Annotated in this window: 66 protein-coding genes and 1 pseudogene (1 of these 67 running past the window's edge); 29 read left to right on the forward strand and 38 right to left on the reverse strand. The window is 55.9% G+C overall.

Annotation, left to right across the window (positions count from 1 at the left end):
• Positions 1–91: 91 nt before the first annotated feature.
• A pseudogene (locus ACR0CW_RS19705) lies at positions 92–196 on the forward strand (helix-turn-helix transcriptional regulator); the annotation flags it as partial.
• Between the two features lie 298 nt (positions 197–494).
• Positions 495–3,488: a glycoside hydrolase family 99-like domain-containing protein gene (locus tag ACR0CW_RS19710; RefSeq protein ID WP_480789092.1), complete on the forward strand. Its 2,994-nt coding sequence runs from the start codon at positions 495–497 to the stop codon at positions 3,486–3,488.
• Between the two features lie 222 nt (positions 3,489–3,710).
• On the opposite strand, the gene ACR0CW_RS19715 is transcribed toward ACR0CW_RS19710, so the two are convergent.
• Positions 3,711–4,307, reverse strand: a complete 597-nt coding sequence (locus ACR0CW_RS19715; RefSeq protein WP_480789093.1) for a LysE family translocator — start codon at positions 4,305–4,307, stop codon at positions 3,711–3,713.
• Between the two features lie 73 nt (positions 4,308–4,380).
• Here ACR0CW_RS19715 and ACR0CW_RS19720 point away from each other — a divergent pair, with 73 nt between their 5' ends.
• Positions 4,381–4,833, forward strand: a complete 453-nt coding sequence (locus tag ACR0CW_RS19720) for an Lrp/AsnC family transcriptional regulator (RefSeq protein WP_480789094.1) — start codon at positions 4,381–4,383, stop codon at positions 4,831–4,833.
• A 120-nt stretch (positions 4,834–4,953) separates the two neighbouring features.
• Entirely contained in the window at positions 4,954–5,532 is a 579-nt protein-coding gene (locus ACR0CW_RS19725; protein ID WP_480742142.1) for a PA14 domain-containing protein, read from the forward strand.
• 71 nt (positions 5,533–5,603) lie between these two features.
• On the opposite strand, the gene ACR0CW_RS19730 is transcribed toward ACR0CW_RS19725, so the two are convergent.
• A complete protein-coding gene (locus ACR0CW_RS19730) occupies positions 5,604–6,566 on the reverse strand; it encodes an L-malyl-CoA/beta-methylmalyl-CoA lyase (RefSeq protein ID WP_480789095.1) in 963 nt (320 codons plus the stop codon).
• Positions 6,567–6,861: 295 nt separating this feature from the next.
• On the opposite strand from ACR0CW_RS19730, the gene dgcN reads away from it, so the two are divergent.
• From dgcN to ACR0CW_RS19745, 3 genes are all read left to right on the forward strand, one after another.
• A complete protein-coding gene (gene dgcN, locus ACR0CW_RS19735) occupies positions 6,862–7,863 on the forward strand; it encodes an N-acetyltransferase DgcN (protein WP_155149109.1) in 1,002 nt (333 codons plus the stop codon).
• A gap of 61 nt (positions 7,864–7,924) precedes the next feature.
• Positions 7,925–8,890, forward strand: a complete 966-nt coding sequence (dgcA, locus tag ACR0CW_RS19740; RefSeq protein ID WP_480742136.1) for an N-acetyl-D-Glu racemase DgcA — start codon at positions 7,925–7,927, stop codon at positions 8,888–8,890.
• An 11-nt stretch (positions 8,891–8,901) separates the two neighbouring features.
• Positions 8,902–9,762, forward strand: a complete 861-nt coding sequence (locus tag ACR0CW_RS19745) for a D-amino-acid transaminase (RefSeq protein WP_480742135.1) — start codon at positions 8,902–8,904, stop codon at positions 9,760–9,762.
• A 72-nt stretch (positions 9,763–9,834) separates the two neighbouring features.
• Here ACR0CW_RS19745 and ACR0CW_RS19750 read toward each other — a convergent pair whose 3' ends face one another.
• From ACR0CW_RS19750 to ACR0CW_RS19760, 3 genes are all read right to left on the reverse strand, one after another.
• Entirely contained in the window at positions 9,835–10,149 is a 315-nt protein-coding gene (locus ACR0CW_RS19750) for a DUF1244 domain-containing protein (protein ID WP_480789096.1), read from the reverse strand.
• A gap of 109 nt (positions 10,150–10,258) precedes the next feature.
• Entirely contained in the window at positions 10,259–10,498 is a 240-nt protein-coding gene (locus ACR0CW_RS19755) for a DUF6868 family protein (RefSeq protein WP_480789097.1), read from the reverse strand.
• Between the two features lie 87 nt (positions 10,499–10,585).
• On the reverse strand, positions 10,586–11,323 hold the full coding sequence (locus ACR0CW_RS19760) for an N-formylglutamate amidohydrolase (RefSeq protein ID WP_480789098.1): 738 nt from the start codon (positions 11,321–11,323) through the stop codon (positions 10,586–10,588).
• A gap of 118 nt (positions 11,324–11,441) precedes the next feature.
• Between ACR0CW_RS19760 and pyk the strand changes: the two genes are divergently transcribed.
• From pyk to rplT, 5 genes are all read left to right on the forward strand, one after another.
• Positions 11,442–12,887, forward strand: coding sequence for a pyruvate kinase (pyk, locus tag ACR0CW_RS19765; protein ID WP_155149118.1), 1,446 nt, complete (start codon positions 11,442–11,444; stop codon positions 12,885–12,887).
• A gap of 269 nt (positions 12,888–13,156) precedes the next feature.
• Entirely contained in the window at positions 13,157–13,594 is a 438-nt protein-coding gene (locus tag ACR0CW_RS19770) for a universal stress protein (RefSeq protein ID WP_170333989.1), read from the forward strand.
• A gap of 14 nt (positions 13,595–13,608) precedes the next feature.
• The gene (locus ACR0CW_RS19775) at positions 13,609–15,162 is read left to right on the forward strand and encodes an alanine/glycine:cation symporter family protein (protein WP_480742127.1); all 1,554 of its coding nucleotides are present in this window, start codon (positions 13,609–13,611) and stop codon (positions 15,160–15,162) included.
• Between the two features lie 182 nt (positions 15,163–15,344).
• Entirely contained in the window at positions 15,345–15,545 is a 201-nt protein-coding gene (gene rpmI, locus ACR0CW_RS19780; protein ID WP_005981143.1) for a 50S ribosomal protein L35, read from the forward strand.
• Between the two features lie 14 nt (positions 15,546–15,559).
• Complete coding sequence (rplT, locus tag ACR0CW_RS19785; RefSeq protein WP_008756009.1) at positions 15,560–15,925, forward strand: 50S ribosomal protein L20; 366 nt, start codon at positions 15,560–15,562, stop codon at positions 15,923–15,925.
• A 108-nt stretch (positions 15,926–16,033) separates the two neighbouring features.
• Here the strand turns inward: rplT and ACR0CW_RS19790 are convergent, their stop codons facing one another.
• The 3 genes from ACR0CW_RS19790 to ACR0CW_RS19800 all read right to left on the reverse strand — a co-directional run bounded on the left by ACR0CW_RS19790 (position 16,034) and on the right by ACR0CW_RS19800 (position 18,443).
• Positions 16,034–16,297 carry a hypothetical protein gene (locus ACR0CW_RS19790; protein WP_155149122.1) on the reverse strand — a complete coding sequence of 88 codons (264 nt, stop codon included), beginning with the start codon at positions 16,295–16,297 and terminating at the stop codon, positions 16,034–16,036.
• A gap of 124 nt (positions 16,298–16,421) precedes the next feature.
• Positions 16,422–16,883: a hypothetical protein gene (locus tag ACR0CW_RS19795; protein WP_480789099.1), complete on the reverse strand. Its 462-nt coding sequence runs from the start codon at positions 16,881–16,883 to the stop codon at positions 16,422–16,424.
• 162 nt (positions 16,884–17,045) lie between these two features.
• The gene (locus ACR0CW_RS19800) at positions 17,046–18,443 is read right to left on the reverse strand and encodes an aminotransferase family protein (protein ID WP_155149125.1); all 1,398 of its coding nucleotides are present in this window, start codon (positions 18,441–18,443) and stop codon (positions 17,046–17,048) included.
• 223 nt (positions 18,444–18,666) lie between these two features.
• On the opposite strand from ACR0CW_RS19800, the gene ACR0CW_RS19805 reads away from it, so the two are divergent.
• Positions 18,667–20,298, forward strand: coding sequence for an acyl-CoA synthetase (locus ACR0CW_RS19805; protein ID WP_480789100.1), 1,632 nt, complete (start codon positions 18,667–18,669; stop codon positions 20,296–20,298).
• On the opposite strand, the gene ACR0CW_RS19810 is transcribed toward ACR0CW_RS19805, so the two are convergent.
• From ACR0CW_RS19810 to hmgA, 8 genes are all read right to left on the reverse strand, one after another.
• Entirely contained in the window at positions 20,295–20,636 is a 342-nt protein-coding gene (locus tag ACR0CW_RS19810; RefSeq protein ID WP_170333983.1) for a DOPA 4,5-dioxygenase family protein, read from the reverse strand. The genes ACR0CW_RS19805 and ACR0CW_RS19810 overlap by 4 nt on opposite strands.
• Positions 20,637–20,723: 87 nt before the next feature.
• A complete protein-coding gene (maiA, locus tag ACR0CW_RS19815; RefSeq protein ID WP_480789101.1) occupies positions 20,724–21,362 on the reverse strand; it encodes a maleylacetoacetate isomerase in 639 nt (212 codons plus the stop codon).
• A 10-nt stretch (positions 21,363–21,372) separates the two neighbouring features.
• Positions 21,373–21,570 carry a DUF2783 domain-containing protein gene (locus ACR0CW_RS19820; protein ID WP_170333979.1) on the reverse strand — a complete coding sequence of 66 codons (198 nt, stop codon included), beginning with the start codon at positions 21,568–21,570 and terminating at the stop codon, positions 21,373–21,375.
• 5 nt (positions 21,571–21,575) lie between these two features.
• Complete coding sequence (locus tag ACR0CW_RS19825; RefSeq protein ID WP_480789102.1) at positions 21,576–23,186, reverse strand: FAD-dependent oxidoreductase; 1,611 nt, start codon at positions 23,184–23,186, stop codon at positions 21,576–21,578.
• A 137-nt stretch (positions 23,187–23,323) separates the two neighbouring features.
• The gene (locus tag ACR0CW_RS19830; RefSeq protein ID WP_480789103.1) at positions 23,324–24,274 is read right to left on the reverse strand and encodes an MBL fold metallo-hydrolase; all 951 of its coding nucleotides are present in this window, start codon (positions 24,272–24,274) and stop codon (positions 23,324–23,326) included.
• A gap of 10 nt (positions 24,275–24,284) precedes the next feature.
• Positions 24,285–25,541 (reverse strand): fumarylacetoacetase, encoded by a 1,257-nt coding sequence (gene fahA, locus ACR0CW_RS19835; RefSeq protein ID WP_480789104.1) that lies wholly within the window; start codon positions 25,539–25,541, stop codon positions 24,285–24,287.
• 45 nt (positions 25,542–25,586) lie between these two features.
• Positions 25,587–26,210, reverse strand: a complete 624-nt coding sequence (locus tag ACR0CW_RS19840; protein ID WP_480789105.1) for a LysE family translocator — start codon at positions 26,208–26,210, stop codon at positions 25,587–25,589.
• A gap of 9 nt (positions 26,211–26,219) precedes the next feature.
• A complete protein-coding gene (gene hmgA / locus ACR0CW_RS19845) occupies positions 26,220–27,575 on the reverse strand; it encodes a homogentisate 1,2-dioxygenase (RefSeq protein WP_480789106.1) in 1,356 nt (451 codons plus the stop codon).
• 57 nt (positions 27,576–27,632) lie between these two features.
• Between hmgA and ACR0CW_RS19850 the strand changes: the two genes are divergently transcribed.
• Positions 27,633–28,085 carry a MarR family winged helix-turn-helix transcriptional regulator gene (locus ACR0CW_RS19850; protein WP_480742108.1) on the forward strand — a complete coding sequence of 151 codons (453 nt, stop codon included), beginning with the start codon at positions 27,633–27,635 and terminating at the stop codon, positions 28,083–28,085.
• 61 nt (positions 28,086–28,146) lie between these two features.
• On the forward strand, positions 28,147–29,382 hold the full coding sequence (locus ACR0CW_RS19855) for an adenylate/guanylate cyclase domain-containing protein (RefSeq protein WP_155149146.1): 1,236 nt from the start codon (positions 28,147–28,149) through the stop codon (positions 29,380–29,382).
• Here the strand turns inward: ACR0CW_RS19855 and ACR0CW_RS19860 are convergent.
• Positions 29,379–30,188 carry a division plane positioning ATPase MipZ gene (locus ACR0CW_RS19860; protein ID WP_155149148.1) on the reverse strand — a complete coding sequence of 270 codons (810 nt, stop codon included), beginning with the start codon at positions 30,186–30,188 and terminating at the stop codon, positions 29,379–29,381. The genes ACR0CW_RS19855 and ACR0CW_RS19860 overlap by 4 nt on opposite strands.
• A gap of 218 nt (positions 30,189–30,406) precedes the next feature.
• Between ACR0CW_RS19860 and ACR0CW_RS19865 the strand changes: the two genes are divergently transcribed.
• The 3 genes from ACR0CW_RS19865 to ACR0CW_RS19875 all read left to right on the forward strand — a co-directional run bounded on the left by ACR0CW_RS19865 (position 30,407) and on the right by ACR0CW_RS19875 (position 33,175).
• On the forward strand, positions 30,407–31,294 hold the full coding sequence (locus ACR0CW_RS19865; protein ID WP_480789107.1) for an AEC family transporter: 888 nt from the start codon (positions 30,407–30,409) through the stop codon (positions 31,292–31,294).
• A gap of 178 nt (positions 31,295–31,472) precedes the next feature.
• Positions 31,473–32,477, forward strand: a complete 1,005-nt coding sequence (locus ACR0CW_RS19870) for a fatty acid desaturase (RefSeq protein ID WP_480742105.1) — start codon at positions 31,473–31,475, stop codon at positions 32,475–32,477.
• Positions 32,474–33,175, forward strand: coding sequence for a hypothetical protein (locus ACR0CW_RS19875; RefSeq protein WP_480789108.1), 702 nt, complete (start codon positions 32,474–32,476; stop codon positions 33,173–33,175). Before ACR0CW_RS19870 ends, ACR0CW_RS19875 begins: the two co-directional genes overlap by 4 nt.
• A 101-nt stretch (positions 33,176–33,276) precedes the next feature.
• Here ACR0CW_RS19875 and rpmE read toward each other — a convergent pair whose 3' ends face one another.
• Positions 33,277–33,498 (reverse strand): 50S ribosomal protein L31, encoded by a 222-nt coding sequence (gene rpmE, locus ACR0CW_RS19880; protein WP_155149154.1) that lies wholly within the window; start codon positions 33,496–33,498, stop codon positions 33,277–33,279.
• An 11-nt stretch (positions 33,499–33,509) separates the two neighbouring features.
• On the reverse strand, positions 33,510–33,893 hold the full coding sequence (rplS, locus tag ACR0CW_RS19885) for a 50S ribosomal protein L19 (protein ID WP_155149156.1): 384 nt from the start codon (positions 33,891–33,893) through the stop codon (positions 33,510–33,512).
• Between the two features lie 391 nt (positions 33,894–34,284).
• Between rplS and ACR0CW_RS19890 the strand changes: the two genes are divergently transcribed.
• Positions 34,285–35,091 (forward strand): glycoside hydrolase family 25 protein, encoded by an 807-nt coding sequence (locus ACR0CW_RS19890; protein ID WP_480789109.1) that lies wholly within the window; start codon positions 34,285–34,287, stop codon positions 35,089–35,091.
• 5 nt (positions 35,092–35,096) lie between these two features.
• Here the strand turns inward: ACR0CW_RS19890 and ACR0CW_RS19895 are convergent, their stop codons facing one another.
• The 14 genes from ACR0CW_RS19895 to ACR0CW_RS19960 all read right to left on the reverse strand — a co-directional run bounded on the left by ACR0CW_RS19895 (position 35,097) and on the right by ACR0CW_RS19960 (position 43,689).
• The gene (locus ACR0CW_RS19895) at positions 35,097–35,513 is read right to left on the reverse strand and encodes a hypothetical protein (protein ID WP_480742102.1); all 417 of its coding nucleotides are present in this window, start codon (positions 35,511–35,513) and stop codon (positions 35,097–35,099) included.
• Positions 35,514–35,648: 135 nt separating this feature from the next.
• Positions 35,649–36,458, reverse strand: coding sequence for a tRNA (guanosine(37)-N1)-methyltransferase TrmD (gene trmD / locus ACR0CW_RS19900; protein WP_155149162.1), 810 nt, complete (start codon positions 36,456–36,458; stop codon positions 35,649–35,651).
• Complete coding sequence (locus tag ACR0CW_RS19905) at positions 36,455–37,270, reverse strand: hypothetical protein (protein WP_480789110.1); 816 nt, start codon at positions 37,268–37,270, stop codon at positions 36,455–36,457. Before ACR0CW_RS19905 ends, trmD begins: the two co-directional genes overlap by 4 nt.
• On the reverse strand, positions 37,270–37,773 hold the full coding sequence (gene rimM / locus ACR0CW_RS19910) for a ribosome maturation factor RimM (protein WP_480789111.1): 504 nt from the start codon (positions 37,771–37,773) through the stop codon (positions 37,270–37,272). The genes ACR0CW_RS19905 and rimM overlap by 1 nt, the downstream gene beginning before the upstream one ends.
• On the reverse strand, positions 37,766–37,915 hold the full coding sequence (locus tag ACR0CW_RS19915) for a hypothetical protein (protein WP_170333946.1): 150 nt from the start codon (positions 37,913–37,915) through the stop codon (positions 37,766–37,768). The genes rimM and ACR0CW_RS19915 overlap by 8 nt, the downstream gene beginning before the upstream one ends.
• Before the next feature lie 6 nt (positions 37,916–37,921).
• A complete protein-coding gene (bluB, locus tag ACR0CW_RS19920) occupies positions 37,922–38,557 on the reverse strand; it encodes a 5,6-dimethylbenzimidazole synthase (protein ID WP_480742095.1) in 636 nt (211 codons plus the stop codon).
• 13 nt (positions 38,558–38,570) lie between these two features.
• The gene (gene rpsP, locus ACR0CW_RS19925; protein WP_010437590.1) at positions 38,571–38,960 is read right to left on the reverse strand and encodes a 30S ribosomal protein S16; all 390 of its coding nucleotides are present in this window, start codon (positions 38,958–38,960) and stop codon (positions 38,571–38,573) included.
• A gap of 67 nt (positions 38,961–39,027) precedes the next feature.
• Positions 39,028–39,324, reverse strand: coding sequence for a chorismate mutase (locus ACR0CW_RS19930; protein ID WP_155142187.1), 297 nt, complete (start codon positions 39,322–39,324; stop codon positions 39,028–39,030).
• Positions 39,321–39,872, reverse strand: coding sequence for a GNAT family N-acetyltransferase (locus ACR0CW_RS19935; RefSeq protein ID WP_170333942.1), 552 nt, complete (start codon positions 39,870–39,872; stop codon positions 39,321–39,323). Before ACR0CW_RS19935 ends, ACR0CW_RS19930 begins: the two co-directional genes overlap by 4 nt.
• On the reverse strand, positions 39,869–40,405 hold the full coding sequence (locus ACR0CW_RS19940; RefSeq protein WP_170333940.1) for a GNAT family N-acetyltransferase: 537 nt from the start codon (positions 40,403–40,405) through the stop codon (positions 39,869–39,871). Before ACR0CW_RS19940 ends, ACR0CW_RS19935 begins: the two co-directional genes overlap by 4 nt.
• The gene (locus tag ACR0CW_RS19945) at positions 40,402–40,953 is read right to left on the reverse strand and encodes a GNAT family N-acetyltransferase (protein WP_155142192.1); all 552 of its coding nucleotides are present in this window, start codon (positions 40,951–40,953) and stop codon (positions 40,402–40,404) included. Before ACR0CW_RS19945 ends, ACR0CW_RS19940 begins: the two co-directional genes overlap by 4 nt.
• The gene (locus ACR0CW_RS19950) at positions 40,950–41,507 is read right to left on the reverse strand and encodes a GNAT family N-acetyltransferase (protein WP_480789112.1); all 558 of its coding nucleotides are present in this window, start codon (positions 41,505–41,507) and stop codon (positions 40,950–40,952) included. The genes ACR0CW_RS19945 and ACR0CW_RS19950 overlap by 4 nt, the downstream gene beginning before the upstream one ends.
• Complete coding sequence (ffh, locus tag ACR0CW_RS19955) at positions 41,504–43,009, reverse strand: signal recognition particle protein (protein WP_480789113.1); 1,506 nt, start codon at positions 43,007–43,009, stop codon at positions 41,504–41,506. The genes ACR0CW_RS19950 and ffh overlap by 4 nt, the downstream gene beginning before the upstream one ends.
• A 161-nt stretch (positions 43,010–43,170) precedes the next feature.
• A complete protein-coding gene (locus tag ACR0CW_RS19960) occupies positions 43,171–43,689 on the reverse strand; it encodes a hypothetical protein (protein ID WP_480789114.1) in 519 nt (172 codons plus the stop codon).
• Positions 43,690–43,777: 88 nt separating this feature from the next.
• Here ACR0CW_RS19960 and ACR0CW_RS19965 point away from each other — a divergent pair, with 88 nt between their 5' ends.
• On the forward strand, positions 43,778–44,308 hold the full coding sequence (locus tag ACR0CW_RS19965) for a prolyl-tRNA synthetase associated domain-containing protein (RefSeq protein ID WP_480789115.1): 531 nt from the start codon (positions 43,778–43,780) through the stop codon (positions 44,306–44,308).
• Between the two features lie 5 nt (positions 44,309–44,313).
• Here ACR0CW_RS19965 and ACR0CW_RS19970 read toward each other — a convergent pair whose 3' ends face one another.
• Positions 44,314–45,054, reverse strand: coding sequence for an aspartate/glutamate racemase family protein (locus ACR0CW_RS19970; RefSeq protein WP_480789116.1), 741 nt, complete (start codon positions 45,052–45,054; stop codon positions 44,314–44,316).
• 73 nt (positions 45,055–45,127) lie between these two features.
• Positions 45,128–45,709: an FMN-dependent NADH-azoreductase gene (locus tag ACR0CW_RS19975; protein WP_480789117.1), complete on the reverse strand. Its 582-nt coding sequence runs from the start codon at positions 45,707–45,709 to the stop codon at positions 45,128–45,130.
• Between the two features lie 117 nt (positions 45,710–45,826).
• On the opposite strand from ACR0CW_RS19975, the gene ACR0CW_RS19980 reads away from it, so the two are divergent.
• Together ACR0CW_RS19980 and ACR0CW_RS19985 are read left to right on the forward strand one after the other, a co-directional pair.
• A complete protein-coding gene (locus ACR0CW_RS19980; RefSeq protein WP_155142205.1) occupies positions 45,827–46,705 on the forward strand; it encodes a LysR family transcriptional regulator in 879 nt (292 codons plus the stop codon).
• Positions 46,702–47,622: a DMT family transporter gene (locus ACR0CW_RS19985; RefSeq protein ID WP_480789118.1), complete on the forward strand. Its 921-nt coding sequence runs from the start codon at positions 46,702–46,704 to the stop codon at positions 47,620–47,622. Before ACR0CW_RS19980 ends, ACR0CW_RS19985 begins: the two co-directional genes overlap by 4 nt.
• On the opposite strand, the gene ACR0CW_RS19990 is transcribed toward ACR0CW_RS19985, so the two are convergent.
• A complete protein-coding gene (locus ACR0CW_RS19990) occupies positions 47,619–47,963 on the reverse strand; it encodes an ArsR/SmtB family transcription factor (RefSeq protein WP_170333925.1) in 345 nt (114 codons plus the stop codon). The genes ACR0CW_RS19985 and ACR0CW_RS19990 overlap by 4 nt on opposite strands.
• Before the next feature lie 83 nt (positions 47,964–48,046).
• On the opposite strand from ACR0CW_RS19990, the gene ACR0CW_RS19995 reads away from it, so the two are divergent.
• The 6 genes from ACR0CW_RS19995 to ACR0CW_RS20020 all read left to right on the forward strand — a co-directional run bounded on the left by ACR0CW_RS19995 (position 48,047) and on the right by ACR0CW_RS20020 (position 51,714).
• Positions 48,047–48,958: a DMT family transporter gene (locus tag ACR0CW_RS19995; protein ID WP_480789119.1), complete on the forward strand. Its 912-nt coding sequence runs from the start codon at positions 48,047–48,049 to the stop codon at positions 48,956–48,958.
• Between the two features lie 185 nt (positions 48,959–49,143).
• Positions 49,144–49,479: an AtpZ/AtpI family protein gene (locus ACR0CW_RS20000; protein WP_170333924.1), complete on the forward strand. Its 336-nt coding sequence runs from the start codon at positions 49,144–49,146 to the stop codon at positions 49,477–49,479.
• Between the two features lie 2 nt (positions 49,480–49,481).
• Positions 49,482–50,237, forward strand: a complete 756-nt coding sequence (locus ACR0CW_RS20005; protein ID WP_170333922.1) for a F0F1 ATP synthase subunit A — start codon at positions 49,482–49,484, stop codon at positions 50,235–50,237.
• 48 nt (positions 50,238–50,285) lie between these two features.
• Entirely contained in the window at positions 50,286–50,510 is a 225-nt protein-coding gene (locus ACR0CW_RS20010; protein ID WP_008755373.1) for a F0F1 ATP synthase subunit C, read from the forward strand.
• Positions 50,511–50,596: 86 nt separating this feature from the next.
• Complete coding sequence (locus ACR0CW_RS20015) at positions 50,597–51,148, forward strand: F0F1 ATP synthase subunit B' (RefSeq protein ID WP_155142211.1); 552 nt, start codon at positions 50,597–50,599, stop codon at positions 51,146–51,148.
• Positions 51,149–51,153: 5 nt separating this feature from the next.
• Positions 51,154–51,714: a F0F1 ATP synthase subunit B gene (locus tag ACR0CW_RS20020; protein ID WP_155142214.1), complete on the forward strand. Its 561-nt coding sequence runs from the start codon at positions 51,154–51,156 to the stop codon at positions 51,712–51,714.
• Between the two features lie 94 nt (positions 51,715–51,808).
• On the opposite strand, the gene ACR0CW_RS20025 is transcribed toward ACR0CW_RS20020, so the two are convergent.
• Both ACR0CW_RS20025 and ACR0CW_RS20030 read right to left on the reverse strand, forming a co-directional pair.
• The gene (locus ACR0CW_RS20025; protein WP_480789120.1) at positions 51,809–52,312 is read right to left on the reverse strand and encodes a metal-dependent hydrolase; all 504 of its coding nucleotides are present in this window, start codon (positions 52,310–52,312) and stop codon (positions 51,809–51,811) included.
• A complete protein-coding gene (locus ACR0CW_RS20030; RefSeq protein WP_480789121.1) occupies positions 52,312–53,082 on the reverse strand; it encodes a FadR/GntR family transcriptional regulator in 771 nt (256 codons plus the stop codon). The genes ACR0CW_RS20025 and ACR0CW_RS20030 overlap by 1 nt, the downstream gene beginning before the upstream one ends.
• 156 nt (positions 53,083–53,238) lie before the next feature.
• On the opposite strand from ACR0CW_RS20030, the gene ACR0CW_RS20035 reads away from it, so the two are divergent.
• On the forward strand, positions 53,239–53,501 hold the 5' portion of the coding sequence (locus tag ACR0CW_RS20035) for an aminotransferase-like domain-containing protein (RefSeq protein WP_480789122.1). Its footprint extends 937 nt past the window's final position; 263 of the gene's 1,200 nt are visible here — the first part of the coding sequence; the start codon lies at positions 53,239–53,241; the stop codon falls past the right edge of the window.

Genomic DNA, 53,501 nt, shown 5'->3' on the forward strand with positions numbered 1-53,501 from the left:
GGCGCAGTCTGCGACATGTTCACCCCAGACGAGTGCTACAACTTCTTCCAGGCCGCAGGATATGAAACCAATTGAGCCAGACGCGCTCTAATTTCACTGGCACCGCGTTTTTCGTGCCATCACTGGTGAAACCTGCGCGCAAGCCGTGCGAAGAGTGCGTTTGCATCGCGCAGCCATCCGGCTTGTTGATGTGGACATAAAATCGCGCTGTCGACCCGCTGAGAAGTCAGCATTAAACGATTTTCGTTGATGCGCCCCCTTTCCACTAAATGAGAACGGACAGTGTGTGGGGTATCAGTCTCTATTATTGCGCCGCTTGGTGGTTCTGCAAAAAAGCCCGTGTCAGTCGCCGAGGTTCAGTCTAAAAGCCCCTGCGTAGAGAGTCGCAGGACTTCCGATGTAAGGTAATTGACCCAGCAGACCTTATTGAGGCTGGCCAGCTTGATGGATTATAAGCGATTTTCCGAACGAAATTTGGCTAGGAAAGTATTTCGATGACAAAGGACGGCATGGATCAACCTGCAAATCTCCCGCTTGATGGAGAGCGGAAACTTCCCGAACTCCAAAGAGTGGTCGAGATTGAACAGCTTCATCGGTACCAACTGGCTTGCAGTCTGGCCACCGGGCTGGATGTTCTGGATATCGCCTGTGGCGATGGTCACGGAACCGATGCTATTGCCGCAAATGCCAAGTCGGTTGTCGGGGTGGATATCAGCGAGTCGGCTGTGAGGTATGCAAAGCACCACTACCGAGATCCAAACCTCTCTTTCCACGTCGGCAGCGCCACGGATATTCCGCTTCCAGATGATTCCGTAGACTTGGTCACTTCTTTTGAGACCATTGAACGTCTGGAAGAACACGACCGAATGATGCAGGAATTTCAACGTGTACTTCGGCCCGGCGGTTTATTGTTGATGTCAAGCCCCAACAAGCACGAGCATTCCGACAAGTCGGGGGATGATAGCCCACTTCATGTGAAAGAGCTTTCTACTGACGAATTCGTAGAACTGGTCGACGGCTACTTTTCAAACACATGTCACTATGGCCAACGTCTGAGCACGGCGTCGCTCATCGCGAACGATCAGAGCGCTGCATTTCGTGTACTAGCCGACAGCGATATCCACGATAGCGTCACGAATGCTCGTCATGATCTTGTTCTTGCCTCGGACGGTGAACTGCCTGAACTGCCGAACTCGATCTATGAAATTCCTGGTGTTCCGCTGGAACCCTATTCCGTCGAGGACGTGCAAAATGGCGCGACAGACCAGAAGGAAAAGTCAAAGCAGGCGATGGGCGAGCAAGAACAAAGTTCATCTCCGGAAGATTCTCTGAGCAAACTCAAGAGAACCTTGGCAGAGCGCGATGAGATCATTTCCCATCTCATCGAACATCTTCGGAGCACAACGATTGCTGCCAATGAGGTAGTTCAAAGTAGATTTTGGCGCAAAACCAGCCTGAAGCGGCGTCTGTCAAACAGCATGCGCAAACGCCGCGGACGACCCAAGAGAATTTGGCCGGAAAAATTTGAAACACCTGATTTCGTTGAGCGCATTCTGGCCGGTGACACCAATGTCAACTTGTTCCTGCCGGACCGACGCGCCAGTGCAGCGCAAGGTGTAATCCCACCTTTCGGTCGCTACGGAAAAGGGCCGAACCTGCCTGTTGTTCAATATTCACAGGTGAAGGAAGGCTTTGTCGACTATATCCCTCATGAGACGCTTGAAACTGTTGTAAAGGCCATTGCCTTCTATCTACCGCAATATCATCCTTTTCCCGAAAACGACAAATGGTGGGGCAAAGGTTTCACCGAGTGGACCAATGTAGGTAAAGCGCACCCTCTTTTTGCAGGGCACCATCAGCCACATTGCCCCATACACTTGGGATACTATGATCTGCGCCTTCCTGAGGTCATGGAAGAGCAGGCGAGATTGGCGCGCAACTATGGCGTGTCCGGGTTCGCATATTACTTCTACTGGTTTGCGGGCAAGCTGCTCATGGAAAAGCCGCTTGAAGCAATGCGCGACAACCCCAAAGTAGACATGCCGTATTGCATGATCTGGGCCAACGAAAACTGGACTCGCCGCTGGGATGGGTTGGATCAGGAAATCCTGATCGCGCAGGATCATTCGTTGGAAGATTCACGTGCTATGCTTCAGTATCTTGAATCCTTCATGAAGGACCCGCGGTACATTCGTATTAACGGGAAACCCCTGTTCATCGTTTACCGGGCACACCTGATTCCTGACTTCAAGGAAACCGTTCAGATGTGGCGGGAGCAGGCAAAAGAGATGGGGCTGGACGGATTGTATGTCGTTTCTGCTCAAACTGCCGATAGTGGAACGCCAGAAGAGCTTGGTCTGGATGCAGCCATGCAATTCCCACCTCATGCTGTTGACGCAAAGAATGTCACCAAACTCGTCGATAACCTAGCCAATGAGTTTGAGGGCGGCATCTATGACTACGATGATATTGTATCCAAGGAGGTCCGCAAAGAACCCTCGGCGAAGAAGACCTTCCGGACGGCCATGCTGTCTTGGGACAACACTGCGCGGCGGGGTCTGAAGGCATCGGTATTCACTGATTTCAGCCTGACCCGCTATAGCCAGTGGTTGTCTGCGAATGTCGAAAATGCAGCCAAGGACCCTAACCTGTCGGATGATGAGCGTATCGTGTTCATTAACGCGTGGAACGAATGGGCAGAGGGTACTCATCTGGAACCGGACCAACTCTACGGATATGGCTATCTGGATGCCACGCAGAAAGTCCTTGCCAACTATGACTCTGCTTCGGCGCCCTTCCTGCGCCCGGAAATTCCCGAAACTACTGAGGCTAAATATGCCATCGTAGCTCATGTGCATTATTCAGACACTTGGCCAGAATTGAAAGAACTGATTGACACGCTGCCGCAGGGGGCGGTGGATGTCTATGTAACGACTACAAGTCTGGAAGCGGCGCTGATTGTCTCCAGAAGCATGCCGGAAGCTCATGTAGAACTCGTCGACAACCGTGGCCGGGACGTTCGCCCATTCCTTATCACGGCGAATCGTATTGCCCACCTGAACTATCGGGCTGTCTGCAAGGTTCACGGCAAAAAGTCGGTATACCGGGTCGATGGTGACAAAATCCGCAAGAGCACACTGAGCGCGCTGATCAACAAGTCGGCTATCAAGAAATTTGAAGCGGACCCCAAGCTGGGAATGCTGGCGACGAAGCAATCAGTTCATAAACACGAGTCAGTCAACATGCGCCACAATCGTGCGACTGTTAAAGAACTAGCGCGCGAGATAGGACTTGAATATCGCGATGGCCAGTTCATAGCAGGAACCATGTTCTGGATCACGCCGAAGGCCGTCGAGCCTCTGTTGAAGCTGAACATCAACGATTTTGACGTTGAACGCGGTTTGGCTGATGGCACCCTTGCCCATGCCGTAGAGCGTGTTTTCGTCAACCTCGTGGAAAAATCAGGTTATCGGCTGGAGTCTTTCTGAGGCAGGTGGATTGGTTGCTCCGGCAAGGAGTGGCGCTGCAATTGGTATGGGAGCGTCGGCGCTCCTGCCCGAATGAACAAGAACTGTATTGTCCATGCAGGAATTCCAATGTGGCAGGCATTCGCGTCAAAACGGTGCTTTGACAAGCTGTGTTTCACAGATCGTCTTGTGCTTTCAGCTTTCTTTGTTCAGACGGACTTATCCTACGTTCTCTGAAACAGGTCATTCTGGCCAGAGAACCGGATAGAGCGAGGCGACCAGTAATACTGCCATTGTCCAGTTGAACACCACCAACCGTCGCGGGTTCGTCAGGATCCGCGCCATTTGCTGGCCAAGTACCGTCCAAGTGCTGACCGAGGGCAGGTTTATTGCTCCGAACACCAGCGCCACGATGATGATGGCATTCAGCGTCTGACCAGGTGCGTAGGCAGTCGTTGCAGTCAACGCCATTGCCCAGGCCTTGGGATTGACCCACTGAAACGCAGCCGCTTGCAAGAAAGTCATCGGGCTACCTGTTGCGTCCCGGCTCTGAGCTGGAGCGGCGTGGGCGATTTTCCATGCCAGATACAGCAGATATACAACTGACGCGACTTTGAGCACCGTGTAGCTGACGGGATATCGGTCGAACAACTGAACAAGCCCGGCGCCAACCAGCAACACCATAAACGTAAAACCTAATCCGATGCCCAGCATATGCGGGATCGTGCGGCGAAATCCGAAGTTGGCACCCGATGCCATCAGCATGAGATTGTTCGGCCCCGGAGTGATCGAGGACACGAAAGCAAAGGCAATCAGCGCAAGCAGTATTTCATAAGTCATGCTGCGATTAATTGCCTGTTATTGTTATAATGAAATTGCGTTCTTGTGCGTATCGGTGATATTTTCGCAATTAATGACGAAGATGGATAAAATAAACCGCGATATATTGCGCGAATTGTCTGTGGATGGCCGCATCAGCAATCTGGATCTGGCAGATCGTATCGGCCTTTCGCCTTCGGCCTGTCTTCGGCGCGTGCAAGAACTTGAACGATCGGGTGTGATCTCGGGCTATCGGGCTGTGCTTGACCCCGCAGCCATGGGTGTTGGGTTTGTGGCTTATATCGGTGTGGGGCTTGGCGAGCATACCAAAGCAGCGCAAGAAGGTTTTGAGCGTGCCTTGCAGCGCGCGCCCGAAGTGGTCGAATGTCACAATATCACAGGCACCATTGAATATCTGCTGCGGGTCGAATGTGCGGATCTGCCCTCGTACAAGACATTCCACACAGAAGTGCTGGGAACGCTTCCGCATGTGACCTCGATAACGTCCTATGTCGTGATGGGATCGCCCAAGGATATGAGGGCCTGAAGCCCAGAATGTGAACCTTAACCATCTTGCAGGGTTAATTTTCAGCGCCTAGTGTCATCACAAATATGTCGCTGACTGGGGTTATGACCCCAAAACGGCGCCAACATCAGGGAGATGACCATGAAACTCGTTCGGACAGGAGCGATGGCTGCAGCCGTAGCGTTGATTGCAGGTGCTGCCTTTGCGGCGCCATTGAAATTGCAACCGGCCAGCCCGCAGCCCTCAAATCCAAAAGCTGGCTTGAACGTCAAGTATGTCGGGAACGGCACGCAGCGAAAGATTAGAGATCTCAAACAGGCCAAACGGTTGTTGTCCAAGGCCAAACCAGGTCAACCGCTGCGCGGCTTGGACTACCGTGACACGGATAAGGGTGATCCGGTTCTTACGTTCAGCGACCCTTACAACGTTGCAGCCGAGATCACGGGTTACATCCGGTTTGATGCGCCGGGCGTCTACGAACTTGAAACATGGTCGAATGACGGGATTGAGGCCTATGTGGGTGGCCAGCAGATCGGCTATGTTACCGGCATTCAAGGGTGCGAGGCCAACCAACGGACCGAAGTCGAAGTTCCCAAAGCGGGCTGGTATCCGGTCAAGATCAACTACTTCCAAAAGCTTGGAACATCGTGCCTGATGATGAAATGGGGCAAGAAGGGTGATCGCGTCACCTGGGTTCCCAACAATGTGTTTGGGCGCTGAGACCTCGATAGCATTGTACCAATGAAAAAGGGCGCTCACCGAGCGCCCTTTAAATTTGCCTGTGGCAGATATCAGCTGCCTGCCGCGATCAGCTCGGCCTGCGCAACGATCACCTCGGCCTGCTTGATCGAGGCGATGTCGACCAAGCGGCCTTTGTACACTGTGGCACCTTCACCATTAGCCTTGGCCTGTTCCATGGCGGCCAGAATCTCGCGGGCTTCCGATACAGCCTCATCCGATGGGGTGAAAACCTGATTGGCCAACGCGATCTGCTTGGGATGGATCGCCCATTTGCCAACCATGCCCAGTGTCGCAGAGCGTTTGGCTTGTGCGATATAGCCTTCATCATCCGAGAAATCGCCAAACGGACCGTCAACCGGTAGCACACCATGGGTACGACATGCGGCAACGATCGCAGCTTGTGCCCAATGCCAGGGGTCAGACCAGTGTTTCTCGCCTTCGCGCAGCATGTAGTAGTTTTCCTGAGTGCCTCCGATACCGGTGGTTTGCATGCCCATCGAGGCTGCGAAATCGGCGGCTCCCAGACTCATTGCCTGCATGCGAGGCGACGAGGCAGCGATCTCTTCCACATGGGCGATACCGGCCGCAGATTCTATGATCACTTCAAAGCTGACGGGCTTTGAGCGGCCTTTGGCACGCTCGATTGCGGTGACCAATGCGTCGACCGCATAGACATCGGCAGCGCAACCTACTTTGGGGATCATGATCTGATCAAGGCGGTCGCCGGCCTGCTCCAGCAGGTCAACAACGTCACGATACCAATAGGGCGTATCCAGCCCGTTGATACGCACTGACATGTACTTGTTGCCCCAGTCGACGGTGTTCAGCGCCTCGATCACGTTGGCGCGGGCAGCGTCTTTGTCCGTCGGTGCGACCGAGTCCTCGAGGTCGAGATTAATCACATCCGCAGCGGAAGCTGCCATTTTGGGGAACAGTTTTGTGTTCGAACCAGGGCCGAACAACTGGCACCGATTGGGACGTGCCGGGGCAGTGGGTTGGATGCGGAAACTCATCTGGACCTCGCGTGAGTAATGAAATTACGATTTTCCTGCTCAATGAGGTATTAAATTGCGCGAGTCTGCGCAAGCATCATTGTGCATCCGCGGCAATGCTGGCGCAGCATATCGTTTTGGAGTGGGTGATCGTGGTGATTAAAGTTTAATCAGTTTGCAAACTTCGAAGATTTTTGCGTGCTGTAAGAAAATTGCGCAAAAATCTTCCACCTACGTGGCGGTTAGTCGGGATATACGCGAAACGCTCGCCAAAACGGTTCTCTAGTTTATGCCGGAATCAAAGGAGTGCACCGCAATGATCGAGACACCGTATTTGCTGTTTTTGGGCGATGCGCCCGACCAATTGGCGGCCAAAGTGGCCCAGGGTATCAAAGACTGGCGCCCGGAAAACGCAGTAGGCCAGTTGCGCATGGATGGCTGCAAAGCCGATCTGGGCTTGAAGGACATGGACCTGATTGAGGCACGTGAAGCTGGCGCTAAAACACTTGTGATCGGCGTTGCCAACCGTGGTGGCGTGATCAGCAAAGAGTGGAAAAAAGTGCTCGTCGCCGCCCTTGAGGAAGGTTTCGACCTGGCATCCGGCTTGCACAACCTGCTGCGGGATGAGCCCGATCTTGTCGCGGTTGCCGAAGCTACCGGACAAAAACTTCACGACGTTCGTGTACCCGAAGTGGACTATCCCATTGCAAACGGCATCAAGCGCAAAGGCAAACGTTGCCTTGCTGTCGGAACCGACTGTTCCGTGGGCAAAATGTATACGGCCATGGCGATGGATGCCGAGATGCGCAAACGCGGCATGAAGTCGACCTTCCGCGCCACTGGTCAGACCGGCATCCTGATCACCGGTGATGGCGTACCGCTGGACGCGGTCATTGCTGATTTCATGGCCGGCTCGGTCGAATGGCTGACGCCTGACAATGATGAAGATCATTGGGACCTGATCGAAGGGCAGGGCTCACTGTTCCACGTATCGTATTCGGGCGTGACCATGGCGCTGGTCCACGGCGGCCAACCGGATGCCCTGATCCTGTCGCACGAGCCGACCCGCGAGCATATGCGCGGTCTGCCGACCTATCAGCTGCCGACACTGGAAGCGTTACGGGATACTGCGTTGGCGATGGCCAAGGTTGCCAACCCGGACTGTCAGGTTGTCGGCATTTCGGTCAATACGCAGCACATGAGTGAAGCGGACGCCACCGCCTATCTGGCAAAGGTCGAGGCCGATATGGGCCTGCCTGCCACCGATCCCTATCGCTTTGGTGCGGGCAAACTGGTCGACGCGCTGGCCGCGATGTGATCAATAAGACCCGCCGGGGTCTCTCCGGCGGGCAAACTTTGAAAAGTGAAGGAGCAGGCGCGTGCAGATTGAAGTCTCTCGTGATGTATTCCGGCTGGCTCAGGTCTTTACGATCTCTCGCGGGTCGCGAACCGAAGCAAAAGTACTGACAGTGCGTGTCTCGGACGGAACGCATCAGGGCTGGGGCGAGTGCGTGCCTTATGCGCGTTATGACGAAACGCTTGAGTCGGTCGAAGCCGAGATTGCTGGCCTGCCGAACACGTTTGATCGTACCAAATTGATGCACTTGTTGCCTGCGGGCGCTGCTCGGAATGCGGTGGATTGTGCGCTATGGGATCTGGAGGCCAAACGGGCTGGAAAACGTGCCTGGGATCTGGCCGGATTGCCAGTACCGGGTCCTGAGATCACAGCGTATACCCTGTCGCTCGACACGCCTGAGAAAATGCAGGCGCAAGCAGCAGAAAACGCCTTTCGCCCCTTGCTGAAAATCAAGCTCGGTACGCCGGATGACATGCCGCGTTTGGAGGCCGTTCGCGCAGGAGCGCCGGACGCCAAGATCATCGTGGACGCCAACGAGGGCTGGTCGGCTGAAGTGTACGCTGATCTTGCACCGCATCTGGTGAGGCTGGGTGTGGCGCTGGTCGAGCAACCTCTGCCCGCGGGAGAGGACGATGCGCTGATCGGAATGGATCGTCCGGTGCCGGTATGTGCAGACGAGTCCTGCCATGACCGCAGCAGCCTGCCAAAGCTGAAAGGCAAATATGATGTGGTCAACATCAAGCTCGACAAGACAGGTGGCCTGACCGAAGCGCTGGCCCTGCGCGAGCAGGCGCTGGCCGAGGGCTATCGCGTGATGGTTGGCTGCATGGTCGGAAGCTCTTTGGCAATGGCACCTGCGACACTGTTGGCACAAGGTGCGATGGTAACGGACCTTGACGGCCCGTTGCTGCTGGCCGAAGACCGCGACAACCCGTTGATTTTTGATGATGCCGGAGTGCACCCGCCCAAAGCGGACCTCTGGGGTTGAGGAGACAAGACATGACCCGCACCGTTTATGTAAATGGCGAATACCTGCCCGAGACCGAGGCTAAGGTTTCGATCTTTGACCGTGGTTTTCTGTTCGCTGACGCGGTTTACGAAGTCACCAGCGTTCTGGATGGCAAGCTGATCGATTTCGAAGGCCACGCCGTGCGCCTGAAACGGTCTCTGGACGAGCTGGAGATGTCAGAGCCCTGCACCAAGGACGAACTGCTGGAGATTCACCGCAAACTGGTGGAGCTGAACGGTATTGAGGAAGGTCTGATTTATTTGCAGGTCAGCCGTGGATCGGATGGCGATCGGGATTTTGTGTTCCCATCGGCCGATACCAAACCCAGCCTCGTTCTGTTCACTCAGAACAAGCCGGGTCTGGCCGATAGCCCCGCGGCCCAAAAGGGTGCTAAAATCATCTCGATCGAGGATATCCGCTGGGGCCGTCGCGACATCAAGACCGTGCAGCTGCTCTACCCGTCGATGGGCAAGATGATGGCCAAGAAGGCTGGTTGCGACGATGCGTGGCTGGTCGAAGATGGTTATGTAACTGAGGGCACCAGCAACAACGCCTATTTCGTCAAGAACGGAAAGATCGTCACGCGTCCGCTGTCAAACGACATTTTGCACGGCATCACCCGCAAGGCAGTGTTGCGGATGGCCGCCGAAGCCCAGATGGAAATCGAAGAGCGCCTGTTCACCGTTGATGAGGCGAAAGAGGCGGATGAAGCCTTCACCACTTCGGCCAGCGCCTTTGTCATGCCTGTGGTCGAGATCGACGGAGTGACTCTGGGCGATGGCACCCCTGGTCCGATCGCAAAGCGTCTGCGTGAGATTTATTTGGACGAAAGCCGCAAGGCAGCGATCTGAGTATCCATGAAATAGAAACTGAAAAAGGCCCGCTGATCCAGCGGGCCTTTGTTATTCTCGGCGAGGGCTAAGTTAGTCCTTTTTGCTGACATTCTCTTCGAAGGCGACTTCGAAAGCGGCCTGCTTTTCCGGGCTGGCTTCGGTCTGATAGTTTGCTTTCCATTCGGCCATGGTCATGCCGTAGAAAATCTCGCGGGCCTCATCCTTGCCCATCTCGATGCCTTTTTCGTTGGCTGCTTCCTGATACCAGCGCGACAGGCAGTTCCGGCAAAATCCGGCAAGGTTCATCATGTCGATGTTCTGCACATCGGTACGGTCTTGCATCAGATGCTTTTGCAGGCGGCGGAAAGCAGCGGCCTGAAGTTCAATTTCGGTTTGCTGGTCCATTGTCGGGCTCCGGATAAGTGTCTCGTGTCCTGTATCTGAACTAGCAACCCGAAGGCTGCGATACAATAAACACAAGGCTTGCTGGCGCTTTGCAGAAGTAAATTCTGATTTATGCCAGCTTGAGCGCCAGCCACGGCATCAGGCAGAACACGATGGTCAGAATTTTGTAGTTCGCTAGATACCTGAAGTAGGCCCTCTTTACGTCCGCACGCTCCATCTGAAACATTCGACCGTGAATGCCCGCAATCCAGTCCTGCAGGACAACAATCATCAAGGACGTAAAAACCAAAAGGCCGAGGTTAAGAACCGTCATCCAGCCGAAGACGGTCGTCAGGAATTCCTGAGTCATGGTCGTCTCCTTTCCTCCAATATATGGGGTTCAGGATACGCGCCCTCAATAATATGAGGATCGGAAACTACCTGCTATGACCCTACGTCATAAGCCACTTTCACTGAGCGCGTCTTGCAGCACGGGGGCCAGGCGCTCCGCCCATTCGCGTTGTCCGGCATGGTCCGCGATCAGGTCATTGCGCAGCTCGATCAGCGCGTTTGGACGGCCAAAGGTAGTGCAGTGCTTGTCAATCGCATCTCCGGGCAGAACGCCGGTATAGGGTTCATTGACCCCGACACACAGGTCCCCTTCCGCTTCGAGCCGATTGATGAGAGGGCGCGAGAAGCGTTCATCCGGGGTGTGCAGTACGCCGATATGCCACGGGCGGGGGTCACGGCCGCGCAGTTGGCGGGTAAAGGAATGCATGGACACGATGACTGCATGGGGCAGGGCGGCCATTTGTGCCAGAGCTTCGTGATAAGGGCGATAGCACATATTCAGTCGCCGCTCACGCTCGGCCGCGTCTGCGTGCCGGTTGCCGGGGATGATCGAACCATCATAGAGTTTCATCAGGAGGGTCGGATCATCCTCGCCACGATTAGGATCAATCACAAGGCGTGAGAAATTGGCCGCAATAACAGGCGCGTTCAGAATCTCACCCAAATGCTTTGAGACTTCGTAGGCGCCCACATCATAGGCAATGTGACGTTCCATGTCTTCACGCTGCAGACCCAGATCGCCCCCGTTGATTTCAGGTGGTACGGTGTTGGTTGCATGGTCGCATGTGATCAGCCAGCGGGACGGGCGATCCGCGCCGTGTACGAAAAACGGGGTGTATGTCATGAGCCTGTCATCTAGTTTGCCGCAGGTGTAGGGCAGTTGCTTGAGAAAGGGAATTGCGCAATAAGCACACCAACGCAATGTTTGCGGTAACATCGAGCGGACGAGGAGAGCAAAGCTTATGCGACGCCTGAGAAATGTGAAAATCGTGGCGACGCTGGGGCCGGCGTCCAATGACTATGATACGATCCGCGCCTTGCACGAGGCCGGTGCAGATGTATTCCGCCTGAATATGAGCCATGGCAGTCACGACGAAATTCGGGAACGGCACCGGATTATTCGGCAGGTAGAAAAAGATCTGGACAGCCCGATTGCTATTCTGGCGGATCTGCAGGGCCCAAAATTGCGTGTTGGGGTGTTTGCGAATGACGCGGAAGAACTGATTGAGGGTGAAGCGTTTCGGTTGGACCTTGATGAAGCGCCCGGTGACGCCAAGCGGGTCTGCTTGCCACATCCTGAGATCTTTGCCGCTCTTGAACCCGGTGCTCGCCTGCTGGTTAACGACGGAAAAATTCGTCTGACCGTTGAAGCCTGCGGCCGCGATTTTGCCGACTGTAAAGTTGAAACCGGAGGCACCATCTCGAATCGCAAGGGTGTGAATGTGCCAGACGTTGTTCTGCCGCTGGCGGCCCTTTCTGAAAAGGATCGCGACGATCTGGAGTTTGTTTGCCAGCTAGGCGTGGATTGGCTTGCCCTGAGCTTTGTTCAGCGCGCCAAGGACGTCTTCGAGGCGCGCTCGCTTGCAGATGGCCGAGCTGCGATCCTCTCCAAGATCGAAAAACCAGCTGCGGTAGAAGCGTTTGCCGATATTCTCGATGCCTCCGACGGGATCATGGTAGCGCGCGGTGATCTCGGTGTGGAATTGCCCGTATCTGCTGTGCCGCCAATCCAGAAAAGACTGGTCCGCAAATGCCGGGCAGCAGCCAAGCCGGTGATTGTGGCCACACAGATGCTGGAAAGCATGATCGAAAGCCCGATGCCGACGCGCGCAGAGGTCTCAGACGTTGCAACTGCAATCTATGAAGGCACTGACGCGATCATGCTGAGCGCTGAATCGGCGGCGGGCTCTTATCCGATCGAGGCTGTTCAAACCATGAACAAGGTCGCCATCGAGGTTGAGGCCGATCCGACCTATACTCAGATTATCGCAGCCTCCCGTACGGCCAAGGGCACGACTGTTGCCGATGGCATCGTTGCAGCAGCCCGTGAGATCGCGGAAAAGACTGAAATCAAAGCAATCTGTTGCTTCACGCAAAGCGGGACGACTGCGCTGTTGACTGCACGCGAACGCCCGGGAGTGCCGATCATTGCCATGACCTCGCTCAAGGGAACCGCGCGCAGGTTGTGCCTGAGTTGGGGTTGTAATTGCGTCATGACGCCCGAGCTTGAGCGGTTCAAAAGCGCTGTTGTCAACGCCGCCCGTGCAGCGCGCTCAGGCGGGTTTGCAGGGCAATCAGATCAGATTGTGGTGACAGCAGGCGTTCCGTTCAACGTTCCGGGGACAACCAACATCCTGCGTGTAGCGCCGTGTGATGAACGCATGATTTATAGCACTGATCCCGAGTAAGCCGGATCAGGTGAATTCTGCTATTTGCGGTTGGGTGAGATTGGACCTCATCGGGTTGGTTCCCGGTGAGGTCTTAACTTGATACGACCTGAAAAACTCTGATTTTTAAGCGGAATTTGACCGTTAGAGACGAATTTGGCAAAATGGTTTCCATTTTCAGGTGATTTATCCTGATACTTACATTGGGCGGTCTCACAATAAAGTTCCAAGTTCCGGCTGCCCTGTCGGGGACACGGGCCTCGATCAAACAAACAAAACGGAGGAACGGCATGACAACGAAAATTGTCATTGGACTGGACGGGACAGAAACCGGAGAACGCGCAATCGCTTTTGCCAAGGACATGGCTCAACGTATTGGATCGTGCGAACTTCTGGCGGTGTATGTCATTGAATGGTCCCCATTTACATTTCAGACACCGGAAGAAAACGCCCTGCGCCACAAGCGGCGTGAGGAGGAAGTTGAACTCGCGACCTCTCGAATTGTGAACCCCGCGGTGGATGCACTCAAACAAGCCGGGTTCGAAGCACATGGCATTGTGCGCCATGGCGATGTTGCCGAGACGCTGAACGAAATCACTGTCGAAAACGGTGGATCGCAAATTGTGGTCGGTCGGGCCTCGGCGGATGGTTTCAAGAAACGTCTGTTCGGAAGCTCGACACAAAACCTGGTCATGCATGCCGACGTTCCGGTCACGGTCGTGAACTGAGGGGAGGGATTGAGATGAAAACGCTAAAACAACTAAGCCTTCCTGCAATCGTCGCTATGTTCGCGGCGGGCGCTGCCACGGCTCAAGAAGCACCGGGCATTGATGAAAAGATCAATCAGGCGTTTGCTGATTTTACTGGACCATTCGTCAGCTTCATTTTTGCACCATTTCCGGGAACTGGGTTTCCGTGGATCGTAGGGTGGCTGGTGATCGCGGCAACAGTATTCACGCTGTATTTCGCCTTTGTTCAGCTACGCTTCTTTGGCCATGCGATCAGCTTGGTAAAGGGCGACTATTCTGATCCAAACGATGCAGGCGAGGTCAGCCACTTTCAGGCATTGGCAACAGCGCTGTCTGGTACTGTTGGCCTTGGTAACATCGCCGGGGTGGCGGTGGCCGTGGGCATTGGCGGGCCGGGAGCGACCTTCTGGATGATCGTCGCGGGCCTGTTGGGCATGGCGTCGAAGTTCACCGAATGTACGCTTGGCGTGAAATACCGCAATGAATACGAGGATGGCACCGTTTCAGGTGGTCCAATGTATTACATGTCCAAAGGGTTCAACGAGTTGGGTCTGCCGGGCGGAAAGATACTGGCCGTTCTGTTCTCGATCTTCTGTATCCTTGGCGCGCTGGGCGGGGGCAATATGTTCCAGGCCAATCAGGCGCATCAGCAGATCGCAGGCATCTTCGGACAATACCCTGGCTGGATTACGGGTGTTGTCTTTGCAGGTATCGTTTTTGCGGTGATCGTCGGCGGTCTGAAATCCATCGCACGGGTGACTGAGAAAGTCGTTCCTTTCATGGGTATTATGTACGTGCTGGCTGCAATTGTGATCATAGCGATGCACGCAGACCAGATCGGCTGGGCCTTTGGCCAGATCTTTGCAGGCGCTTTCACCGGACTGGGTGTTGCAGGCGGCATGGTCGGTGCACTGATTCAGGGTTTCCGCCGGGCCGCATTCTCGAACGAAGCAGGCGTGGGCTCCGCAGCCATTGCGCACTCGGCCGTTCGGACCAAAGAGCCGATCACCGAGGGTTTCGTGTCTCTGCTTGAACCATTCATCGACACAGTCGTGATCTGTACCATGACTGCGCTGGTGATCATCATCACGCAGCAGTTGATCGTCGATCCGGAAACCGGTCTTTACATGCTGACCGAGGATGGCAGCGGGATCGCCACCGTAGACGGCAATTCCGGCGTCAGCCTGACATCGGCGGCCTTTGGCAGTGCCTTTAGCTGGTTCCCGTATGTCCTCGCGATTGCGGTGGTGTTGTTTGCCTTTTCGACCATGATCAGCTGGTCCTACTATGGCCTCAAAGCCTGGACCTATCTGTTTGGTGAAGGTCACACCAAAGAACTGGTGTTCAAGATTATCTTCTGCATTTTTGTGGTGATCGGTGCCGCAGCCAATCTGGGGCCGGTCATCGATTTCTCGGATGCAGCGATCTTTGCGATGGCGGTTGTGAACGTCTTTGCGCTCTACTTCCTGATGAAAGTGGTGCGCCAGGAGTTGGCTTCCTACGCGTCGCGGCTTAAGAGCGGAGAAATCCGTAAGTTTGCGGACTAAAATGACTTCACCGGGGTGGTCTTGCTGCCCCGGTGACCGACCAGCGCCTGAAAAGCGCAAAAACTGGTCAAAAACCCCTTGCCAGTATGACCGAACTTGCGTAAACGGCGCTTCTGATCGCGTGACCGGCCGAGATGGCATGCCGAGTCGCGTTTGGAACCGAACCCCGAAAGGAGACGGAAATGCCTAAGATGAAGACAAAGTCGAGCGCCAAGAAGCGCTTCAAGGTGACTGCGACCGGTAAGGTCATGGCAGGCCAGGCCGGTAAACGGCACGGCATGATCAAGCGGACCAAGAAGTTCATCCGCGACGCCCGTGGCACCACCACCCTGTCCGCCCCCGACGCCAAGATCGTCAAGGGCTACATGCCCTACGACCGCTAAGAGGAGATTAAGAGATGTCCCGCGTTAAAGGTGGAACCGTAACTCACGCCCGTCACAAGAAGGTCATCAAGGCCGCCAAAGGTTACTATGGCCGCCGCAAGAGCACCTTCAAGGTTGCCCGTCAGGCCGTCGACAAGGCCAACCAGTATGCAACCCGCGACCGTAAGAACCGCAAGCGCAACTTCCGCGCGCTGTGGATCCAGCGTATCAACGCTGCTGTCCGTTCGCATGACGAAGCACTGACATATTCCCGCTTCATCAACGGCCTGAACCTGGCCGGTATCGAAGTGGACCGCAAAGTTCTGGCCGACCTGGCCGTGCACGAACCGGAAGCGTTCGGCGCGATCGTCGCCAAAGCTCAGGCCGCTCTGGCTGCCTGATCCTCTATTCAGAGAGACAGTGAATGAAGGGCCGCTCCGAAAGGAGCGGCTCTTTTCATTTCGATTGGTGCACTGTTCTTGGGGCGAGAAAAGCGAAGCGGGCTAATGCTACTGGGGACCAGAGGTCTGATAGTCCCGGCTCCACCCATCTTCGTACTCCCCCAGCACTCTGGAAAGATTCAGAAGTGAAGCAAAGAAACGGGCATAGACATCCCGTGACAACAAAGGCTTGTTGTCGTCCAGCAACTGTACAAATTTGACGACATCCGAGGCGATTGCTTCATAGACTTGCTTGTCCGCGGGCGTCGGGTCCAGGGTCCAGATATTATGTTCATCATAGTATCTGGCTGGCTGTGGTTCGTCATCGTTCATCAAGTGGTTCCTTCAGTTTGAAACACACTTGGGAGCGAAGAAAACACAGGCAATATCTGTGGCTTGAAGTCACAAGTAATTGGCGGGAGTAACAAAGTTTTTCTGATCAAAGCCGGTCAAAGTTTTAGTTTTTGCCGTCCTTCTTCACCAGTTGCGCCGCAAAAGCCACGCCCGTTCCTGGACCGGCGTAAGTCACCATGATCACATCATCCAGATAGACTCCGTTGAAAATTCCAGACGATACGTCATCTCCTGATATCCCCGCTTCTGCCAGAACAAAGCGGGTAGGGTCGTCCAGACTAAACGTGCCCATCGCCTCTTCGACGATCCACTCGGTATCGCCAATCCGACGCCATCGGTTTGTGGCGGTGATCAGGTTGCCATCCAGCTTGGTGATCTCCAGCTCCATCTCGGTTTTCAGCAGGCCTTTTCCGTGGTTCGGGTTGGATTTGGCGAAGGCGACCAGATAGGTGCCATGCCAGGTACCGACGATCTGGGGAAAGCCGCTGCCTTCGTCGGCGTTGGATGGGGTGGCGACCGCAAGAATGACCAAAGCGGCGAGGCTTCGGATGAAGTTTAGTACCATTGGACAATTCTCCTGCATTGCGATGAGGTGGAGGCAGGGTACCCGAGTTGGTTCTTTTGACAAACCCATGTGAGCAAACACAAAAAAACCGGCGCGGTGGGCGCGCCGGTTTCGAGGTTTCCGCCTGATGGTGTGAGTGGTGGCGGAGGTAATGTACGTGCGTCAGCCGAATACACGCCCCAGAGCGCCATCAACCGCGTCAGTGATCTGGTCGATGTCGTCTGCGGTTGCAATCAGCGCAGGCGAGAAGCACAGCGTGTTGTTGCGGCTGGGGATCGAGCGGTTGGTCGCCCCGATGATGACGCCCTGCGCCATACAGTCCGCCACAACCGCCTGAACGCGTTTCTCATCCATAGGATCTTTGGTGGCCCGGTCGGTAACCAGTTCAGCGCCCAGGAACAGGCCCTTGCCGCGTACGTCGCCGATCACCTTGTGCTTTTCCATCAGCGCTTGCAGGTTGCCCATCATGCGGTCACCCATGTCGGTGCAGTTCTGCAGCAGGTTTTCGTCTTCGATGATGCGCATGTTCTCAATCGCAGCAGCCGGACCGGCGGTACAGCCACCAAAGGTCGAGATGTCGCGGAAGTAGTTCAGCGGATCCGAGGCGTCGTCCTTGAACATGTCAAAGACTTCTTCGGTTGTGACCATCACAGCGATCGCTGCATAGCCTGAGGCAACGCCTTTGGCCATGGTCACGAAATCCGGCTTGATGCCGTACTGCTGATAGCCGAACCAGGTGCCGGTACGACCCACGCCGCAGACAACCTCGTCAATGTGCAGCAGGACGTCGTACTTCTTGCAGATTTCCTGCACGCGTTCCCAATATCCTTCGGGCGCTTCGATAACGCCACCACCCGCGGTCACTGGCTCGAGGCACAGCGCGCCAACGGTTTCGGGACCCTCGCGCAGGATTACCTCTTCGATTGCATCGGCAGATGCCTTGCCGAACGCCTCACCGGACAGGTCTTCCATGCCCAGTTCATGCTTGCGGTACTCCATGCAGTGCGGAACGCGAATGAAGTCAGGGGCAAACGGGCCGTACTGTGCAGTACGCTCGTCCTGACCACCTGCCGACATGGTCGCCAGGGTCGAGCCGTGATAGTCGCGGTCGCGGTACAGGATCTTTGTTTTCTTGCCGCCATAGCGCTTGTGCGCGATCTGGCGAACCATCTTGAACACCTTCTCGTTCGCCTCAGAGCCCGAGTTGGTGTAATAGACCCGGCTCATGCCCGGCATTTTGTCAATGAGCTTTTCAGCAAAGATCGAACCGGGGATCGAACCCGCGGTGTTCGCGAAGTAGCACAGCTTCATCAGTTGGTCGTAGACGGCCTTGCAGATGGATTCGCGGCCATAGCCTACGTTTACAGTCCACACGCCGCCAGAGACCGCATCCAGATGCTCTTTGCCTTTCTGGTCCCAGACACGCATGCCTTTGCCTTCGACAATGATACGGGGATCATTGGTTTCAAAAGGCTTATGCTGTATCAGGTGATGCCAGATATGGGCGCGGTCGGCTTCGACCACACGGGAAAGATCGTTTTCGTTGAACGTGCCGTCCATGACATGTCCTTTCAAGAGTGAGGCAGCGTGCGGGAATCAAGTAGCCCGGTCAGCGCGTATTAACGTGATGCTGCAGATCAGCGCGAATGGCCGATGCGAAGTAGGGCCAGATTCGCTGATAGGTTATCTCCAGTATTTCTACCAGTTCGTATTTTTACGGGTTTGTATTGGTAGATGCTTTGTGCTCAATACGCCAATCCGACGATTTTGGGAGGAATGGCGGATGACGTCCGACAGTATCTATCAGCGCCATCTGGACAAGACCCCGGCGAACTTTACGCCGTTGTCACCGCTTAGCTATCTTGAACGAACGGCCGCCGTTTATCCGGACTACCCATCCGTGGTTTATGGTGCGCGCCGCTATACATGGTCGCAGACCTACGACCGATGCCGCCGTCTAGCGAGCGCGCTGATTTCACGCGGAGTCGGGCAGGGCGATACTGTATCGATCATCGCCGCCAATATTCCCGAGATGTATGAGGCTCATTTTGGTGTACCGATGGCCGGAGCGGTCCTGAACGCGATCAACACGCGGTTGGATGCCCCAATCATCGCCTTTATTCTGAACCACGCTGAGGCAAAGGTTCTTTTTGTTGATCCTGAGTTTTCATCGGTGGTCAAAGAGGCTCTGACACAGGTCGAGCGGCCTGATCTGCTGGTGATCGATATCGAAGATCCCAGTTTTGACGGGGGCGAGCGGCTTGGGGACCTGACCTACGAAGCGTTGTTGGCGGAAGGTGATCCTGAATTCGATTGGTCATTGCCGCAGGATGAGTGGGACGCAATCACGCTCAACTATACGTCCGGAACGACGGGTAATCCCAAGGGTGTGGTTTACCATCATCGCGGTGCAGCACTGAATGCGACGTCGAACATACTGACCTGGGGCATGCCACAGCATTCGGTTTACCTGTGGACGCTGCCAATGTTCCACTGCAATGGCTGGTGTTTTCCATGGACCATGGCAGCGAATGCAGGTGTGTCGGTTTGTCTGAGGGCTGTACGGGACGAGCCGATCTATCAGGCCTTCCGCGAAGAGCGTGTCACTCATTTCTGCGGAGCACCCATTGTTCTGAACATGCTGGCCAATGCGCCTGATCACCTCAAGGACTTTGATCACCAGATCAAGGTAATGACCGCTGGCGCACCACCGCCAGCCGCTGTGATCGAAGCGATGGAAGGCATGGGAGTTGAAGTGACCCATGTCTATGGTCTGACCGAAACCTATGGGCCGTCGGTCGTTTGCGCATGGAAAGACGAATGGAACTATAAGGGTGCCGAGGATCGCGCAGCTTTGAAGGTTCGCCAGGGCGTAAAGTACGTCGCTTTGTCTGGTCTGATGGTTGCCGACCCAGACACGATGGAACCTGTTCCCGCGGATGGCGAGACTATGGGTGAGATATTCATGCAGGGCAACATCGTGATGAAAGGATACCTCAAGAACCCTGATGCCACTGACAAGGCGTTCAACGGTGGCTGGTTTGCTTCGGGCGATCTGGGTGTGATGCATCCCGATGGCTATATCGCACTGAAGGACCGGTCGAAGGACATCATCATTTCAGGGGGCGAGAATATCTCGTCCGTCGAAGTTGAAGGTATCCTGTACAAGCACCCATCAGTGATGGAGGCCGCGGTCGTCGCACGCCCGGACGACAAATGGGGTGAAACGCCCTGCGCCTTTGTCGAACTGAAGCCAGGGGCCGAAGTGACGGATGCCGAGTTGATCGCATTTTGCCGGGACAACATGGCCCACTTCAAGGCACCCAAAACTGTGGTGTTCGGGGCGCTGCCCAAGACCTCGACAGGCAAGATACAGAAGTTTGTACTACGTGATCAGGCGCGCGCGCTGACCTAGGCGTCGAGCCTGTCAAAGATCGAAAGGTCAAGATCCAGCATCTCGCCCATCCAGATGGCTCGATCCCGGTGATCCTCAAGATGTTCACCGGTTTCTGGATGGGTGAATACAGTTAGTCCCTTTCGGTTCAGCATGAGCCAGGGAATGACTTTGTCGAATGCATCTGCGGCGAAACCCAGCTGGCAACTCCAGCGTGGATGTGGACCGACATTGCGTGCATGCATTCTGCCCAACTGAACGGGAAACAGGCGCGCGGCCTCTTCGCAAACCTGCTGCGCTGTGTCTTGCGTTTCAGCGTCGAAATAGACATGCGCGTGATAACCTGTGATCTCTGGCATCGTGACCTCTTTTGTCTGTTTCGACGAAATTAGGGTCAGCCAGAGATGAATTGTACCCGTGTTTGCACACAGATTCTGTGCGTCGAATTATGAAGGCGCGTTCGCGTTGGGATGCGCAGCGGCAAATGCAGGGTGTTCGGTACAGGCCGCTTCAACGCCAAGAATGCGCGGCATGTCTGACAGGTCCACCTCCCAGCGTCGGGCGTTGTAGATCTGCGGCATCAGGCAGATGTCCGCCAATCCGGGGTTCGAACCTGCGCAATAAGGGGCTTGGTCAAACTCACCCAGCATGGCCTCAAACGCCTGAAGACCGGGTCGGATGAAGTTACGCATCCAATCACCCGGCATACCCTCGGCACCACCACTGAGTGCGGTCGCGTATTTGGCAACTGACAGATTGCAAACCGGATGAACATCCACGGCAATAGCATGTGCTAGCGCCTGAACTCCTGCTCTTGGACCGGGTTCTGCCGGGAGAAGTTGTAATCCGCGCGTCTGATCCAGATAGTCAAGTATTGCCAGCGACTGCGTCAGGCGCAGACCATCAATCTCAAGCACCGGGACGAAGCCCTGAGGGTTGCGCGTGAGATGAGCCGCCCCCCTTTGTTCGCCTTTGACGAGGTCCACGACAACCGAGCGATAAGCGATGCCTGCCAGATTCAGCGCGATACGCACACGGTAGCTGGCCGATGACCGCCAATAATCATAGAGGACGACATCGCTCATCCCAATCTCCTTATTCGTCCGCCAGCGTGGCAGCTCTGATTGCCTGAGTCAGAACAGACCGGTCGCCGATGTGATTGGCCAAAACCAGTACAAGGCGCGCGTTCAGGGCGTCGCTGTCGGCTTTTTCCAGCCCCTCATGCGCGGCCAGAAGATCGGCGTAGAAATCATCAGCGTCATCGATGTTCGGGGTGAGGATCAGGTCACTCATTGCGCTTACTCCTTACCGCTGGCCCGGCGGATGGCATGCCGGAATGCGTTGTCTTCATAATTATCGCGCCGCGCTGCGACATGTTGATCCGGACGGATCAGGTAGACAGCACTGGTCGCATCACCAAGGTAACGGCGTTTGAGTTCCAGTGTTGGATCGTCTTTGACCGACAAGGCCAGTCGGGAAACTTCGATACCGTCTTCTTCGATCACATCCGGGGCGTCAGCGTCGATTGTGAGCAGAGTGAATTTACCAGCCAGCTTCGGCAGCAGGAATTCATTCCCCAGTGGCGCATCGGGGCAAGGTGAGCCGGGTCGGGTGCGCGCAGGCCCATCCAGTGCATCTGCTGAGTTTAGCGGCGATCCGTCATAGGTGCAGGGAACGCTCAGACGACCCGAATTCACCAGCGGGCGGGCAAATTCGTGATGCTCACTCAGATCCAGCACGGCATCCCGCAGGATGCGCGACATCTGGGATTTCGGCGTAATGAAATCGGTGGACCGGGTTGAATTGAGGATGTTTTCATCCGCGCCATGAACGCGCTCGACATCGTAGCTGTCGAGGAGCGTTTCAGGCGCTTTGCCATCAATCACCAGCTTCAGCTTCCAGCACAGGTTGTCAGTATCCTGCATTCCGGAATTGGCCCCGCGGGCACCAAACGGGCTGACCTGATGCGCGCTGTCGCCCGCAAAGATCACCCTGTTGTGGCGGAACCGCTCCATTCGACGACACTGGAAGGTGTAGATCGACACCCACTCCAGTTCAAATTGGACATCTTCGCCCAACATCGCCTTGAGGCGCGGGATCACGTTTTCGGGCCGCTTTTCCCGCTCTTTATCGATATCCCATCCCAGTTGCAGGTCGATGCGCCACACACCATCGGGCTGTTTGTGTAGCAGCGCAGATTGTCCCTTGTTGAAGGGCGGATCGAACCAGAACCAGCGCTCGGTCGGAAAGTCGGCATCCATGATCACATCGGCGATCAGGAAATTGTCCTCGAATACGCGCCCGACAAAGTCGAGACCCAGCATCCGACGCGTGGGCGATCCTGCACCGTCGCAGGCAATCAGCCAGTCTGCCTCGACAGTGTAGGAACCTTCAGGGGTCTCGACCTCCAGCTTGACGTGATCGTCATGGGTTCCGATCGCCTCGACCTTGTTGCGGCCACGAATCTCGATGGGCGCGCCTTGTTCCTGCAGTTCGCGGACACGGTCCACCATGAACTGTTCAAAATAGTATTGCTGAAGGTTGATAAAGGCGGGATTGGCATGCCCTTCCTCGGGCAACAGGTTGAATTCATAGACCTGTCGCTCGTCGAAAAAGACCTTGCCAACGTTCCATTGGACCCCCTTATCGACCATCGGGCGGCCGCCCCCTAACCGATCAGCGATTTCGAGCGTGCGCTTGGCAAAGCAAATGGCACGGCTGCCAAAGCTGACCTTATCATTGTCATCCAGAACCACGACCTCGATACCTTGCTGGGCCAGATCGATTGCGGCGGCCAGGCCGATCGGTCCTGCTCCAATCACGATAACCTTGTGACGAACCGGAGCCGGAACGTCCTGATCCGGGCTGCGTGTGTAGGCGTAGAGTGGAACTTCAAAAATCTTGTTCATGGGCTCTCCCCCCAATGCTCGTGCGCTTACGGCACACAAATCTGGTGCTCCGGCAAAGGATTGCCGGAGGTCATGACGAATGGTCTCATCGATTCTTGTCGGGCGACACGATCTGGATCAAAGCCGCCCGCATTTCCTTACCCCTGCAGAGCTTCCCACATCTCCAGATCGCGCTGGGCGGTCCAGATACGGGGCGTGTCGATGCCACGAGCCTCGTCGTATGCTCGGGCTACGTTGAATGGCAGGCAGTGTTCGTAAATCGCATATTCAGCAAATTTCGGGTCACATTCGACCCGCACCGCATCCCATGCTTCTTTCAGAGAACCGCCACGTGCCGCTACTTTCGCCGCCGGGCGATAGGTGCTTTCGACAAAATCGCGTGTGTTTTCGATGGCTGCATTGACCATGTCCTTGCCAACCAGCGCATCGCCCCGGCCCGGCGCGATGGCATCGACGTCGAACCATTTGATCTCGTCCAGCGTGTCACCCCAGTCACTGAAGTGACCGTCACCGCAATAGCAGGCCGAGTGATACTCAACGATGTCACCGGTGAACATGACGTTCTGATCGGGCACGTGGATGACAATGTCTCCAGCGGTGTGGGCGCGGCCCAAATGCATCAGATCGACCCGGCGGTTGCCCAGATAGACGGTCATCGTGTCGCTGAACGTGGTGGTGGGCCATGTCAGACCCGGGATGCTTTCATGCCCCTCGAACAGGCGCGGGAAACGCTGGAATTCGCTGTCCCAGTCTTCCTTGCCGCGTTCTACGACCATGGCGCGGGCCATGTCCGACATCAGGATCTGCTGCGCACCAAAAGCACTGGCACCCAGTACACGGACCGCGTGGTAGTGGGTCAGCGCGACATGGGTGATCGGTTTGTCGGTGACAGAGCGCACGCATTCGATAACCTTGTTCGCCAGACGCGGGGTCGCCTGCGCCTCAACAATCATCACACTGTCATCGCCGATGATAACGCCCGAGTTCGGATCGCCCTCGGCGGTGAAGGCATACAGGCCTTCACCGACTTCGGTGAATGAGATTTTCTTTTCCGACATGTCCCCCTGGGACGCGAAAGCTTTTGCCATGATGGTTTCCTTATCGTGCGTAGGGGTTTTCAAGGGCAGGTAGGACGGTTCCGACACAGTCACCAAAGCCGATGGTGTAGCCATCCCCTTTGGCAGCACCTTTCAGGGTCAGTGTGTCACCATCTTCAATGAAATTACGGGTCTCACCGGTGTCCAGCGTCAGCGGTTCCTTTCCGCCCCAGCTAAGCTCCAGCAATGAGCCGCGTTCAGGCTTGGTTGCGCCCGAGATCGTTCCTGAGCCCAGCAAATCGCCAACGTTCATCGGGCAGCCTGATGTCGAGTGATGTGCCAGCTGCTGAGCGGCAGAGTAGTACATCTCTTTGTAGTTGGTTTCTGCGATGGTGGTTTCCGCTTTACCCTCAGGCGCCATCGTGACTTGAAGGTCGATGTCGTAAAGCATCGGGCCGCAGTCTTTCAGATGGTCCAGCAGTTCGAACTCGCGCTCGGGCGTGTCGCAGCGGAACGGCTCCAGCGCGGCTTTGGTCACTATCCATGGGCTGATCGATGTTGCAGTGGCCTTGGCCTGGAACGGGCCCAGCGGTTGATACTCCCACGCTTGAATGTCCCGGGCAGACCAGTCGTTGAGCAGGACATAGCCAAAGATGTGATCGTCCGCTTCCTGTACCGAAATTGGGCCTTCGGATGGGGTGCCGACAATCGCACCCATTTCCAGTTCGATGTCGAACCGGCGGCAGGGCAGGAATGCAGGTTTGTCGTGATCGGGGGACTTTAACTGCCCCCACGGGCGGCGCACATCTGTGCCTGAAACGACGACCGACGAGGCGCGACCGTTGTAACCGATCGGGATGTGCAGCCAGTTCGGAGGCAGCGCATTTTCCGGACCACGGAACATCGTTCCAACGTTGAAGGCATGGTTCCGACCGGCATAGAAATCCGTGTATTCGCTGACAGCGAACGGCATATGCATTTCGACATCTGCTTGGGCGACCAGCAGGGGCTCTACCTTATCTTGTTCTTCTGCCCCAACCGCGAGCAGGGCAATCAGACGCTCACGCAGTGCGGCCCACACCGCGGGACCTTCTTCCATCAACGGGTTCCAGAAGGGCAGGTCGAAGAGCGGTTCATCAGTCAGTTCGATCAGACCTTCATCTTCGGCTGCGGTCACGTCCAGGATCATATCACCGATGGCGACACCGCAGTGCGGATCCGATCCGTCTGTCGAGAAAACACCGTATGGCAGATTGTTCAACGGAAACGGGTGATTTGCGTTATTAGCCGAAGTCACCCAGGATTTCATCAAAGACATATGTTGTCCTTCTATTTTCGCGGGAACCAGCCCGCGGTAACGTGTTTAGGAGGCTGAACGAAGAGATTTGAACCCCAGCAACAGAGCGGCGACAATCATGAAGCTGCCACCAATTCGATCCAGCCACAGTCTGGCGGGCCCAGTTAGCCGATTGGCTAACCAGCTTGCACTGCCGCCGTAGGCCACCAGAAACAAGCCGTCGATTGTTAAGTAGGTTGCAGAAAGAACCGCAAACTGCATCCAGAACGGTTGCTGCGCATCTATGAACAGCGGAAACAAAGCTGCGAAGAATACAACCGCTTTTGGGTTTGCCGCTGAGGTGATGAAGCCTTGCAGCCAAAGAGCTTTGCGACTGCTCAGGTGGGCCACTTGTGAGGCCTTGTTCTCAGCTTTCAAAATCATGCGTAGGCCCAGGAACACGAGATACGCTACGCCCAGCCACTTAATCACTGCCAGCGCCGTGCCAGATGCGGCGATGAGAGCGGCAAGGCCGAGGCCCGCCGCCAGCATCTGCAGTAAATTCGCAGTCAAATCGCCCGCTGCCGTGAACAATCCGCGTCCCAATCCATTTGCGGCTGAATTTGACAACATCAGCAACTGGCTGGGGCCCGGAGTGCTCATCAACAGCAATACCGTAGCAACGTAGGTGATCCAGGTATCGAGGGTCATTTTGGGGCGCTACTTCCTTCCAGGGGTCCCATCGAACTTTTTGTCGATATCGGTCCAGCAATCGATGTAATCATCCTGCAATGGCGCTTCGTTCGCCGCAAACGCGGTCAGATGCTGCGGGAAGCGTGTTTCGAACATGAACGACATGGTGTTGTCGAGCTTATCCGGACCCAGATTGGAATTGGAGGCTTTTTCAAAGGCTTCCTTATCCGGTCCATGCGGGATCATCATGTTGTGCAGGCTCATGCCACCCGGGACAAAGCCCTGCGGCTTGGCGTCGTACTGCCCGTAAATGTTGCCCATCAGTTCCGACATAATGTTCTTGTGATACCAGGGTGGGCGGAATGTATCTTCCATCACCATCCAGCGTTCACGGAACAGAACAAAGTCGATATTGGCGGTGCCAGGTTGACCCGAAGGTGCGGTCAGGACGGTAAAGATAGACGGATCCGGGTGATCAAACAGGATCGCACCGACCGGGCAATAGGTGCGCAGGTCATACTTATAGGGCGCGTAATTACCGTGCCACGCAACCACGTCCAGAGGGCTGTGCCCGATTTTCGTCGTATGGAACTGACCACACCACTTGATCGTAACCGTAGAAGGCACCTCACGGTCCTCAAATGCGGCGACCGGCGCCTTGAAATCGCGCGGATTGGCCATGCAGTTGGCACCAATCGGCCCACGACCGGGCAGTTCGAATTTTTGACCGTAGTTCTCGCAAACAAAGCCGCGGGCCGGTCCTTCCAACACCTCGACACGGTACAGCAGTCCGCGCGGGATGATGGCGATCTCTTTGGGCTCCAGATCTATGATGCCCAGTTCGGTAGCAAAGCGCAGGCGACCTTCCTGTGGCACGACCAACAGCTCAGAGTCGGCTGAGAAGAAATAATCATCCACCATCGATTCCGTTACCAGATAGATGTGGGTCGCCATGCCGACCTGAGTGTTCACATCGCCGGCGGTTGTCATCGTGCGCATGCCCGTCAGCCAGTTCAGGCCTTCGTCAGAATGCGGGATCGCATCCCAGCGATACTGGCCTAGGCTAATAACATCCGGATCAACGCAAGGTGCCGACTTCCAGTATGGAAGATCAATTTTTTCGTAGCGATGTGAATGTTTTACCGATGGGCGGATGCGATAGCACCAGGTCCGCTCCGGCGGATTTGCGGTAAAGGCTGTGCCACTCAATTGTTCGCCATACAGGCCATAATTGCACTTCTGAGGGCTGTTCATGCCTTGGGGTAAAGCGTCGGGCAGAGCTTCGGTTTCAAAATCGTTGCCAAAGCCGGGCATGTATCCGGCGTGCGTTCCAACAGGAGTGCTGGCTTGGGTCATCTGATGCGGGTCGGTCGGACGATTCATCGTGTGTTCCTCCGTTTACTGCTTGTCGGATAATAGTTGATTTTGTAACTAACAAGCATGACACATCACGAAAATGACGAAAAAGATGAGTTTGATCTGCGGAATTTCCTGCCATTCCTGCTGAATCAGGCCGCTGAAGAGAGTGCGTTGGAGTTTCAGCGCGTTTATAAGAATCGCTACGGACTACTGCGCACCGAATGGCGCGTCCTGTTCCATCTGGGCAATTATGGTGAGCTGACAGCCAAGGACATTGGCCTTCAGGCGAAAACACATAAAACCAAGATCAGCCGGGCCGTCCACAAACTAGAGCAACGCCGTTATCTCAAGCGTGAGCGGGATGAGAGGGACCGCAGAGTCGAGCGCTTGACGCTAACACCCGCCGGGCAAACCGTGTATCGTGAATTGCGTAGTTTCGCTGAGGAATATGACGCCAGACTGACTGCAAAGTTCACCAATGGCGAGGCTGCACTGCTGAGAATGATGTTACGTCGTCTCGCAGGCATGGAGTGACCACTGGTAATCGCGAGGTGATGTTCCCAGATAAGCACTGGGACAGACACAGGAAAAAGAAATGACAACGACGGAGACCCCTGCCGCGAATGCGAATGATCTGATTGAATGGCTGGTCACGCGCGGGTTGGAAGGGGCCGAGCAAGAAGAGCTTTTAGACGGATATTGTAATCGGCTGGTCGAAATGGGCATCCCTCTGATGAGGTTTCATGCGGCACAATCGACACTGCATCCCGTCTATGGCGGAACTGGCTATAGCTGGTACCAGGATCGCGGTGGTGAGTATGCGACTTTCGAATATACGGAAGAGCCGAGCGAAGTATGGCGCAACAGCCCTCTATTCGCAATTTTGAACGAGGATCTGGATGATCTGCGCGAACGGCTTGTGGATCAGAACGAGCCCAGCCGGTATCCATTGTTGAACGAGCTGCGCGAGATCGGCGCGACTGACTACTATGCAACCGGAGTTTCTTATGGAGCTTCCGGACACATTCCTGCGAACGGCACTCAGAAAACCGGCGATGGGGTTCTGATGTCCTGGACCAGCAACGCCCCTGATGGATTTCAGGAACGCGACATTTCCCTAATACACGAGGCTTTGCCGCATCTGGGGCTGGCTCTGAAGTCTGCGAAAAATGATAAGTTGGCTCGCGATCTGCTGCGCGTTTATCTGGGACGCGACGCCGGTAAGCGCGTCCTTTCGGGTGAAATACGGCGCGGTTCGCTTCAGCAGATAGATGCGGTTATCTGGAACTTTGATCTTGAAGGGTTCACCAGCCTCTCCGAGGAGATGCCGGGAAACGAGATCATCAAGATGCTGAATGATTACCTCGACGTTGCGGTGTCTGTTGTGCACGAATGCGATGGCAGCATTCTCAAGTTCATGGGTGATGGTCTGATGGCCATGTTTGACGTGGGTGAGATTGATGCTGACGCCCGCGCAGCCCTGCGCGCGGTTGCTGTATTGCAGCAGCGTATGGCTGATCTGAACAAGAGACGCGAAGCAGAAGGGTTGCCGACTGCGAACTTCACACTGGCTTTGCATGCAGGTGAGATTCTGTATGGGAATATCGGATCTGAGAACCGATTGGACTTTACAGTCATCGGTCCCACAGTGAATCAAGCCGCTCGCATCGCGGAAATGCACCGGTCGCTTGGGCAGCGCATTCTGATTTCTGACGATGTAGCGCGTGCAGCGCAGCCCTGTGCGCAAAACCTGATCTCAGTCGGCCGCTATATGTTGCGCGGCGTACCTGAGCCCAAAGAGCTGTTTACGATATATCGGCCTGCGGCTTAGAAATCGACTTCCACGCCCGGCAGGTTCAGTTCGCGCATCATGTCGCGTAGTTCCTGCCGCGCAGCGATGTTTGAGATGTTTAGCTGTTTGACCCCGATATCCTTGAGGTCCAGCAGAGTAAGCCCGCGGGGGAACAACTCACGGAAAATCACACGTTCCGAAAAGCCCGAGGCGACACGGAAGCCAATCCTCTGCGAGAGCATCTCAATAGCGCGCTGCATCTTTTCCTTGTTGACCATACGCTGCGTACCGACACGGTTGCGTACCACCACCCAATCAATCGGTTTTAGGCCGGCCTGTGCCCGCAACTGGCGCGCGTTCCAGACCATCTCGGAATAGACCGAAGGGCCAAGAATCTTTTCACCCTTTGAATCGATCCGGGCCAAAAGGTCGAAATCGATGAAGCTGTCGTTCAGCGGTGTAATTAGCGTATCGGCGAGAGAATGTGCTACCTGGCTGAGGCGAGTGTGAGAGCCTGGACAGTCTATCAGGATGAAGTCACTGTCGCTTTCAAGCTCGGCAACAGCTGCAGACAGACGGTGATCATAGATGTTCTCGCCCGGTTTCAGCGTGCTGGCGTCAATCTCGGGAAGATCGTGATGCCGAGGACTGGGCAGGGGGGCCTCTGCGCCATTCAGGAAATTGACGCGGTTCTCGAAATACCGTCCAAGGCTGCGTTGCCGCAGGTCTAGATCCAGTGTGCTGACCTTATGGCCTAACCGGGCAAGTGCCGTTGCCACATGCATCGATACGGTCGATTTGCCTGCGCCACCTTTTTCGTTCCCGACGACAATGATATGTGCCATGCTTGTATTCCCAAGTCTCGCCGTGTTTGTCTACACGTTGTTGTTGGCCACTATATGTTGTGGCGGCGCCGAAGGGAAGAACCCCAGACGGTTCTGTGGCGCAATATCAGTCTCTAATTTGGAAAATCTCGCAATGATCGTGGCTTGCACCCCACGCTTGCCAAAGGCCTTGGCCTGATTCACTGTCAGGATTGGGGTTTCGGCGGGGAGGGCCGGGGTTGGATCACCTGTTTCTGAACGTGTTGAACGTGGTTCTTCCGGTGCTGATTTGCGCAGGAGTCGGTTATAGCCTGGCCCTGCTTAAGGCACCATTTGACAACAAGGTTGTGGGTGGCATCGTATCCAGGGTCGGGTATCCAACGCTTATCATCTCGCATCTGTCCGCGACCAAGCTCGAAATCAGTACCTTCCTCGATATGATGGCGGCGGCAGCACTGGCTATTGCAGCCTTTGGGGTACTGGGGTTTGCGACCCTCAAGATACTGCGGCTACCGGTTCGCGCCTTTCTGACGCCGTTGATGCACGGTAATGTGGGGAATATCGGTCTGCCCATTACGTTACTGGCGCTGGGCGATACCGGGATGGCCTATACTATGGCCTTTGTTGTGGTGGTGTTAATCAGCATTTTCACTGTTGGAATGTGGATACCGGCTGGAGAGTTTTCGCCCAAAAAGCTCGTCACCTCCCCGATTATCTATTCCGTGATCATCGCGCTGGGCCTTATGTCCACGGGGTACAGTCTGCCGCAGCCGGTGCTGAAGTCCTTTGATATACTGGGTGGCTTGTCGATCCCCCTGATGCTTCTGACACTGGGTCACACATTGGCCACGTTGCGGATCAAAGGTCTTCGTGTAGCGATGCTGCTGACCGCTTTGCATCTGGTTATGGCGGTCGCGATCGCCAGTGCGTTGGTCTGGATTTTCGGGTTTACGGGTGCCGAGCGGGGTGCGCTGATCCTGTGCTGTTTGATGCCATCCTCGGTGGCAACCTATCTGTTCATTGACCAGCATGTACCGGAATACGGGCCGGACGTGGCCGGGTTCATTTTGGTATCGACCATAGCAACCATTGTGACTCTGCCATTGGCGTTATCCTACTGGATCTGAGGGCTTTGCGAGACCTGAGGAAGTGCTGCTCCAGTCGACCTGTCAATCCGCCAAACGTTAGGTAGGAAGCTGTTTTGTATAAACAAAATATTAATGTGTATTTTCCCTAAGCTTGACCGCAAGTCTGACGTGTGACTAGAATTCAGGATCGTATCCAGGTTGCGTGGAGACGAATGTAGTGAGTTTTGAACGTGAAGTTTATGCCGCATCACGCCGTTTTGCGCGGTCCGATGACCGTCGTGCGTGGTGGGAGTTGATAGTTAGTCTCACACTTTATGCCGGTGCGATGGTAGCCGGGTTGTCGAGTATTGGAAATTGGTGGCTTATGGTGCCAGCTGTGGTTGTCGCAGCCGCTATGGGACTGCGGATCTACATGATCCAGCACGATTGCCTGCACAGGTCCTTCTTTACCTCTCGAAATCTGAACGATCGGGTGGGTACACTGTTGTCGCCAATCGCGATGACGCCTTATCGCGCCACGCGCTATATTCACGGGCAGCACCACACGTATGTGAGTGACCTCGAAAGGCGCGATACATTCGAGATATTCACTATGACACTGACAGAGTGGCAATCCGCCCCTGCCTGGAAACGACTTCAGTATCGCATCTATCGAAGTCCGGTCCTGCTGATCCTGATCGGTCCGTTTGTGCTGTATGGCGTCTTGCGACGCATGCCCCTCTACGGGTTCAAAACCGGAGTAGGTGATCTGATCCTGCACAACCTGTTGCTTGGTGGCTACTTGGTGCTCATCTGGTGGCTCTCAGGATGGGGCGGCATAGCGTTCTGGGCCGCGTCCTTCTATTTGGCAAGCGTCTTCGGTGCATTGATCCCCTATGTTGTCCACAATTTTGAGGAAATCTACTGGGGTAGACGCCCTGAGTTGACGTTCAAAACAGCGGCTCTTGAGGGCAGCGCGGTTCTGGACTGGGGCAGGCTGTTTGATTGGGTAACTATGAATATTGGTTATCATGACCTGCATCACCTGAACGCCAAGATTCCAGGCTACAAGCTCGGCACTGCTCACGCTGAGCTTGAGGCTGAGGGGCTGCTGCATTCCCGGAAAATCGGTTTCTGGCAAGGCCTCGGCTGTCTGCGATGGAAACTCTACGACGAAGAGAACGGGCGCATGGTTCCCTTTCCTCTGTACCAGCGCCGAGGCCGTGTCACTGCTGCAGAATGAGGGGGCGTCTGCTCTTGGCGATGACCTTTCTGTTCGCGGCGTGCGGCGACAGCGGACCCGTTTATCCAATTCAGAGCGAGCTCTATGATTGGGTGAAATCTCCGGAGGCGATACATCCGGAATCCAATCAATCGCCCGTCATCTCTGATCCGGTTATTACATTTCGCCTGACGCGAGGCGAGAGGCAGTCGGCTCTAAGAACTGGCAAGGATTGGCGGACTGGTCAGATCAGACTCTTCGGTTTTGACGTGCGGGTTGTGGGCAATGTGTTGCCTTCGGAGGTCGTCGACATATCGCAACTTTATCGGGTCGGGAATCCTTCAACCAAGATCACTTCGGTGCAGCTTGATGCGAAACGAGGCGTAACCGTGTTTGGGCGCACGTGTATTGCCGCGAAAGACCTAGGCGTATGGCACAGGGTCGAGATGCGAATCCGGCTGCGCAACGATGACTTTGGGTATCTGGAGGTTTTCTGTGACCGAAAGCCAGTTTGGGCCAGAACAAACATCCGAACCACTTTCCCTCCGGTATGTCGCATCCGCGAAGGATGTAATTTGGCAGTGCCCGAGCCGCAGAGGTATGAGTGGCTGGTCGGTGTCATGGCAGATCGCGGCCTGTCCAAACCTTTCACCCTGCAGATGCAGAGGTTACATCACAGGTTGTTGATTTATACGCCAAATCGTGCTGGGAATTTGTGATACCTAGCCCACGGAGTTGATCACCACCGCATGACGTTGGTTTTCACAAAAAAAGGCCATCCTTTCGGGACGGCCTTTTCCGAGAACAATCAGGTAGGGGTTTAGAAGCCCAGACCTTCGTATTTCTTCTTGAACTTCGACACGCGGCCGCCGGCGTCCATCAGGCGCGACGAACCACCGGTCCACGCAGGGTGCGAGGAGGGGTCGATTTCCAGAGCCAGCTGATCGCCTTCGGCGCCCCAGGTGGATTTCATCTGTACTACGGAGCCATCGGTCATTTTGACGTTGATGAAGTGATAATCGGGATGGATGTCTTTTTTCATCTTTCCGCTCCTTACGCCTCGGCGCCAGCCTTGGGCTTGTAGTTGGTGACTTCTGCGATACGCGCGGACTTACCACGGCGAGAGCGCAGATAGTACAGTTTGGCGCGACGAACGCGGCCACGGCGGACAACGGTGATGCTGTCGATGTTGGTCGAATGCAGCGGGAACACACGCTCCACGCCTTCGCCAAACGAAATCTTGCGAACGGTGAACGAACCGGCAATGCCGTCGCCGTTCTTGCGCGCGATGCAGACGCCTTCGTAGTTCTGCACACGGGTGCGCGAGCCTTCGGTCACTTTAAAGCCGACACGGATGGTGTCACCGGCTTTGAAATCGGGGATGTCTTTCCCCAGGGCGGCAATCTGTTCCGCCTCAAGCTGTGCGATCAGGTCCATCGCAGTTACTCCTATCTGCTCGTGGTTGGTCCACGAAGTTAAGCACGGCCTGAGAGCTCTTGGTCTTCACCGGGTCCTGCGCACAGCCCGCCAGAGATCAGATCGAATGTTCCTTATGTCTGGTTCGTCTTGCCGCGCCGTGGCCGAAGAAAGCCGGGCGTCACGACATGATGCAAACCAAAACACCGGAGTCGCATGTCGCGACACCGGATTGCGCTGCTTTAAGAGCTTTGGGGTCAATGATCAAGCCCTTTGATGCATGTTTTCCCAAGATAGCTGACTCTTTTGACGGTGGGTTTTCGCCGCCCGCACAAATGCACCGTTGCCTTGATGCGTGGATTTGGCATTCTGTGGTCAATAATACGAGCAGAAATTTGAGACAGGAACAGTGATGCGCATTGCAATCTTGCTGGCACTCATGGGTGCTGTGCTTATGTCATGCGGCCGGCGTGGCCCGCAGCCTCAGGCCATAGAGCCTACACCGACTGCCGATGCCAGAGCGCCCGCTGTAATCTATCCCAAATTCGGTGATGCTGATCCTCATGAGTGGGAGGGCCGCCATCCCGGACACTACCCCATCCATGGCCTTGATGTTTCACGCTGGCAGGGTCCGATCGACTGGCATACGGCAAAAGCGTCGGGTGTCAGTTTCGCGTTTTTGAAAGCGACTGAAGGTGGTGATTTTGCGGATCCTTTGTTTGAGGATCATCGCAAGGGAGCGCAGGCGGCGAATGTACCCTGGGGCGCATATCACTATTATTATTTCTGCCGCCCGGCTGCAGAGCAGGCCCGTTGGTTTATTGAAAACGTACCCAAGGGCGCGGACCTGCCGCATGTGCTTGATATGGAATGGACCCCACATTCCAAAACCTGTACTTTGCGCCCTGATGGCAAGACCATCCGCTCCGAGGCGCAGAAATTCCTGAACATTCTGGAACGGCACTACGGCCGCAGACCCATTGTTTACACCACCGTGGATTTCTACGAAGACACCGATATCGGGCGCTTGCCAAAAACCGACTTCTGGCTCCGATCGGTCGCCGGGCATCCGCGACAGGTTTACCCGAATGCGATCTGGCGTTTCTGGCAGTATACCGGGACCGGGCTTGTGCCCGGCGTGCAGGGCAAGGTGGATATCAACACCTTCAACGGCACGCCGGAGATATGGGCCCTTTGGAAGGCCGGCAACTACTACTGAGGCAGTTAAGTACCGTAGGTCTCGATGGTGCCACCACCAATCAGGTGGCCCAGTCGGCGTTCGCGCTCGTCGCCAAAGGAATTATTCAGCCAGAATACTTCACCCTCATTTAGTTCGCGACGTTTGAAACCACGCTCGGCTAGGCACCGATGTACCTGATCGATTTCTCCCTGCGCTCGCAGACTATCCTCAGCCGGGATCGTCACAAGCGGGCCTATCACAACGCCAGCTATGAGAATGCTGGTCATGTAGCCACCGACGACGGCAGCATTTCCACCTTCCGGCGACTCACCAATACACGACTCCATAGCAGAGCGCGCTGAGTGCAGGTTATGGCCATCCTGTGTAGGGATATAACGCTCAAGTGGTTTTGTGGTGCAGGCCGAAGCGGCCAGCAGCGACAGAATTAGTAACTTTTTCATTAAGCAGCCCGAATCGATTTATTCTGCAATTGCTTTTTTCAGCATCTTTATGCGTGAGTATATTGAGACTAAAACAACCGCAAATCGCAATTTGTCAAAACTCAACCCTGCGTCCTGTGCGCCACAGTCGAGATATCAATCAGAGTTTTCGTCGTGTGATTTCAGGTAGCTATCCCACACGTCGGGCCGTCTTTCACGTGTGATGTTTTCTGCCATTTTATGGCGCCACTCAGCAATGCGGCCGTGATGGCCGGACATCAGCACCTCGGGAATCGGTCGACCTTTCCATTCCGCAGGGCGCGTGTATTGAGGATGCTCCAGCAGCCCCGATGAAAAGCTCTCTTCTTCGGTCGAAGCCTGATTTCCAAGAACTCCGGGGATCAATCTAACGGTAGCATCTATCAGCGCCTGCGCCGCAATCTCACCGCCGGTCATGACAAAATCGCCCAGAGATACTTCTTGAACGCCGTAATGTTCCAACACTCGTTCATCGACGCCTTCAAACCGTCCACACAACAGTGTCATACCATCACACCGCGCCAGATTTTGCATCATGCGCTGATCCATTCGGCGACCGCGCGGGCTGAGATAGATCAGGGGCCAGTTGCCTCGGATACCTGCCATCGTGTGCTCGATTGCTTCGCCAAGAACATCGGCACGCAAAACCATACCCGCACCACCGCCTGCAGGCGTGTCATCCACGTTGCGGTGCTTGCCGACACCAAACTGTCTCAGATCAGTGGTTTCCAGCTGCCACAGTCCTTCCTGCAGCGCTTTGCCCGTCAGGCTTTCGCCGAGCACGCCCGGAAACGCCGACGGAAACAGCGTAATTATCTTTGCCTTCCATACACCATGAAGATCCGGCGTTGGTGTCATCAGCTCGCGCGGTTTCAGGGTCGGCCGGATAGCCTTGCGGCCATGGGATTTGCTGGGTTTGTCAGTCATGTCGTGGCAGTCAGGCTATTTTGAGCGGATTGGATGAGACCTGCTTTCTGTCTGACAAGCTCCGTATCGTCCAGTCCGGAACGATTTAGTTGTAACATCTGGGCAAGGGTGTTTTCAGGCAGGCGCGGATTGGCGCGGGTTGGGCCAATCAGTTGGGACGCCTTACTGAGACGCAGGCCCAGAAATTCCGCGAACGGGCTGCCGGGGCCGTACTCTTTATTCTCCAGTTCTTCAAGCCATTCGGTTTGAACATCGATCGATGGTAACCGCTCCTGAATGGCTTCAGCGGTGGTCTGAAGTGAAGGCAAGGCGTCAAGATGCGATCGGTAGGTTTCGAAGTCCTGAACAAGGCGCAAGCGTTGTAGGTCGTGCGCCCAGAGGCTGCGAAGCCAGCTTCCGCGCTGCCTCAGGGACAGATAGATAGTAATATCGAGTTCTTCGCCTGCGAACCGATTACGAATTGTGTCAACCAGGCAGGCGGCAAGATCGGGTGCGGCTTCATAGCCAACCGCGACGTTGCGGCTGGGGCGTAGGCCCGAGAAGTTTTCTTCGCTTAGAATAAGACCGCGCTTGGTGCCAAAGTTTGTGGCCTCAAGGAAGTCGCGCATCTGATCGCCGAAATCGGCCAAGGTGCGTGCAGTGCCATACAGAGAATGTCGGGTTGCGGCATCGGCCAGACCAGTTTTTCTGGTTTTGTATGGCAAAACCAATGCGTAGTGAGGCCAGATCAACTCGCGATTTTCGAAGAGGAACGATTGTGCGGCCGTGACGCCGGTTTTGTGCAGGCCTAAATGCAGGAAAACCCGCCGCATCAAAACAAACCATCGGGTGGATCGGTGACAACACGGCCACGCTCCAGATCAACTGTAGGCACGTTTGCTAGTGTAAACGGCAACAATACCGTGGCTTTCAAGCCTGACCCGTGAACTTCCAACAGATCGGTTGCACCGTGGTTCTGTACCGATTTTACACGCCCCAACAGGGCACCTCCGGTATCATAAACCTCCAGCCCAATGAGGTCAGTATGATAGAATTCGTCGTCCGGAAGCGAGGGTAACTGATCCCGGTGCGCAAACAGACGCAGGCCTTTTATAGCATCGGCCTGTTCTTTAGTTTCAACCCCCCCCACACGGGCGGCGAAACCATTCTTGATCGCACGCGTCAAGACCAGAGGATACCGTTCCGCACCGTTCTCGTCGGTCAGAGGCGAGTAGGTTTCGATATCTTCAGGAACGGCGCAATAGCTTTTGAGCCGTACTTCGCCGCGCACCCCGTAAGAGCCGGCAATACTTCCGACACAGATCAGATCAGTCATTGGGCGCTTCCGATGCTACACATAGTCCGTTCTGCCAAACACCACGTTCGGCACAGGCCTCGCGTTGGTTGCTGCGTTCAAAGAACACGCCCACAATAAATGCGATCAGCAGCAGGATGGGAAGTCGTATCAGTCCAAACATCTGCCTCTACCGCGTTTCGAGATGCAATCGGGCGCTGCGCTGTTCCCAGCCAGCGCGTTCAAGTTCGGGCCGTTCTGACATTTCTTCCGGCCAGCCTACACAGTAATAGCCGACCAGAGACCAATCGTCAGGCACGTTAAGGTCACGCTTCATTCGTTCGGGATCAAGGATCGAGACCCACCCCAGACCCAACCCTTCTGCCCGCAAGGCGAGCCAGAACAAGGTGATCGCGGCGACGACGGAATAGCGACGCATCTCGGGCATTGTGCCCGCGCCCAACCCCAGTCCTTTGTTGGTCGACTCGTCGGAAAAAACGGCCAGTTGAACGGGCGCTTCCTGCATGCCGGACAGTTTCAGGCGGCTGTACTTCAGCGCTTTGTCACCCGAATAGCCTGCAAGGGCCTGTTCATTGGCGTTTTGGAAATTCTCCAGCGCTGCGGCCCGTGCCGCCGCGCTTTCGACGCGAATGACGCGCCAAGGTTCGCTCAGCCCAACCGAAGGGGCCAGTCGAAATGTGTCGAGGCAGCGCATCAGCACTGCCTCGTCCACAGGGTCGGTGCGAAACCGACGCACATCGCGCCGGAGCCGCATCAACAGTTCGAACTGCGTGCGGAATTCGTCAGTGAATGTCTGATCCTGCACGCGCCCGCCTTGCTTATTCTTCAGCAGCAGCTTCTTCAGCCGGAGCAGCAGCGGCCTCAGCAGCTTCAGCTGCCTTCGCGGCTTTCTCTTCTGCGCGCTCCTGAGCTTTCTTGCCCGGGGTACCCTTGTTCGGGTTGTTGCGTTCGGCCTTGTCGCGTGCGCCTGCAGCTTCCAGCATACGTGCGATACGGTCAGTCGGCTGCGCGCCCTGGTCCAGCCAGTACTGGATGCGCTCCATGTTCATTTTTACGCGCTCTTCGCTGTCTTTCGGCAGCAGCGGGTTGTAGGTGCCCAGCTTCTCGATGAAACGACCATCGCGGGGCATGCGGCTGTCAGCAGCCACGATGCGGTAGAAGGGACGTTTTTTCGAGCCGCCGCGGGCGAGACGAATTTTCATTGCCATGGTGGTATCTCCTTTGAATGGCATCACGCCGGGGGCGTGTCGTTTTAGTAGACCGGAGCAGATCCGGTTATTTCTGGTGTTTCTTGTGGTGTCGGATGACTTCCTGAATGATGAAATTCAGGACAGCCTTGGCAAAGTCGGGGTCCAGATCCGCCGTTTTCGCCAGGTCTTCTAACCGTGCGATCTGCGCTGCTTCGCGCGAGGGATCGGACGGGGGAAGGTCGTGTTCGGCCTTGAGCTTGCCAACGGCCTGCGTGTGCTTGAACCGCTCGGCCAGCGTATAGACGAGGATCGCGTCCAGCCGATCGATGCTTTCGCGATGCTCTTTCAGCAGCGTAGCCGCACGCGTCACAGGGTTGTTCATTGGCTAGTCCTTTCGGTGCTCAATGCAGGTTCGGAGAGGTCGATCTTGGGGTGGCGCCAGATTTCAGCGCGTTTGCCAAGCAATTCGCCTTCGCGTTCGTATCTGGCACCAAGACGTTCTGCCAGCGCCCGGGATCGGTCGTTGGCGTGCGCGATATAGCTGATTACACCGTTCAGGCCCTGATGGCGCGCTACGTGATCGCGCGCTGCCAGCACCGCCTCAAAGGCCAGTCCTTTACCCTCAGCTTCGTGCAGCAGCGTCCAGCCCAGTTCAGGTTCATCCCAGCCGGGCGCATCTATAATGCCAACCCAACCAACGAAGGTGTCGCTGGCTTTCTCGGTCAAATGCCACAGGCCATAACCTTTCAGCGCCCAGTGTCCCAGCCGGTTGGTCAAAGAGCTCCAGCTTTCCAGTGCGTCCTTCGGTCCACCGACCATATGGCTGCGTTCGGTCGCAAAGAAGCTGATCATGCCGGGCAAGTCATCCTGCTGTGGCGCGCGCAGGATCAGGCGATCTGTTTCAATCGAAGGAATGGTGTAAGTCGTCATGCGCCCACCTCCGACAATTGATCGGGACCGGGATGGCGGTACACCAGCTCGGTTCCATGTGACACGTTCTGATAGCTGCGCTCGTAGTGCGCACCCAGCCGTTCAGCCAGAGCGATCGAGCGGTCGTTGCCAGGGAAGATATTCGAACTCAACGTATCGAAGCCCAAAACCTCATAAGCATAGCGGCGGGCCTCTTCCGCGGCTTCGCGAGCAAATCCTTTGCCTTCGCTCCCGGCGAACATGACCCAGCCGAGTTCCGGTTCCGGCCAGCCTTCGGGGCCCCAGATGCCAACAAAGCCCACGGGTTGACCGTCGTGCGTTTCGACGGTCCAGAACCCATAATCATGCAGAACCCAATGGCCGATCATGCTGGCGAACCAGCGCCAAGCCTCATTACGGTTCATCGGGCCGCCAAAACCCCAACTTCGATCTTTGTCGGCAAAGAAATCGGCGACATTTTCAAAGTCGCGCTCCTCGGGGCCGCGCAGGATCAGGCGTTCGGTTTTGAGTGTGGGGATCTGGAGGTCGATCATGCGTAGGCCTCCATCCCGCCGTTCACTAGATCAGCAGGCCCCGGGTGACGCCAGACTTCCATCGTGCCGAATTTGGGATGTTCATAGATGCTCTCGAACCGCGCACCCAGCCGTTCCGCGACAGCCTTGCTGCCCGCGTTCTGGGGATCGATCAAGGAGATCGATGTTTCCCATCCCAAAGCGTCATATGCATAGGTTCGGGAGGCTTGCGCAGCCTCGGTCGCGTAACCCTTGCCGGTTGCGTTGTTCATCAGCGTCCAGCCGATTTCAGGTTCGGGCCAGCCAAATGGGCACCACAGTCCTACATGGCCCACATAAATGCCCGTATCTTTTTCCTCGACCCCCCAGAAGCCATAACCACGCATGGCCCAATGGCCCAACAAGGTCGCCACCATGCGCCACGTTTCATCCGGACGCAGCGGGCCGCCTACGAATTTTGACGCATCGCTGGCAAAGAACTCCGCCTCAGCTTCAAAATCCGCTTCACGCGGTGCCCGCATGATCAGTCGCTCGGTTTCCAGCGTCGGGATCGGCATCGCAAGTGTCATGCCTGCACCTCGCTGTAGCGCCAGACATGCTGGTCCGCACCAAACGCTTGCTCGGCAACAGTGTCACGTGTCGCCCCCAACCGTTGGGCTAGGGCATTCGAGCGGGCGTTGGATTGTGATACGTAGCTTACGAACCGGCCAGATCCGAGAAGATCAAAGCCAAAGTCACGTGCGGCAACGCAGGCTTCGGTGGCATATCCCTTCAGGCGATGCTGAGCACTGAACAGGTATCCAAGCTCGGGCTCGTGGTCGTCCCATTCCAGCCCCAGAATGACAAAGCCAACGACTTCGTCGTCATCTTTCAGTGTAACCGTAAAGAGGCCGTGACCGTGCAGAAGCCAGCCGGATGTATAGTAGGAAAATTCTGTCCAGGCTTCCTGATCGGTATCGCCAAAACTATCTCGGCAAATCGCCGTCCAAACCGGCAGGTCTTCCAACTTTGGAGCACGCAGAACCAGCCGCCGGGTCTCAAGGACCGGCAGAGCCGCGCGATATTGCGCTGCTGCCATCGCCGCCTTACCGGACGGGGGCTGGGTGCAGCGTGCTGACGTCACTTTTTCTTTCCGAACCCGCTCAGACCCGGAGGCAGGGCCATGCCGCCGCCCATTCCAGGCATTCCAGGCATCTTGCCGCCCATCGCTTTAGCCGCAGCTTCCAGCGCTTTGGGGTCCATACCCGCGGCCATTTCCTCAGGCGATGGGCCACCTTTGCCGAACATGCCTTTCATGGCCTGTTTCAGCATCTTGCCTTTGCCCATCTTGCCCATCTTCTTCATCATGTCCGACATCTGCCGGTGCATTTTGAGCAGCTTGTTGAGGTCGCTGACCTCCATTCCTGAACCAGCGGCGATGCGCTTCTTGCGGCTGGCCTGCAGCAATTGCGGGTTGGCGCGTTCGCGTTTGGTCATCGACTGGATCATGGCGATCTGCTGGCGCAGGATCTTGTCGTCCAGCCCGGCCTGATCCATTTGCTTGGCCATTTTGCCCATGCCCGGCATCATGCCCATCATGCCCTGCATGCCGCCCATCTGGATCATCTGTTCCAGCTGCATCTTCAGGTCGTTCATGTTGAACTGACCTTTGACCATGCGCTTCATCATGCGCTCGGTCTGTTCGATCTCCATCGTTTCCTGAGCTTTTTCGACCAGAGCAACGATGTCGCCCATGCCCAGAATACGACCGGCGATCCGGTCCGGCTCGAAGGTTTCGAGCGCGTCCATCTTTTCGCCTAGGCCGACAAAGCGGATCGGCTTGCCAGTGACCGCGCGCATCGACAGAGCCGCACCGCCGCGGCCGTCGCCGTCCATACGGGTCAGGACCACGCCCGAAATGCCGACCTTCGCGTCGAATTCCTCGGCCACTTCAACGGCGACCTGACCGGTCAGGCCATCGACCACCAGCAGGGTTTCGCGCGGGTCAACCACGTTGCGAACCTGTTCGACCTCGTCCATCAGCACTTCGTCGATATGCAGACGACCAGCGGTGTCGAGCATGTAGACGTCATAGCCGCCCAACGTCGCCTGTTGCTTGGCGCGTTTGGCGATGTCGACGGGCTTCTGGCCCGGCACGATCGGCAGCGTATCGACACCAACCTGCGTGCCCAGAACGGCCAGCTGATCCATCGCCGCCGGGCGATAAACGTCCAGCGAGGCCATCAGGACCTTTTTGCCCTCTTTCTCTTTCAGGCGTTTCGCCAGCTTACCGGTTGTTGTCGTCTTACCCGAACCCTGCAGACCAACCATCAGGATCGGGGCAGGCGGGTTGTCGATCTTCAGCGCACCGGGATCTTCCTCGCCGCGCAGAGTATCCACCAGCGCGTCATGCACGATCTTAACGACCTGCTGACCGGGTGTGACCGATTTGGTCACGGCCTGACCGGTGGCCTGATCCTGCACCTTCTTGACGAATTCGCGGGCAACCGGCAGCGAAACGTCGGCCTCAAGCAGCGCAACCCGGACCTCACGCAGGGCGGTTTTTACGTCTTCTTCGGACAGAGCACCCTGTTTGGTCAGCCGGTCAAAGACGCCAGAGAGGCGTTCGGATAAATTTTCAAACATGCCTTCGGCCTCCTTAGCCGGTTTTCTGGTGGCGCGTCCTAGATAGGATGCGTCGGTTAAATGCACAAACGCCCCCACGGGCGAAACTCGCTGGTGGGGGGCGATCCCTGAACGACTCAAGGGACCGGAAGATCATAAGCTTCCGGATGTTTGGAGGGGATTTAGGCGGATTGGCTGCCGGAGTCAACCTCGTGTGCCGGAAGCCAATCGTTGACCGCATCAACCATCCGCTGCGCGCCGCGCCCGCTGACATAGGCTTCGACAATCGGATGTCGCCCGGCACTCATACCTTTGTCCAGGATTAGAACAGGACGATGCATCTTGGACGTAGTCCTGTCGCGGCGCGAAGTGGTCGTCTCCACCTCGGCATGGGAAAGATTCGACAGCTCATGTTCCACGGTGTCATATCCAAAGATCGATTGGCGACGGATCAAGATGCTATTGCTGTTGCGGTCTAATATGACCTGAACTCGGCGCACAAAGACGCAGAACGCGCCGATCCCCATCCCGCCACCGAACACGGCAAAGAAGAGGCCAAACAGAATGCCCTCGCCACCTTCGGTTGCCATGAAAAGGCCAGCGCCGACAAAGGCAAGGATGAAAAAGACCAGTGAGATGCCGATAAACCAGGGCGTGTTAGACAGGATCAATTGGTCGGGTGTGTTACGCGTCACTTTCATGGCGGCACGCTAACACTGAATTCTGGCACTGTCGTGGCTTGAATTCGTCCGCGTGTTGCGCGATGAGCGCGCCAAACAGGAGGTTCCCATGGACGCATCATCTGCTTTTCAGGATACTTTGCCGCTCAGCTCTGACGCGCTGTTGGCGCGACTGGATGAATGGGGATTGGCTTATCTTCTGCATACCCATGTCCCGTTGCGCACGGTCGAAGATTCCAAGGCGGTCGAGGATCAGTTCATGGTGCCGGGTGAAAACGCTCTGCGGCTCAAGAACCTCTACCTGCGCGACAAGAAAAAACGGAACTATCTGGTCACGCTGGAACAGAGCCGCGAGATTGACCTGAAGGCGCTGGGTGCAGAGCTTGGGATCGGCAACCTGTCGTTCGGGTCAGCGGATCGACTGATGCAAAACCTCGGTATCCGTCCGGGCGCGGTCAGCCCCTTGGCCATGATCAACGGTGTTGAAAACAACGTGCGCTTCTTCATGGATACTGCCGCTCAGCAAGCCGACGTCATTTATATGCACCCTCTGGTCAATGATCGAACCGTTGCAATGAAGCGTGAAGACCTGACAGCCTTCTTCGAGCGTATCAATTGCGAGGTGACCTGGCTGCCGTGACGAGTTCACTCCGCCAGAGCTTCGGAAAGTGCTGCTGCAACATGCGCGGCTGACGGGTTCACGAATAAGAAACCCTCTGCTTCGAAGATCGGGTCGTCCAGATGATCCGGGAAAGCCAGCGGTAATTCGGTGCATGCCAACAGAATGGCGGTTCCCGGATTGGCATGGCGTTTGCAGAAGTCCAGCAGGCGAGGGCGTGCTTTCCTGGAGGCGCCGCCGTAGAACTCAGTATCAATCATCGCCTGCATCTCTGCGATCTGATCGTCAGGCAGGCGTTCGTTTGCAGAGATGCCCTCTACCGCAAGTCGCTCCGCATAGTTGCTGGCCTGCATCGTAACTGTGGTTCCAAGAACCAGTGCCTTTTCAGCTCCTGTTTCAGCAGTTGCCTCTGCGGTTGCATCGAAAATGCTTAGTATCGGCATGGTAACCCCACGCCTGATCGCATGCAGGCGGGCATGCGGCGTATTAGATGCGATGATTGCAAAGTCGCAGTCTGCGCGTTCCAGATTCAGAAGCGCCTTCCGGAAAACAGCATCGAATTCAGTCCAGCTGTCTTCATCGCCTGCTGTGCCTCGCAGTGCACGAGTATGCGCCTGCACAACGGATTCGATTGCCATCGGAGGGATAGGAAGCGGTGATCCGTGGCCGCGCTTGGAATAGTGCCTGCTCGCTCCCTCAGCAATGGCTCTGTAATAGTCGACTGTCGATGCCCAACCGACACCACCCAGAATTCCGATCTTTTTCATGAGATCCGCCCAATCTGCTCAGATAGATTTCCGCGCAGATTGGACGTTTTGCCAGCATATGACCAGAGGGGGATCAGGCGGCCAGTTCTGCTACTGCTTTTTGCGCATTGCTTAGGGTGTTTTCAGGGTCCATTGCCATTTGATCGGCCGCAACGACGTCTACATCGGTAATTCCGATGAAGCCCAGCACGTGGCGTGCGTAACCGGATGCATAGTCAATTTCGGACCCTACGGCCGTTCCGCCCGAGGCTATTGCCAGAACTGCCCGCTTGCCTTCAAGCAATCCTTTGGGGCCGTTTTCGGTGTAGCTGAAGGTCAGGCCGACGCGGGCAACAAGGTCAATCCACGCTTTGAATGCGGCGGGCACCGAAAAATTGTAGATCGGCAGGCCTATTACAATGGTGTCAGCCTCCTGCAGTTCCTGAACCAGTTCATCCGACAGGGCCAATTGATCCCGTTGCAGCGGATCACGCTGGTCCGCAGGGGTAAAGTTTGCCGCGATCCAGTCTTCGGTCAGCAGCGGCAAGGGTGTTGCCAGATCGCGGCGGATAATGCGTCTGGCACCCAGATGTTTGACAACGCGGTCAGAGAGATCACGCGTTGCAGACCCGGTGCGGCGGGCGGATGCATCAATGTGCAGGATGGTTTTGGTCATTTCTCGAGGTCCTTTGTTCGGGGATTTTGCTTCTGCCTCCAATATGAATGTTGTGTAGATGAACAAAACTCGGATATATCAACATCAGTTGTTGGAAATTGCACAGTCGTGGTGATCATGGATAACTGGGATGAGGTAAGAACCGCCTATCAGGTGGCCCGGATGGGGACAGTTAGTGGCGCAGCCGAAGTATTGGGTGTGCACCATGCCACTGTCATTCGTCATATCGACGCGATCGAGGCCCGTTTAGGCGTCAAGCTATTCCAGCGCCACGCCCGCGGATACACCCCAACTGAAGCGGGAGAGGATCTGTTGCGTGTTGCGCAGGCAACCGAGGATCAGTTCAATCAGCTTGTCGGCAGGATGAAGGGACGTGGGGACGATGTTTCGGGAGAGTTGGTGGTCACATCACTGGCATCGTTGGCACCATTAGTCGTGCCTACACTCAGCGAGTTTCAGAAAACCCATCCCGAGCTCATCGTGCGTTATCTGACCGGAGATCGGTTGTTCAGGCTGGAATATGGTGAGGCACATGTAGCTATCCGCGCCGGTGCTGCGCCTGATCAGCCTGACAATGTTGTGCAGCCCTTCGTCTCGCAGGAGGTGGGCCTCTATGCCAGCAAGGGCTACATTGACCGTCGTGGAAAACCATCCGGCATCGAGGATTTTGCCAACCACGCCTTTGTCGGCAATGACGATGAAAACAGCCGTGCGCCATTTTCCCAGTGGCTGCGCACCAATGCACCTGCCGAGGCGATCACTTTCCGCTGCTCGAACAATTTCACTGGCGCTGAAGCGGTTCGGGCCGGGGCCGGCATAGGATTTATGGCGCGTTGGGAAGCCGCACGTCATCCGGAATTGGAAGAGGTCATGGATCCATTGCCCGAATGGTCAGGCAAACTGTGGTTGGTGACACATGTCGATCTGCACCGCACAACAAAGGTCCAGGCGTTCCTGACGTTCCTGAAAGAGCAGGCCAAGGATTGGCTGCCATGAGTTCTCAGGCCCGTGGCCATCTGGCCATGTTGGCTTTTTCTGCACTTGTCGCGGGCAGTTTTTCGCTTGGCTCAATGATCGCCAATGAGATTGCACCTGCCGCGCTAAACGCTGCGCGGTTTGCGATTGCTGCCGTCGTGATTGGTGTCGCTGCGCTGGTCACCACTGGCATACCGCGCAGTGCGGCCAAAGCGCCCTGGCGCTATCTCGTGCTCGGCGGGCTGTTCGCAACCTACTTTGTGCTGATGTTCTATGGTCTGAAAACTGCACCGCCAGTCAGTGCCGCAGCCGTCTTCACTCTGACGCCTATACTATCTGCCATTGCCGGATGGATGTTGTTGCGCCAGATCACGACCTCTCACATGGCCATGGCATTGTTGGTTGGGGCAGTAGGGGCTCTCTGGGTGATTTTCCGCGCGGACTGGCAAGCCTTTCACGCGTTTGAGATCGGTCAAGGTGAGATCATCTATTTCTGGGGGTGCGTTGCGCATGCGATCTACACCCCTATGGTACGCAAACTGAATCGTGGAGAACCAGCAGTGGTCTTTACATTCGGTATGCTATTGGCGGGATGTGCAGTTCTTTTGGTGTTCGGGTGGTCGGACATTCGCACGACCGATTGGATGAACCTTCCGCCGATTGTCTGGATCGGGCTGTTCTACGTGGCGATTTTTGCAAGTGCCGCTACTTTCGTGCTGCTTCAATACGCAACGCTCTATCTGCCATCGGCGAAAGTCATGGCCTATACCTATCTGACACCCAGTTGGGTCATCCTGTGGGAAATCGCACTTGGAAACGGTGCCCCAACCGGGATGATCCTGATCGGAGTTGCATTGACTGTGATCGCGTTGCTGATGCTGCTGAAGCCTGAAGAGGAAGGACAGGCAGCGCATCGATCCCGCAGTCGCGAAGGCTAGGATTGTTTGCCTTCTTGTTCCCCAAGGTTTTCGGTTTCGAGAAAGCGTTCAAAGGCGTCCAGATTCACCGGTTCAAATTGCCCGAATCCCTGCATCCAAACTGAAGCCTGTCTCAGGGCGTCGGGCTCCAGCTTGCACCATTTCACCCGGCCCCGCTTTTCCTGAGAAATCAGCCCGGCCTTGGTCAGAATGACCAGATGTTTCGAGATCGCCGCTAGCGACATCTCGAATGGTTCAGCCACATCGGTGACGGCCATGTCATCCTCAAGCAGCATTGCCAGAATGGTGCGGCGCGTGGGGTCGGCAAGGGCCGCGAATACAGTGTCTAGATCGCTGGACATGGTTCCTTCCTAATATGCAGGAAGCTGTTTGACAATTTCCGAGCCCACGCCATGCTGCGCCGAAACTTAGAGGGGGCGTGACGATGCCACTGAAATACTGGCTGGTGATCTGCGTCCTTGGCATCGGCTGGGGCATGTCCTTCATGTTCAACGCCATTTTGCTGCGTGAGCTTGGGCCATTGTCGGTCTCGATGGGGCGCGTGGGCTTTGGGGCGCTGGGGTGTTGGATTTACGTTTTGGGTAGGCGTTTGCCGGTCCATCTGACCCTTGGCCGAGCTGCGGGGCTGTTGGGCTTCGGCGCGCTGAGTTACGCAGCGCCATTTGCGTTTTATGCGCTGGGCCAGCAGCATATCGGCGCAGGTGTCGCCGGTATCGTGAACGCCACAACACCGGCCTTTGCCGTCATCGTCTCGCATTTCTGGCCCGGAGGTGAGCGGGCCACACTGCTCAAGTCATTGGGTGTGGTTTGCGGGTTTGCCGGTATCGTCGTTCTATCACTACCGCTCTTGCAGTCGGGTGCGAAGTCCGAGTTTTGGGCCATTCTGCTGATCCTACTCGCACCCGTTTGTTACGCTTTCTCGCTCAATTTCGCCCGCGCGTTCCGGGACATGCCGCCAGTTGTTCTGGTGGCTCTTGCCCTGACGGGCGCAACGCTGTCGATCGCCCCGCTGGCACTTTGGCAGGAAGGACTGCCTCATATCACGCGCGCCGAGACTTGGGCCTCGCTTCTGATGATCGGATTTGTCCTGACCTCGGTGGCATTCATTGCGTTTTATTGGCTGCTGCCAAAGGTGGGACCGACCAATATCTCAACAGTCACCTTGATCGCCCCGGTCTCAGCGCTGGTGCTCGGGACATCTGTTCTGGGAGAGACACTTTTGCCGGAGCATCTGGTTGGCATGGCGGCCATTTTCGCCGGCCTTTTGCTGATCGATGGGCGTATTGTCAGACGTTGGCAAGCGGATAGGGAATACAAAGATCAACCAAGAGGTTGAATATGCGGATTTAGCTACTATCGCCGCATTTGCCAGTCTAACTCTGTGGTCTCATCAAGTATGCGTCGTAAATAAAGTTTATAAAACAATACCTTGACCGATCTCGAACTGCGATCTCAATAGCGTTGACTCTGCGCCCCATGCCCCTTAGCACCTAGCCTCAAGACAGTGCGAGGAAACCGCCCGTGACCGATGATGACCAAAAGCAGCGTATGGCGCAGCTTGAGGCCAAGATTGCGGCGGCGAAAAAGGCCAAAGCGCCAAAGCCTCGTGCAGATGCTGACGTGTCCGGGGGCGAGCTTGCCTGGAGGATGGTCATCGAAATGGTTTCCGGTCTTGGGATCGGATTTGGCATCGGATACGGGCTGGACAGCCTGCTCGGGACAATCCCGATATTCCTGGTGCTATTCACATTGCTGGGCCTTGTCGCGGGCGTGAAGGTTATGCTCCGCAGCGCGAAAGAGGTTCAGGAGAAACAGACGGCGGCCCAAGAGCAGGCCGAACGAGACGAGAGGGACTGAACGTGGCGACCGAGACCACCGCAGCAGAAGGCAGCAGCCTGGTATTCCACCCAATGGACCAGTTCATTGTCAAACCGCTCTTTGGCGGTGAGATTGCGTGGTACACACCGACCAACGTGACACTGTGGCTGTTCCTGGCAATCGCTGCGATCTTCGCTTTGCTGGTTCTCAGCACTTCGAAGCGCGCCATCGTTCCAACCCGTATGCAGTCGGTGGCCGAACTGGCCTACGGCTTTATCTACAAGATGCTGGAAGACATCTGCGGCAAGGAAGGCGTCAAGTACTTCCCATATGTCATGACCCTGTTCATGTTCATCGTCTGCGCGAACTTCCTGGGCATGATCCCCATGTCCTTCACCACCACATCGCATTTCGCCGTGACCATCCCGCTGGCGCTGTCGGTCTTCCTGACCGTGACCGTTCTGGGCTTTGTAAAGAACGGCGCAGGTTTCCTGGGTCTGTTCTGGGTCTCCAGCGCGCCTCTAGCTCTGCGCCCGGTTCTGGCGATCATCGAGCTGATCTCGTATTTCGTACGCCCGGTCAGCCACTCCATTCGTCTTGCCGGTAACGTCATGGCTGGCCACGCTGTTATCAAGGTGTTCGCAGGCTTTGCTGCAATCGCCGCGATCTCGCCCGTGTCCGTTCTGGCGATCACCGCAATGTACGGCCTTGAGGTCCTCGTGTCCTTTATTCAGGCCTACGTATTCACCATTCTGACCTGTGTTTACCTGAAAGATGCGCTGCATCCTTCGCACTAAGGTCTGATACCCCAACATCGAAACTTCCAATTCGTAAGGAGATACATCATGGAAGGCGATCTCGCACACATCGGCGCAGGCCTGGCAGCAATCGGTTCCGGCGCAGCCGCAATCGGGGTGGGCAACGTTGCAGGTAACTTCCTGTCCGGCGCCCTGCGCAACCCTTCGGCGGCTGCTTCGCAGACCGCAACCCTGTTCATCGGTATCGCGTTCGCAGAAGCCCTGGGGATCTTCGCATTCCTGGTCTCGCTGCTGCTGATGTTCGCCGTATAATCTGCGGAACCTGATCCTTACGCGCAGGTGGGTCCAAGCCATAGCGGCCCACCTGTTGTAAAGACAAGTTTCCGACGGAGGATATCATGGCGACTGAACCCCTTACAGAAGAGGTAGCTGGCTCGTGCGTCGACTCCTATGGCTCTGCCATCGGGATGCCGCAGCTCTGCTTCGATTGGTTCCCCAACCAGATTTTCTGGCTGGTCATCACGCTGGTCGTCATCTTTCTGGTCCTGTCTCGCGTGGCTCTGCCTCGCATCGCGGCAATCCTGGCTGAACGTCAGGGGACCATTACAAATGACCTGGCTGCGGCCGAAGATCTGAAGGCCAAGGCGGTCGAGGCTGAAGAGGCCTATAACAAGGCGCTGGCCGATGCCCGTGCCGAAGCGCAGCGTATCGCTGCCGAAGCACGCGCAGAAATCCAGTCTGGTCTGGATGACGCGATTGCCAAGGCGGACGCGGAAATCGCTGCAAAGGCGGCTGAATCGGAAAAGGCAATCGCCGAAATCCGTGCCGGTGCGCTGGAAAGCATTCAAGTGGTTGCCAAGGACACGGCGGCTGAACTGGTTACTGCGCTGGGCGGCGAGGCGGATGCCAAAGCCATCGCCAGTGCCGTAGACGCGCAATCGAAAGGATAAGTGACATGCGGAACACTCTTGCCCTTATCCTGACCATCGGCGCAGCCAGCCCGGCATTTGCCGCAAGCGGTCCGTTCTTCTCGCTTGGCAACACCGACTTCGTCGTCACGCTGGGCTTTATCGTTTTCATCGCGGTTCTGTTCTACTTCAAGGTGCCGTCGATGATCGGTGGTGCGCTGGATAACCGTGCCGAGGGCATTAAAGCCGAACTGGACGAAGCTCGCGCCCTGCACGAAGAAGCCCGCAGCCTTCTGGCTTCGTACGAGCGCAAGCAGCGTGAAGTACAAGGTCAGGCAGACGCGATTGTCGCTGCTGCCAAGGAAGATGCTGCACTGGCCGCCGAGCAGGCCAAAGCCGATCTGGAAAACTCCATCGCACGCCGCTTGGCTGCTGCGCAGGATCAGATCGCGTCTGCAGAAGCTTCGGCTGTCAAAGAAGTGCGCGATCAGGCCGTGACCGTAGCCGTATCGGCAGCCAACGAAGTGTTGGCAAAGCAGATGACTGCTACTCAGGCGAACAAGCTGATCGATGCGGCAATTGCCGACGTCGGTGAAAAGCTGCACTAAGAGTTTCTGACCCGGCGGTTCCGCTGCCGGGTCTGAATTCTGAGAGGCGATCAAACTCTCGCAAAGCCTTCATATCTGAAGCACATCTACTCCATCAGCCATTATCACTGGATTGTACGTAGGTTGAGTTACGCCTGCGCCAGAGCCATAGCGCTATTGCAAGGGCTGTGATTGCGAGCTCAACTGCAAAGGTCCAGTGGTTCAGAAAAGACAGAATCCAGTGTGAATGGGTCGCCTTCACGACAACAAGCGGCTGCGAGTAGTCCGAATATGGCCAGGCCCACGCGATTTTGCCGACGATGGAATCCAGCGCCATATGAACAACTCCGCCAGCACCGAAAAATGCAAGTACAGTACCCGCCTTAGGGTGGAAAAGCCGTAGCGCAAGTCCAGCAAACAGTAGAGCGACCCAAACGATAGGTCGATGGGTCAGATAGGCGTGATGATGGTGGGCGCGGTTATCCACCAGATAAAACCAAAGCATGTCCAGATCAGGCGCAACTGCGCCCAGCATTGCTGCAGCGAATGCCAATTTGCCGACATTGGGTGTCGCTGTTCTGAAAATTAGATAGGCACCCGGCAGGTGGCCGATAAACATCAATTTTGACCGGTTTCATGCGCCAGTCTCTGCTGGGCGATGGTTTCGTTCTTCAGCGCCTTCTGCTGATCCTCCATACATCGCTCGACAAAACTCAGGTGTTGCTGAACCGCTTTCCGGGCCCCCTGAGGATCGCGCGCCTGTAGCGCCGAGTTAATGGCCCGGTGCTGATCCAGAATCGAGTCTCTGGTTGTGCGTTGCTGGAACATCATCTGCCTGTTGTAGAAAACACCTTGGCGTAGCAGATCGAACATGGATCGCATCATATGCAGCATGACGACGTTGTGGCTGGCTTCGATGATCGCCATGTGAAACTGGGCATCCAGATGTGCTTCTTCCTCGGCTGCGTTGCGATCATGGGCGGCCTTCATCTTTTCAAAGATCGTCTGAATAACCTTAAGATCGCTGTCTGACCCTAGCCTAGCCGCCCGCTCTGCTGCCAACCCCTCCATATCCCGGCGAAACGACAGATAATCGAATACAGCTTCATCATGGCTGCTGAACAACTGGATCAGCGCTGGTGAAAATGCCGAGCCCAGCACCTCTGCGACATAGATGCCGGATCCGGCCTTGGCAGTCAGCAGTCCTTGTTCCTGCAGTTCCGAAATCGCCTCTCGCAATGATGGGCGTGATACACCCATGCGTTCGGCCAGTTCTCGTTCCGAGGGCAGGCGTTCACCCGGGCGCAGAATGCCGCGCAGAATGAGTAATTCGATCTGGCGGACAACGGCCAGAGACAGCTTTTCGGTCTGAACTTTTTGAAAGGGCATGACTGTGTCGTTCTGAATTGGTCAAATCATATGACCACGTAAACCAGTCCGCTTCAAGAAAGTGCGTTATTCAAGTTCGTTGAAATATTAGGTCAGAAATATTGACATTAAATTGAGTCGGCATAGGCTGCGCTGAGCAGAGTTCGGAGGAAGCTCATGTCAACGCATCACCTGTTCGCCACCCGTGCATCTCGGATGAAGGCATCCGAGATACGAGAATTGCTTAAGCTACTCGATCAGCCCGGGATTATCTCATTTGCAGGAGGCATCCCCGATCCGGCGCTGTTTCCAGCGGAAGGATTTGCAGACGCTTTTCAGGTGGCCCTTGGGGTGGATCAACAGGCCCAGTCACTGCAGTATTCTGTGAGTGAGGGATATGTTCCCCTGCGCGAGTGGATCGCTGAGCACATGCGCCAGAT

It is taken from the genome of Ruegeria sp. CH6, from assembly GCF_056537005.1.

What these genes read in the sequence shown, in the direction of transcription:
- ACR0CW_RS19710 (WP_480789092.1), top strand. Translation starts at nt 495, where the DNA reads ATGACAAAGGACGGCATGGATCAACCTGCAAATCTCCCGCTTGATGGA.
- ACR0CW_RS19715 (WP_480789093.1), bottom strand. Translation starts at nt 4,307, where the DNA reads ATGACTTATGAAATACTGCTTGCGCTGATTGCCTTTGCTTTCGTGTCC.
- ACR0CW_RS19720 (WP_480789094.1), top strand. Translation starts at nt 4,381, where the DNA reads ATGACGAAGATGGATAAAATAAACCGCGATATATTGCGCGAATTGTCT.
- ACR0CW_RS19725 (WP_480742142.1), top strand. Translation starts at nt 4,954, where the DNA reads ATGAAACTCGTTCGGACAGGAGCGATGGCTGCAGCCGTAGCGTTGATT.
- ACR0CW_RS19730 (WP_480789095.1), bottom strand. Translation starts at nt 6,566, where the DNA reads ATGAGTTTCCGCATCCAACCCACTGCCCCGGCACGTCCCAATCGGTGC.
- dgcN (WP_155149109.1), top strand. Translation starts at nt 6,862, where the DNA reads ATGATCGAGACACCGTATTTGCTGTTTTTGGGCGATGCGCCCGACCAA.
- ACR0CW_RS19745 (WP_480742135.1), top strand. Translation starts at nt 8,902, where the DNA reads ATGACCCGCACCGTTTATGTAAATGGCGAATACCTGCCCGAGACCGAG.
- ACR0CW_RS19750 (WP_480789096.1), bottom strand. Translation starts at nt 10,149, where the DNA reads ATGGACCAGCAAACCGAAATTGAACTTCAGGCCGCTGCTTTCCGCCGC.
- ACR0CW_RS19755 (WP_480789097.1), bottom strand. Translation starts at nt 10,498, where the DNA reads ATGACTCAGGAATTCCTGACGACCGTCTTCGGCTGGATGACGGTTCTT.
- ACR0CW_RS19760 (WP_480789098.1), bottom strand. Translation starts at nt 11,323, where the DNA reads ATGACATACACCCCGTTTTTCGTACACGGCGCGGATCGCCCGTCCCGC.
- pyk (WP_155149118.1), top strand. Translation starts at nt 11,442, where the DNA reads ATGCGACGCCTGAGAAATGTGAAAATCGTGGCGACGCTGGGGCCGGCG.
- ACR0CW_RS19770 (WP_170333989.1), top strand. Translation starts at nt 13,157, where the DNA reads ATGACAACGAAAATTGTCATTGGACTGGACGGGACAGAAACCGGAGAA.
- ACR0CW_RS19775 (WP_480742127.1), top strand. Translation starts at nt 13,609, where the DNA reads ATGAAAACGCTAAAACAACTAAGCCTTCCTGCAATCGTCGCTATGTTC.
- rpmI (WP_005981143.1), top strand. Translation starts at nt 15,345, where the DNA reads ATGCCTAAGATGAAGACAAAGTCGAGCGCCAAGAAGCGCTTCAAGGTG.
- rplT (WP_008756009.1), top strand. Translation starts at nt 15,560, where the DNA reads ATGTCCCGCGTTAAAGGTGGAACCGTAACTCACGCCCGTCACAAGAAG.
- ACR0CW_RS19790 (WP_155149122.1), bottom strand. Translation starts at nt 16,297, where the DNA reads ATGAACGATGACGAACCACAGCCAGCCAGATACTATGATGAACATAAT.
- ACR0CW_RS19795 (WP_480789099.1), bottom strand. Translation starts at nt 16,883, where the DNA reads ATGGTACTAAACTTCATCCGAAGCCTCGCCGCTTTGGTCATTCTTGCG.
- ACR0CW_RS19800 (WP_155149125.1), bottom strand. Translation starts at nt 18,443, where the DNA reads ATGGACGGCACGTTCAACGAAAACGATCTTTCCCGTGTGGTCGAAGCC.
- ACR0CW_RS19805 (WP_480789100.1), top strand. Translation starts at nt 18,667, where the DNA reads ATGACGTCCGACAGTATCTATCAGCGCCATCTGGACAAGACCCCGGCG.
- ACR0CW_RS19810 (WP_170333983.1), bottom strand. Translation starts at nt 20,636, where the DNA reads ATGCCAGAGATCACAGGTTATCACGCGCATGTCTATTTCGACGCTGAA.
- maiA (WP_480789101.1), bottom strand. Translation starts at nt 21,362, where the DNA reads ATGAGCGATGTCGTCCTCTATGATTATTGGCGGTCATCGGCCAGCTAC.
- ACR0CW_RS19820 (WP_170333979.1), bottom strand. Translation starts at nt 21,570, where the DNA reads ATGAGTGACCTGATCCTCACCCCGAACATCGATGACGCTGATGATTTC.
- ACR0CW_RS19825 (WP_480789102.1), bottom strand. Translation starts at nt 23,186, where the DNA reads ATGAACAAGATTTTTGAAGTTCCACTCTACGCCTACACACGCAGCCCG.
- ACR0CW_RS19830 (WP_480789103.1), bottom strand. Translation starts at nt 24,274, where the DNA reads ATGGCAAAAGCTTTCGCGTCCCAGGGGGACATGTCGGAAAAGAAAATC.
- fahA (WP_480789104.1), bottom strand. Translation starts at nt 25,541, where the DNA reads ATGTCTTTGATGAAATCCTGGGTGACTTCGGCTAATAACGCAAATCAC.
- ACR0CW_RS19840 (WP_480789105.1), bottom strand. Translation starts at nt 26,210, where the DNA reads ATGACCCTCGATACCTGGATCACCTACGTTGCTACGGTATTGCTGTTG.
- hmgA (WP_480789106.1), bottom strand. Translation starts at nt 27,575, where the DNA reads ATGAATCGTCCGACCGACCCGCATCAGATGACCCAAGCCAGCACTCCT.
- ACR0CW_RS19850 (WP_480742108.1), top strand. Translation starts at nt 27,633, where the DNA reads ATGACACATCACGAAAATGACGAAAAAGATGAGTTTGATCTGCGGAAT.
- ACR0CW_RS19855 (WP_155149146.1), top strand. Translation starts at nt 28,147, where the DNA reads ATGACAACGACGGAGACCCCTGCCGCGAATGCGAATGATCTGATTGAA.
- ACR0CW_RS19860 (WP_155149148.1), bottom strand. Translation starts at nt 30,188, where the DNA reads ATGGCACATATCATTGTCGTCGGGAACGAAAAAGGTGGCGCAGGCAAA.
- ACR0CW_RS19875 (WP_480789108.1), top strand. Translation starts at nt 32,474, where the DNA reads ATGAGGGGGCGTCTGCTCTTGGCGATGACCTTTCTGTTCGCGGCGTGC.
- rpmE (WP_155149154.1), bottom strand. Translation starts at nt 33,498, where the DNA reads ATGAAAAAAGACATCCATCCCGATTATCACTTCATCAACGTCAAAATG.
- rplS (WP_155149156.1), bottom strand. Translation starts at nt 33,893, where the DNA reads ATGGACCTGATCGCACAGCTTGAGGCGGAACAGATTGCCGCCCTGGGG.
- ACR0CW_RS19890 (WP_480789109.1), top strand. Translation starts at nt 34,285, where the DNA reads ATGCGCATTGCAATCTTGCTGGCACTCATGGGTGCTGTGCTTATGTCA.
- ACR0CW_RS19895 (WP_480742102.1), bottom strand. Translation starts at nt 35,513, where the DNA reads ATGAAAAAGTTACTAATTCTGTCGCTGCTGGCCGCTTCGGCCTGCACC.
- trmD (WP_155149162.1), bottom strand. Translation starts at nt 36,458, where the DNA reads ATGACTGACAAACCCAGCAAATCCCATGGCCGCAAGGCTATCCGGCCG.
- ACR0CW_RS19905 (WP_480789110.1), bottom strand. Translation starts at nt 37,270, where the DNA reads ATGCGGCGGGTTTTCCTGCATTTAGGCCTGCACAAAACCGGCGTCACG.
- rimM (WP_480789111.1), bottom strand. Translation starts at nt 37,773, where the DNA reads ATGACTGATCTGATCTGTGTCGGAAGTATTGCCGGCTCTTACGGGGTG.
- ACR0CW_RS19915 (WP_170333946.1), bottom strand. Translation starts at nt 37,915, where the DNA reads ATGTTTGGACTGATACGACTTCCCATCCTGCTGCTGATCGCATTTATT.
- rpsP (WP_010437590.1), bottom strand. Translation starts at nt 38,960, where the DNA reads ATGGCAATGAAAATTCGTCTCGCCCGCGGCGGCTCGAAAAAACGTCCC.
- ACR0CW_RS19930 (WP_155142187.1), bottom strand. Translation starts at nt 39,324, where the DNA reads ATGAACAACCCTGTGACGCGTGCGGCTACGCTGCTGAAAGAGCATCGC.
- ACR0CW_RS19935 (WP_170333942.1), bottom strand. Translation starts at nt 39,872, where the DNA reads ATGACGACTTACACCATTCCTTCGATTGAAACAGATCGCCTGATCCTG.
- ACR0CW_RS19940 (WP_170333940.1), bottom strand. Translation starts at nt 40,405, where the DNA reads ATGATCGACCTCCAGATCCCCACACTCAAAACCGAACGCCTGATCCTG.
- ACR0CW_RS19945 (WP_155142192.1), bottom strand. Translation starts at nt 40,953, where the DNA reads ATGACACTTGCGATGCCGATCCCGACGCTGGAAACCGAGCGACTGATC.
- ffh (WP_480789113.1), bottom strand. Translation starts at nt 43,009, where the DNA reads ATGTTTGAAAATTTATCCGAACGCCTCTCTGGCGTCTTTGACCGGCTG.
- ACR0CW_RS19960 (WP_480789114.1), bottom strand. Translation starts at nt 43,689, where the DNA reads ATGAAAGTGACGCGTAACACACCCGACCAATTGATCCTGTCTAACACG.
- ACR0CW_RS19965 (WP_480789115.1), top strand. Translation starts at nt 43,778, where the DNA reads ATGGACGCATCATCTGCTTTTCAGGATACTTTGCCGCTCAGCTCTGAC.
- ACR0CW_RS19970 (WP_480789116.1), bottom strand. Translation starts at nt 45,054, where the DNA reads ATGAAAAAGATCGGAATTCTGGGTGGTGTCGGTTGGGCATCGACAGTC.
- ACR0CW_RS19975 (WP_480789117.1), bottom strand. Translation starts at nt 45,709, where the DNA reads ATGACCAAAACCATCCTGCACATTGATGCATCCGCCCGCCGCACCGGG.
- ACR0CW_RS19980 (WP_155142205.1), top strand. Translation starts at nt 45,827, where the DNA reads ATGGATAACTGGGATGAGGTAAGAACCGCCTATCAGGTGGCCCGGATG.
- ACR0CW_RS19985 (WP_480789118.1), top strand. Translation starts at nt 46,702, where the DNA reads ATGAGTTCTCAGGCCCGTGGCCATCTGGCCATGTTGGCTTTTTCTGCA.
- ACR0CW_RS19990 (WP_170333925.1), bottom strand. Translation starts at nt 47,963, where the DNA reads ATGTCCAGCGATCTAGACACTGTATTCGCGGCCCTTGCCGACCCCACG.
- ACR0CW_RS19995 (WP_480789119.1), top strand. Translation starts at nt 48,047, where the DNA reads ATGCCACTGAAATACTGGCTGGTGATCTGCGTCCTTGGCATCGGCTGG.
- ACR0CW_RS20010 (WP_008755373.1), top strand. Translation starts at nt 50,286, where the DNA reads ATGGAAGGCGATCTCGCACACATCGGCGCAGGCCTGGCAGCAATCGGT.
- ACR0CW_RS20015 (WP_155142211.1), top strand. Translation starts at nt 50,597, where the DNA reads ATGGCGACTGAACCCCTTACAGAAGAGGTAGCTGGCTCGTGCGTCGAC.
- ACR0CW_RS20020 (WP_155142214.1), top strand. Translation starts at nt 51,154, where the DNA reads ATGCGGAACACTCTTGCCCTTATCCTGACCATCGGCGCAGCCAGCCCG.
- ACR0CW_RS20025 (WP_480789120.1), bottom strand. Translation starts at nt 52,312, where the DNA reads ATGTTTATCGGCCACCTGCCGGGTGCCTATCTAATTTTCAGAACAGCG.
- ACR0CW_RS20030 (WP_480789121.1), bottom strand. Translation starts at nt 53,082, where the DNA reads ATGCCCTTTCAAAAAGTTCAGACCGAAAAGCTGTCTCTGGCCGTTGTC.